General features: G+C 63.6%; 54 protein-coding genes and 3 pseudogenes (1 of these 57 running past the window's edge). 29 read left to right on the top strand and 28 right to left on the bottom strand.

Going from position 1 to position 55,163, the window contains the following annotated elements:
• From O7B34_RS21955 to O7B34_RS21945, 3 genes are all read left to right on the top strand, one after another.
• On the top strand, nt 1-1,018 hold the final stretch of the coding sequence (locus O7B34_RS21955) for an efflux RND transporter permease subunit (protein WP_337148064.1). Its footprint begins 2,093 nt before the window's first position; only the last 1,018 of its 3,111 coding nucleotides appear in the window; its start codon lies off the left edge, out of view; its stop codon occupies nt 1,016-1,018.
• A 180-nt stretch (nt 1,019-1,198) separates the two neighbouring features.
• A complete protein-coding gene (locus tag O7B34_RS21950; RefSeq protein ID WP_337148063.1) occupies nt 1,199-1,774 on the top strand; it encodes a TetR/AcrR family transcriptional regulator in 576 nt (191 codons plus the stop codon).
• A gap of 124 nt (nt 1,775-1,898) precedes the next feature.
• Entirely contained in the window at nt 1,899-1,997 is a 99-nt protein-coding gene (locus O7B34_RS21945; protein WP_198028830.1) for a putative RiPP precursor, read from the top strand.
• A gap of 17 nt (nt 1,998-2,014) precedes the next feature.
• Here O7B34_RS21945 and O7B34_RS21940 read toward each other — a convergent pair whose 3' ends face one another.
• Nucleotides 2,015-2,977: a LysR family transcriptional regulator gene (locus tag O7B34_RS21940; RefSeq protein WP_337139876.1), complete on the bottom strand. Its 963-nt coding sequence runs from the start codon at nt 2,975-2,977 to the stop codon at nt 2,015-2,017.
• Between the two features lie 109 nt (nt 2,978-3,086).
• Between O7B34_RS21940 and O7B34_RS21935 the strand changes: the two genes are divergently transcribed.
• Nucleotides 3,087-3,722, top strand: coding sequence for an FMN-dependent NADH-azoreductase (locus O7B34_RS21935; RefSeq protein ID WP_337148062.1), 636 nt, complete (start codon nt 3,087-3,089; stop codon nt 3,720-3,722).
• A 55-nt stretch (nt 3,723-3,777) separates the two neighbouring features.
• Here the strand turns inward: O7B34_RS21935 and O7B34_RS21930 are convergent, their stop codons facing one another.
• Both O7B34_RS21930 and O7B34_RS21925 read right to left on the bottom strand, forming a co-directional pair.
• A complete protein-coding gene (locus O7B34_RS21930) occupies nt 3,778-4,077 on the bottom strand; it encodes an AzlD family protein (protein ID WP_337131409.1) in 300 nt (99 codons plus the stop codon).
• A complete protein-coding gene (locus O7B34_RS21925) occupies nt 4,074-4,808 on the bottom strand; it encodes an AzlC family ABC transporter permease (protein WP_337148061.1) in 735 nt (244 codons plus the stop codon). The genes O7B34_RS21930 and O7B34_RS21925 overlap by 4 nt, the downstream gene beginning before the upstream one ends.
• Nucleotides 4,809-4,979: 171 nt before the next feature.
• On the opposite strand from O7B34_RS21925, the gene O7B34_RS21920 reads away from it, so the two are divergent.
• Together O7B34_RS21920 and O7B34_RS21915 are read left to right on the top strand one after the other, a co-directional pair.
• Nucleotides 4,980-5,438 (top strand): Lrp/AsnC family transcriptional regulator, encoded by a 459-nt coding sequence (locus tag O7B34_RS21920; RefSeq protein ID WP_337148060.1) that lies wholly within the window; start codon nt 4,980-4,982, stop codon nt 5,436-5,438.
• A gap of 171 nt (nt 5,439-5,609) precedes the next feature.
• Nucleotides 5,610-6,808 (top strand): annotated as a pseudogene (locus tag O7B34_RS21915) (MFS transporter).
• A 139-nt stretch (nt 6,809-6,947) separates the two neighbouring features.
• Here O7B34_RS21915 and O7B34_RS21910 read toward each other — a convergent pair.
• Nucleotides 6,948-9,041 (bottom strand): putative bifunctional diguanylate cyclase/phosphodiesterase, encoded by a 2,094-nt coding sequence (locus O7B34_RS21910; RefSeq protein ID WP_337148059.1) that lies wholly within the window; start codon nt 9,039-9,041, stop codon nt 6,948-6,950.
• Nucleotides 9,042-9,240: 199 nt separating this feature from the next.
• Between O7B34_RS21910 and O7B34_RS21905 the strand changes: the two genes are divergently transcribed.
• On the top strand, nt 9,241-10,275 hold the full coding sequence (locus tag O7B34_RS21905; protein ID WP_337108106.1) for a class I SAM-dependent methyltransferase: 1,035 nt from the start codon (nt 9,241-9,243) through the stop codon (nt 10,273-10,275).
• A 108-nt stretch (nt 10,276-10,383) separates the two neighbouring features.
• Here O7B34_RS21905 and O7B34_RS21900 read toward each other — a convergent pair whose 3' ends face one another.
• Complete coding sequence (locus tag O7B34_RS21900; RefSeq protein WP_337148057.1) at nt 10,384-10,677, bottom strand: HlyU family transcriptional regulator; 294 nt, start codon at nt 10,675-10,677, stop codon at nt 10,384-10,386.
• A gap of 44 nt (nt 10,678-10,721) precedes the next feature.
• Nucleotides 10,722-11,363, bottom strand: coding sequence for a TetR/AcrR family transcriptional regulator (locus O7B34_RS21895; RefSeq protein ID WP_337148056.1), 642 nt, complete (start codon nt 11,361-11,363; stop codon nt 10,722-10,724).
• Between the two features lie 177 nt (nt 11,364-11,540).
• Here O7B34_RS21895 and O7B34_RS21890 point away from each other — a divergent pair, with 177 nt between their 5' ends.
• Both O7B34_RS21890 and O7B34_RS21885 read left to right on the top strand, forming a co-directional pair.
• Complete coding sequence (locus tag O7B34_RS21890; RefSeq protein WP_337148053.1) at nt 11,541-12,218, top strand: PspA/IM30 family protein; 678 nt, start codon at nt 11,541-11,543, stop codon at nt 12,216-12,218.
• Between the two features lie 64 nt (nt 12,219-12,282).
• Nucleotides 12,283-12,525, top strand: coding sequence for a YiaA/YiaB family inner membrane protein (locus O7B34_RS21885; RefSeq protein ID WP_337148052.1), 243 nt, complete (start codon nt 12,283-12,285; stop codon nt 12,523-12,525).
• Between the two features lie 92 nt (nt 12,526-12,617).
• Here the strand turns inward: O7B34_RS21885 and O7B34_RS21880 are convergent, their stop codons facing one another.
• The 8 genes from O7B34_RS21880 to O7B34_RS21845 form a co-directional block, all read right to left on the bottom strand.
• Nucleotides 12,618-13,310, bottom strand: a complete 693-nt coding sequence (locus O7B34_RS21880; RefSeq protein WP_027145770.1) for a PadR family transcriptional regulator — start codon at nt 13,308-13,310, stop codon at nt 12,618-12,620.
• A gap of 154 nt (nt 13,311-13,464) precedes the next feature.
• A complete protein-coding gene (locus O7B34_RS21875; RefSeq protein WP_337148051.1) occupies nt 13,465-13,890 on the bottom strand; it encodes a thiol-disulfide oxidoreductase DCC family protein in 426 nt (141 codons plus the stop codon).
• On the bottom strand, nt 13,854-14,120 hold the full coding sequence (locus O7B34_RS21870) for a putative hemolysin (RefSeq protein WP_337148049.1): 267 nt from the start codon (nt 14,118-14,120) through the stop codon (nt 13,854-13,856). The genes O7B34_RS21875 and O7B34_RS21870 overlap by 37 nt, the downstream gene beginning before the upstream one ends.
• A 120-nt stretch (nt 14,121-14,240) precedes the next feature.
• A complete protein-coding gene (locus O7B34_RS21865) occupies nt 14,241-14,534 on the bottom strand; it encodes a GYD domain-containing protein (RefSeq protein WP_140505142.1) in 294 nt (97 codons plus the stop codon).
• Between the two features lie 210 nt (nt 14,535-14,744).
• Nucleotides 14,745-16,769, bottom strand: coding sequence for an RNA polymerase sigma factor RpoD (gene rpoD / locus O7B34_RS21860; RefSeq protein WP_337148047.1), 2,025 nt, complete (start codon nt 16,767-16,769; stop codon nt 14,745-14,747).
• A 426-nt stretch (nt 16,770-17,195) separates the two neighbouring features.
• On the bottom strand, nt 17,196-19,151 hold the full coding sequence (gene dnaG / locus O7B34_RS21855) for a DNA primase (RefSeq protein ID WP_337148046.1): 1,956 nt from the start codon (nt 19,149-19,151) through the stop codon (nt 17,196-17,198).
• 108 nt (nt 19,152-19,259) lie between these two features.
• Complete coding sequence (locus O7B34_RS21850; RefSeq protein ID WP_337148045.1) at nt 19,260-19,625, bottom strand: helix-turn-helix transcriptional regulator; 366 nt, start codon at nt 19,623-19,625, stop codon at nt 19,260-19,262.
• Between the two features lie 249 nt (nt 19,626-19,874).
• Entirely contained in the window at nt 19,875-20,255 is a 381-nt protein-coding gene (locus tag O7B34_RS21845; protein WP_337148043.1) for an RcnB family protein, read from the bottom strand.
• A gap of 380 nt (nt 20,256-20,635) precedes the next feature.
• On the opposite strand from O7B34_RS21845, the gene O7B34_RS21840 reads away from it, so the two are divergent.
• From O7B34_RS21840 to O7B34_RS21825, 4 genes are all read left to right on the top strand, one after another.
• The gene (locus O7B34_RS21840; RefSeq protein WP_337139861.1) at nt 20,636-22,300 is read left to right on the top strand and encodes a Na/Pi cotransporter family protein; all 1,665 of its coding nucleotides are present in this window, start codon (nt 20,636-20,638) and stop codon (nt 22,298-22,300) included.
• 133 nt (nt 22,301-22,433) lie between these two features.
• Nucleotides 22,434-22,643, top strand: a complete 210-nt coding sequence (locus tag O7B34_RS21835) for a DUF2061 domain-containing protein (RefSeq protein ID WP_337139860.1) — start codon at nt 22,434-22,436, stop codon at nt 22,641-22,643.
• 115 nt (nt 22,644-22,758) lie between these two features.
• Nucleotides 22,759-23,943, top strand: coding sequence for an MFS transporter (locus O7B34_RS21830; protein ID WP_337148041.1), 1,185 nt, complete (start codon nt 22,759-22,761; stop codon nt 23,941-23,943).
• A 1-nt stretch (nt 23,944) separates the two neighbouring features.
• A complete protein-coding gene (locus O7B34_RS21825) occupies nt 23,945-24,982 on the top strand; it encodes a DmpA family aminopeptidase (protein WP_337148040.1) in 1,038 nt (345 codons plus the stop codon).
• 2 nt (nt 24,983-24,984) lie between these two features.
• On the opposite strand, the gene O7B34_RS21820 is transcribed toward O7B34_RS21825, so the two are convergent.
• Nucleotides 24,985-25,542, bottom strand: coding sequence for a GNAT family N-acetyltransferase (locus O7B34_RS21820; RefSeq protein ID WP_337148039.1), 558 nt, complete (start codon nt 25,540-25,542; stop codon nt 24,985-24,987).
• 51 nt (nt 25,543-25,593) lie between these two features.
• Nucleotides 25,594-26,304: a DNA helicase gene (locus O7B34_RS21815; protein ID WP_337148038.1), complete on the bottom strand. Its 711-nt coding sequence runs from the start codon at nt 26,302-26,304 to the stop codon at nt 25,594-25,596.
• A gap of 370 nt (nt 26,305-26,674) precedes the next feature.
• Here O7B34_RS21815 and O7B34_RS21810 point away from each other — a divergent pair, with 370 nt between their 5' ends.
• The gene (locus O7B34_RS21810) at nt 26,675-27,658 is read left to right on the top strand and encodes a hypothetical protein (protein WP_337148188.1); all 984 of its coding nucleotides are present in this window, start codon (nt 26,675-26,677) and stop codon (nt 27,656-27,658) included.
• A 25-nt stretch (nt 27,659-27,683) separates the two neighbouring features.
• On the opposite strand, the pseudogene O7B34_RS21805 reads toward O7B34_RS21810, so the two are convergent.
• A pseudogene (locus tag O7B34_RS21805) lies at nt 27,684-28,476 on the bottom strand (alpha/beta fold hydrolase).
• A 99-nt stretch (nt 28,477-28,575) separates the two neighbouring features.
• Here O7B34_RS21805 and O7B34_RS21800 point away from each other — a divergent pair.
• The gene (locus tag O7B34_RS21800; protein WP_337148037.1) at nt 28,576-29,493 is read left to right on the top strand and encodes a LysR family transcriptional regulator; all 918 of its coding nucleotides are present in this window, start codon (nt 28,576-28,578) and stop codon (nt 29,491-29,493) included.
• A gap of 65 nt (nt 29,494-29,558) precedes the next feature.
• Here O7B34_RS21800 and O7B34_RS21795 read toward each other — a convergent pair whose 3' ends face one another.
• Nucleotides 29,559-30,008, bottom strand: coding sequence for a GatB/YqeY domain-containing protein (locus tag O7B34_RS21795; RefSeq protein WP_127279693.1), 450 nt, complete (start codon nt 30,006-30,008; stop codon nt 29,559-29,561).
• Nucleotides 30,009-30,283: 275 nt separating this feature from the next.
• Here O7B34_RS21795 and carA point away from each other — a divergent pair, with 275 nt between their 5' ends.
• Nucleotides 30,284-31,489 carry a glutamine-hydrolyzing carbamoyl-phosphate synthase small subunit gene (carA, locus tag O7B34_RS21790; RefSeq protein ID WP_337148035.1) on the top strand — a complete coding sequence of 402 codons (1,206 nt, stop codon included), beginning with the start codon at nt 30,284-30,286 and terminating at the stop codon, nt 31,487-31,489.
• Between the two features lie 165 nt (nt 31,490-31,654).
• On the opposite strand, the gene O7B34_RS21785 is transcribed toward carA, so the two are convergent.
• Both O7B34_RS21785 and ypfJ read right to left on the bottom strand, forming a co-directional pair.
• Nucleotides 31,655-32,920 (bottom strand): TCR/Tet family MFS transporter, encoded by a 1,266-nt coding sequence (locus tag O7B34_RS21785; RefSeq protein WP_337148034.1) that lies wholly within the window; start codon nt 32,918-32,920, stop codon nt 31,655-31,657.
• Between the two features lie 155 nt (nt 32,921-33,075).
• Nucleotides 33,076-33,996, bottom strand: a complete 921-nt coding sequence (ypfJ, locus tag O7B34_RS21780; RefSeq protein ID WP_337148032.1) for a KPN_02809 family neutral zinc metallopeptidase — start codon at nt 33,994-33,996, stop codon at nt 33,076-33,078.
• A 198-nt stretch (nt 33,997-34,194) separates the two neighbouring features.
• Between ypfJ and O7B34_RS21775 the strand changes: the two genes are divergently transcribed.
• Nucleotides 34,195-36,264 carry a hypothetical protein gene (locus O7B34_RS21775; RefSeq protein ID WP_337148031.1) on the top strand — a complete coding sequence of 690 codons (2,070 nt, stop codon included), beginning with the start codon at nt 34,195-34,197 and terminating at the stop codon, nt 36,262-36,264.
• 53 nt (nt 36,265-36,317) lie between these two features.
• Here the strand turns inward: O7B34_RS21775 and O7B34_RS21770 are convergent, their stop codons facing one another.
• The 3 genes from O7B34_RS21770 to mntR form a co-directional block, all read right to left on the bottom strand.
• Nucleotides 36,318-37,151, bottom strand: a complete 834-nt coding sequence (locus tag O7B34_RS21770) for an alpha/beta fold hydrolase (RefSeq protein ID WP_337148029.1) — start codon at nt 37,149-37,151, stop codon at nt 36,318-36,320.
• A 26-nt stretch (nt 37,152-37,177) separates the two neighbouring features.
• Nucleotides 37,178-37,366, bottom strand: coding sequence for a hypothetical protein (locus O7B34_RS21765; protein ID WP_337139849.1), 189 nt, complete (start codon nt 37,364-37,366; stop codon nt 37,178-37,180).
• Nucleotides 37,367-37,466: 100 nt separating this feature from the next.
• Nucleotides 37,467-37,916: a manganese-binding transcriptional regulator MntR gene (gene mntR, locus O7B34_RS21760; RefSeq protein ID WP_027145749.1), complete on the bottom strand. Its 450-nt coding sequence runs from the start codon at nt 37,914-37,916 to the stop codon at nt 37,467-37,469.
• 84 nt (nt 37,917-38,000) lie between these two features.
• Here mntR and O7B34_RS21755 point away from each other — a divergent pair, with 84 nt between their 5' ends.
• The 6 genes from O7B34_RS21755 (at nt 38,001) to O7B34_RS21730 (ending at nt 43,792) form a co-directional block, all read left to right on the top strand.
• A complete protein-coding gene (locus O7B34_RS21755; RefSeq protein ID WP_337148027.1) occupies nt 38,001-38,165 on the top strand; it encodes a hypothetical protein in 165 nt (54 codons plus the stop codon).
• Entirely contained in the window at nt 38,152-39,681 is a 1,530-nt protein-coding gene (locus O7B34_RS21750) for an FAD-dependent monooxygenase (RefSeq protein WP_337148025.1), read from the top strand. The genes O7B34_RS21755 and O7B34_RS21750 overlap by 14 nt, the downstream gene beginning before the upstream one ends.
• Before the next feature lie 264 nt (nt 39,682-39,945).
• Nucleotides 39,946-41,310, top strand: coding sequence for an Nramp family divalent metal transporter (locus O7B34_RS21745; protein ID WP_337148024.1), 1,365 nt, complete (start codon nt 39,946-39,948; stop codon nt 41,308-41,310).
• Nucleotides 41,311-41,546: 236 nt separating this feature from the next.
• Complete coding sequence (locus O7B34_RS21740; protein ID WP_337148023.1) at nt 41,547-42,065, top strand: DUF2867 domain-containing protein; 519 nt, start codon at nt 41,547-41,549, stop codon at nt 42,063-42,065.
• A 130-nt stretch (nt 42,066-42,195) separates the two neighbouring features.
• A complete protein-coding gene (locus tag O7B34_RS21735) occupies nt 42,196-43,032 on the top strand; it encodes a protein-L-isoaspartate O-methyltransferase family protein (RefSeq protein WP_337148186.1) in 837 nt (278 codons plus the stop codon).
• Nucleotides 43,033-43,141: 109 nt separating this feature from the next.
• Nucleotides 43,142-43,792, top strand: coding sequence for a dihydrofolate reductase family protein (locus O7B34_RS21730; protein ID WP_337131334.1), 651 nt, complete (start codon nt 43,142-43,144; stop codon nt 43,790-43,792).
• A 262-nt stretch (nt 43,793-44,054) separates the two neighbouring features.
• Here O7B34_RS21730 and O7B34_RS21725 read toward each other — a convergent pair whose 3' ends face one another.
• Nucleotides 44,055-44,924, bottom strand: coding sequence for a LysR family transcriptional regulator (locus O7B34_RS21725; RefSeq protein ID WP_337148022.1), 870 nt, complete (start codon nt 44,922-44,924; stop codon nt 44,055-44,057).
• Between the two features lie 96 nt (nt 44,925-45,020).
• Here O7B34_RS21725 and O7B34_RS21720 point away from each other — a divergent pair, with 96 nt between their 5' ends.
• Entirely contained in the window at nt 45,021-45,620 is a 600-nt protein-coding gene (locus O7B34_RS21720) for a LysE family translocator (RefSeq protein WP_337148020.1), read from the top strand.
• 85 nt (nt 45,621-45,705) lie between these two features.
• Here the strand turns inward: O7B34_RS21720 and O7B34_RS21715 are convergent, their stop codons facing one another.
• The gene (locus O7B34_RS21715; protein ID WP_337148018.1) at nt 45,706-46,500 is read right to left on the bottom strand and encodes an SDR family NAD(P)-dependent oxidoreductase; all 795 of its coding nucleotides are present in this window, start codon (nt 46,498-46,500) and stop codon (nt 45,706-45,708) included.
• A 209-nt stretch (nt 46,501-46,709) separates the two neighbouring features.
• Here O7B34_RS21715 and O7B34_RS21710 point away from each other — a divergent pair, with 209 nt between their 5' ends.
• A complete protein-coding gene (locus tag O7B34_RS21710) occupies nt 46,710-47,171 on the top strand; it encodes a MarR family winged helix-turn-helix transcriptional regulator (protein WP_337148017.1) in 462 nt (153 codons plus the stop codon).
• 31 nt (nt 47,172-47,202) lie between these two features.
• On the opposite strand, the gene O7B34_RS21705 is transcribed toward O7B34_RS21710, so the two are convergent.
• Nucleotides 47,203-48,381, bottom strand: a complete 1,179-nt coding sequence (locus O7B34_RS21705; RefSeq protein ID WP_337148015.1) for an MFS transporter — start codon at nt 48,379-48,381, stop codon at nt 47,203-47,205.
• A 194-nt stretch (nt 48,382-48,575) separates the two neighbouring features.
• Between O7B34_RS21705 and O7B34_RS21700 the strand changes: the two genes are divergently transcribed.
• The 4 genes from O7B34_RS21700 to carB all read left to right on the top strand — a co-directional run bounded on the left by O7B34_RS21700 (nt 48,576) and on the right by carB (nt 54,384).
• Nucleotides 48,576-48,932, top strand: coding sequence for an ArsR/SmtB family transcription factor (locus O7B34_RS21700; RefSeq protein WP_337148013.1), 357 nt, complete (start codon nt 48,576-48,578; stop codon nt 48,930-48,932).
• Nucleotides 48,933-48,993: 61 nt separating this feature from the next.
• On the top strand, nt 48,994-49,764 hold the full coding sequence (locus O7B34_RS21695; RefSeq protein WP_337148012.1) for a metallophosphoesterase family protein: 771 nt from the start codon (nt 48,994-48,996) through the stop codon (nt 49,762-49,764).
• 152 nt (nt 49,765-49,916) lie between these two features.
• On the top strand, nt 49,917-50,696 hold the full coding sequence (locus O7B34_RS21690; protein ID WP_337148185.1) for an SH3 domain-containing protein: 780 nt from the start codon (nt 49,917-49,919) through the stop codon (nt 50,694-50,696).
• 190 nt (nt 50,697-50,886) lie between these two features.
• Complete coding sequence (gene carB / locus O7B34_RS21685; RefSeq protein ID WP_337148010.1) at nt 50,887-54,384, top strand: carbamoyl-phosphate synthase large subunit; 3,498 nt, start codon at nt 50,887-50,889, stop codon at nt 54,382-54,384.
• Between the two features lie 192 nt (nt 54,385-54,576).
• Here carB and O7B34_RS21680 read toward each other — a convergent pair whose 3' ends face one another.
• Nucleotides 54,577-54,966, bottom strand: coding sequence for a VOC family protein (locus tag O7B34_RS21680; RefSeq protein ID WP_337148009.1), 390 nt, complete (start codon nt 54,964-54,966; stop codon nt 54,577-54,579).
• Between the two features lie 80 nt (nt 54,967-55,046).
• Nucleotides 55,047-55,163 (bottom strand): annotated as a pseudogene (locus tag O7B34_RS21675) (IS630 family transposase); the annotation flags it as partial.

Genomic DNA, 55,163 nt, shown 5'->3' with positions numbered 1-55,163 from the left:
CAGTCGCGACTGGGGCAATCGCACGCCGGTACTGCGCTTCATCCCAGATCAGGATCGACTGAACCTCATCGGCCTGTCGCCGGCCGAGGTGGCCCAGCAGCTCCAGTTCCTCCTCACTGGCATCCCGGTCACGCAGGTCCGCGAGGACATCCGCAATGTCCCCATCGTGGCACGCAGCGCCGGCGGCGAGCGACTGGATCCATCGCGTCTGGCGGATTTCTCGCTGATGAGCCGGGACGGTCGCCAGATCCCGCTCGACCAGATCGGCCACTCGGAAATCCGTCTGGAAGAGCCGATCCTGAAGCGGCGTGATCGCACCCCGGTCGTCACGATTCGCTCGGACATCAATGAGGCGACCCAGCCTCCAGAGGTTTCCAAGCAGATCATGACGGCCCTTCAGCCGCTGATTAAATCCCTGCCTGCCGGCTATCGCATCGAAATGGGTGGATCGATCGAAGAGGCGGCCAAGGCCAACACCGCGCTGGGTAAGGTCTTTCCGGCCATGCTCGCCGCCATGCTGATCGTCATCATACTGCAGGTGCGATCGTTCTCGACGATGGCGATGGTCATGCTGACGGCACCGCTCGGCCTCGTTGGCGTCGTACCGATGTTGCTGGCCTTCAACCAGCCCTTCGGATTCAACGCCATTCTGGGCCTGATAGGACTGGCGGGCATCCTGATGCGCAACACGCTGATCCTGACCGAACAGATCAAGGAGAACCGTGCCGCCGGCCTTGACGACTATCACGCCGTCATCGAGGCCACGGTGCAACGCACGAGGCCGGTGATCCTGACCGCACTTGCCGCCGTGCTGGCTTTCATCCCCCTCACGCACTCCGTCTTCTGGGGATCGATGGCCTTCACGCTGATCGGCGGCACGGCGGCCGGCACGGTGCTGATCCTGCTGTTCCTCCCTGCGCTCTATGTCGCGTGGTTCCGGATCAAACCGACCACGGATGAACTCCATGAGGATTCGACGGAGGAACCGGAACTGCCAGCAGCTATGGCGGCCGAGTAGGGCTCTGTTGTCGCAAGAGACGGTTCAAGTTCTTGCCCGTTGGCTCTGCCTGGACACATGCAGGGCCAACGGCACGAACTGGCCGGCTGGAGATGATCTTCCACGCGAGTCCGGCAGGTTCGCTCATCAATTCTGGAGACATGTATGAATCGTCCGGTTCGAACACCTGATCCCGACGAGATGCGCGCGCGCATCCTGGAGGTTGCTGAGGAGCACTTTCGCCGCATCGGCTGCCACAAGACGTCGGTAGCCGACATCGCCTCCGGGCTTGGCATGAGCCCGGCGAACGTCTACCGCTTCTTCCCCTCCAGGGATGCAATCAATGAATCCATCTGCAGAAGGGTCTTGAATGAGTTTGCTGACATCGCCGTTGCGATCGCACGCACGAACGCACCGGCCTCGGTGAAACTCGACCGACTCTTGAACGCACTTCACCATCACAACAAGAAGAAGCTGATCAAGGAACGGTGCATGCACGACATGATTGTCGCCGCCATGCAGGAGAACTGGGCGGTCATCAAGTCGCATCTCGAGCGGATGGTGACGATCTTCAAGGCGATCATTCGCGAGGGCGTCGAGGCGGGCGAATTCAAGGTCGAGGACCCGGCGGAAGCGGCGCGTGCGGTCAAGGCCGCATTCATGCCGTTCTTCCACCCGATTCTGATCGAGCACTGCGTTCGAAACAGCGAAGACACCGAAACGAGCCTGCGCGAGCAGATTCGCTTCATCCTGAAAGCTCTGGGAAAGTCTGACTGAGGCCGCTGGCTGGTATCGTGTCACAGTCCGCGGCACGGAATGGCACGGCGACGCAACCGGAACTCTCCAATCTCGTTATGTCAGGGCTCACTCCTGCCTCGAGGCTCACATTCGGGACCAACACATGAAAAAGACCTATGAAAAACCCACGCTACGCAAGCACGGGAAATTGACCGCCCGCACCGCGCAGATCGTGGTTTCCGGGGTGACGATAATCCAGTGATTTCTCGGATGCCCGGGTCAGATGCCGGAGCCGGACACGCCATGGGTCTCCGGCTCCTCTTCGGGCACCTCGCCCGGCTCGAACTCGTTGAAGCAGCCTAGCCCGCGCTTGAACCGGTCGATCAACCAGGCGGCCGCCGGCTTCGGGCTGCGATCGTTGCGGTGCATGGCGAACAATGGCGAACTCACCTCCTTGTAGGGTTCGAGATCAAGCTCCACCAGGCGGCCGCTGGCCAGATCGTCGGCGATCAACCAGCGCGGCAGCCCACCCCAGCCCAGCCCCTCGCGCATCAGTATGTGCTTGGTGCGCACGTCGGTCAGGCGCCAGGTGCGGTAGGCGAAGACGCCGTAATCACGTCCCTTGGTGCGCTCCGACTGGTCGGTGACGACAAGCTGCGTGTGCTCGCGCACATCCTCGAGCGCCACCGGCTTCGGCAGCTGTGCCAGCGGATGGCTGGGTGCGGCCGCCGGCACCAGCGACATGAAGCCGATGCGCACGAGATGCACGTCGACATCGCCCAGCAAGCCGCCAATGCCCAGATCGGCCTGTCCATTGACGACGAGATCGGGAATGAGGCCGAGCGTGCCGATATGCAGGCGCAGCATCACGGTCGGAAACCGCGCCTCGAACGCCTTGAGCACCCGCACCAGCACCGGCGACGGCAAGGTCGCATCGACCGACAGCGCTACCTCGGCCTCCAGCCCGTGATGGTGGCCGTCGGCGCGCGAGCGGATGCGCTGCAGCACGCCCACCATGCGCCGCGCATCCTCCAGCATTGCCCGGCCGATCTCGGTCAGTTGCGGCTCGCGCGTGCCCTCGCGCTCGAACAGCTTCAGCCCGAGCTGCGCCTCGAGATTGGCGATGCCATAACTGATGACGGATTGTGCCCGGTTGAGCTTGCGGCCGGCGGCCGAGAAACTGCCGGTGTCGGCAACGGCGACAAGGATCTGGAGCTGGTCGAGGGTCGGGTTCGGCTGCATCGTTGTGTATCTACTTTATAGATGGATCGTATAGAAAATATGCCAGTTTATCGGATGGATCGATAGCCCATATATGTCGGGACAATTCATTCAACTGGAGAGACCCGCCATGTCCATTCTTCTTGTTACCTCGAGCCCTCGCGGCGCTGCCTCGCACTCGACCCGCATCGCCACCGAGTTCGCTCAGAAGCTTCTCGCTGCCGACCCATCGAACACGCTGGTCGTGCGCGATCTCGTCGCCAACCCGCTGCCGCATATCGATGCCGACTATGCGGCAGGCATCTTCACGCCGGTTGAAGCGCGCACCCCGCGCCAGGCCGAGGTGGTCGGCGTTTCCGATGACGTGCTCGACGAACTGTTCGCCGCCGACACCGTGATCCTGGCCACTGGCTTCATCAACTTCAGCATCTCTTCGACGCTGAAGTCCTGGGTCGACCACGTAACCCGTGCCGGCAAGAGCTTCGCCTACGGCGAGAACGGCCCCAAGGGCTTCGTCACCGGCAAGAAGGTCTATGTCGTGCTGGCTTCCGGCGGCATCTATTCGGAAGGCGCTGCCGTGCAGATGGACCACGCCATCCCTTACCTGCGCACTGCGCTCGGCTTCAACGGCATGACCGATGTCGAAGTCGTCCGCATCGAAGGTATCTCCAAAGGCCCTGACGCGGTGACAGCAGCGCTTGCCAAGGCGACCGCCAAGGTTGATGCGTTGGTTGCCGCCAGCCGTGATGTAGCGGCTGCCGCGTAAGCTGCCGATCCGTATGGCATATCCAAAGGCAGGCGTTCGCGCCTGCCTTTTCGCTTCAGCCGATCAGATGCCGCAAGAGGCCGGCCGAAGCGACCCCGATCAGCACGGTCGGCAGCATGGAAAGCCGCGTTGCCGCCGCCAGCGTGATGGCCAATGCCGCAAGATCAGCCGGATTCCGCGACACGAAGGCCGGCGCGATGACAGAGATCAGCACGCAGCCGGGCGCTGCCTCCATCACCGCCGTGGCGCGGGTGCTGAGCACGCGGTTGCGCAGCACGACATAGCCGCCGATCCGCGTCAGATAGGTGACGCCGGCCATCAGCACGATGGTGAGAAGGGTTGTCATGTCGATCATGCATCACCTGCCAGCAACCAGGCCGCGACCAGCCCCGACACAGCACCCGCCGCGACATACCAGGCGCCGGGAACGAAGAGATAGACAAGCGCGGCGACTGCCAGGCTGACGAGCCACGGTCGCGCGGCGGCAAAGCCTTTCCACATGCCGCGCATCAGCACCAGGAAGACGGCCGGAAACGCCATGTCGAAACCATAGGTCTCGACATCGCCCAGCATCGGGCCGAGCAAGGCGCCGAGCGTCGTGAAGGCTACCCAGGTGAGATACATCGCCAGCGCCGCGCCCATATAATAGCGCGGGCTGAAGGCCGGACCGATGCTGGCGGCGGCACGCTGTTTGGCATCGGCCAGGCCAAGTGCCCAGCTCTCATCGCACATGAAGAACAGCGCCGGGAAAACCTTGCGCCGCGGTAGCTCGCGCAGGAACGGCGCGAGCGCCGCCCCCATCAGCAGATGACGGCTGTTGACCAGGAAGGTGATGGCGACAATGAGCAGGATGTCCGGCGGCGACGTCCACAACTGGATCGCCGCGAATTCCGAACCGCCGGCGAAGTTCAGGCCGGTCATCATGGATAACTCGACCGTGCTCAGCCCCTTCTGCGTGGCCTGGGCGCCAAGCACCAGCGCGTAGGGAATGGTGCCGAGCAGCACCGGCGCGCAGGACATCACACCACGGCGGAACTCGGATTCCGAACCATTGCCGGCTGCCTCGACTGCCTGTGAAATGCTCATGGTCTGCCATAGGCCGGCCTCGCAGCCGCCCTGCCCTGCGTTTGAAAATTTCGTGATGTCAGGGGCGAAACATACCTACACCTCCCCGCAATTTGGTTGCGAAGATTGTTGTCTTTCGCCAAATTTTGGCATTGAATGTCACATATCCTCAGGAAAATGGAATTCAACGCCATGAAGGTCGACGACATCGACAAGCGCATCCTGCGGGCATTGCAGCGCGACGGCCGCATGGCCAACAATGATCTGGCCAATGAGGTCGGCCTGTCGCCCTCGCCTTGCCTGCGGCGCGTCAAGCTCCTGGAGGAAGCCGGCGTCATCGACCGCTATGTCGCCGTGCTCAATCCGGCCAGCATCGACAAGGGCCTCACCTTCTTCACCCGGATCTGGCTGAAGACGCAGGACGAGGACACGATCGAGCACTTCGCCACCGAGGTGGCCAAGCTGCAGCAAGTGATGGAATGCTATCTCATGCTGGGCGACTGCGACGCCCTGGTGCGCGTGGTGGCGGCTGATATCAACGACTATCGCCGTTTCCAGTCGGAGCATCTGAGCCGCATCAAGGGCGTGCAGAACGTCAAGACCGACGTTCCCAGCTGGACGATCAAGTACACATCGGAACTGCCGATCTGAGCCTTTGAAATATCTCTCAGCGCATTTGACGAGGCGCAGGCCATCGCCTGGCCCTATAAGAATTTCCATCTGGAATGTCGATCCGAGCACGCCTCGAACGTCCTTGGGACGCAACCGGAATTGCCGGGCGGCGTCGAAAGATCGATCCTGCTCCCGGCTGGGAGAAGAAACATGAACCATTCCTACCGTTGGGTCATCGTCGCGGCTGGCGCGCTGATGTCCTGTGTCGCCATCGGCACGATGTTTTCGCTGGCGATTTTCCTTGAACCCATGGCGATCGACACCAATTGGTCGCGCGCGGGCATTTCGAGCGCCATGACGCTCAACTTCCTGGTGATGGGCCTCGGCGGCTTCGCCTGGGGCGCCCTGTCCGACCGTTTCGGCGCCCGCATCGTCGTCACGATCGGCGCCGTGCTGCTCGGGCTGGCGCTGGTGCTGGCAAGCCGCGCCGGTTCGCTTCTCACCTTCCAGATCACCTATGGCGTGCTCGTCGGGCTCGCGGCCAGCGCCTTTTTCGCACCGATGATCGCGCTGACATCAGGCTGGTTCGACACCAATCGCGGGCTGGCGGTATCGCTGGTTTCGGCCGGCATGGGCGTGGCGCCGATGACGATCTCGCCTTTCGCGCGCTGGCTGATCTCGGCCTATGAATGGCGCGCCGCCATGTTCGACATCGGCGTCCTGGCCTGGGTGCTCCTGCTGCCCGCCGTCCTTCTGGTGCGCCAGCCGCCGAAACCCGCCGCCTCCGGTGCGGCCGCGGCACCAGTCGCCGAAGGCGCCGGCCTGACGGTCGGGCAGGCGCTGCGCTCGTCGCAATTCATCGTGCTGGGGCTAACCTTCTTCGCCTGTTGCGCGGCCCATTCCGGCCCGATCTTCCACATGGTCAGCTACGCCATGCTGTGCGGCGTCGCCCCGATGGCCGCGGTCTCGATCTACAGTGTCGAGGGTCTGGCTGGCCTCGGCGGCCGGCTGCTCTACGGCGTGCTGGCCGACAGGCTGGGCGTCAAGCCGGTGCTGATCGCGGGGCTGGCGATCCAGTCGATCGTCATTGCCGCCTATCTCTCGATCAGCCAGCTCGACCAGTTCTATATGCTGGCCGTCATCTTCGGCGCCACCTATGGCGGCGTCATGCCGCTCTACGCCGTGCTGGCGCGCGAATATTTCGGCCAGCGCATTCTCGGCACCGTATTCGGCGCCGCCACCATGCTCTCCAGCCTCGGCATGGCGGGCCGCTTGCCGGCGGCATGATCTTCGACGCCTATGCCAGCTACCATTGGCTGTTCATCGGCTCGGCTCTCATCGGCCTGGGTGCCGCGGGCATAGCCATCGCCTTCCCGCCGCTGCCACGCACGGCGTTGCAGACGGCATAATGCATGTCGCCCGGAAGTGTCCTCGGTTCCGGGATAACGACACGCATAAAATCAGGAGACACGGCCGGACGGCAATCGTGGCCAGATGACAAACGGGCTTGACGGGCCATGGCCGGTCAAGCCACCGCCTGCTTCGGCGTCACGCCGACTTGAGAACCGTGAACGGCCGCTTCTGAATGGCCCGTTTGGTCTGGAAATTCGCGGCCGGAGCCGGGCGGCCGACATGAAAGCCCTGGACTTTGTCGATGCCAAACTGGCGCATGAGGAGCATCTGCTCTTCGGTCTCCACCCCTTCGACCAGGATTTTGTGGCCGCGATTTCTGACCAGCGCGATGATGTCCTGCAGCATCGCCATGCCCTTGGGGGTGCCGCAGTCGTGGAGAAACGAGCGGTCGATCTTGACCGTATCGAAATCGATGAGACGAAGCCACGAAAGGCCGGCGAAGCCCGTCCCGAAATCATCGAGCCATATCCTGATCCCGAGCAGCTTCAGATCGCTGATGCAGCGCAGGATGTCGGAGTGCATCTCCATCTCCAGCCCCTCGGTGATCTCGAAGGCCAGCCGGTTGCCGGTCACGCCGGTCTCGCCCAGAATGGTCGCGACCGATGTCGCGAAGCCGGGCGTCTTGAGCTGGATCGGCGAGACGTTGACGCTGACGACGCGCACGTGATCCTGCGCCAGGAGTTCGGCGCACACGGTCCTTATTGCCCAACGCCCGAGCTCGAGGATGGCGCCGGTTCGCTCCGCGACGGGAATGAACAGGCTCGGCGGAACCAGGGTCCCGTCGAGCATCTTGAGACGCATCAGCGCCTCCACGGCCTCGACCCGGCCCGACGCCACGTCCTGGATGGGCTGATAGACAAGCGAAACGAGATCCTGGCCGATCGCGATCTTCAGCAAAGCCGCGAGATTCTCGCTCTCGTCGCTGCTCTGGGGATCGGTCGGATCGAACAGCCGGACACAATTTCGGCCGCCGGCTTTTGCCAGATAGAGCGCTCGATCGGCCTCGTGGATGATCTTCTCCAGCTTGGCGGCGGTCTGCTTCCTGGTGAATGCCGCGCCTACGCTCGCCGTCACGATCGCGATGCCATCCCGCCGCAACTCGTGGGCGATCGCCAGGTTCTCGACCGTGCGGCAAATGGCTTCCGCGAGATCCGCGACCTGGTCTTTCCTGCCCATGCGAGCCAGGACGATGAATTCCTCCCCACCATAGCGGCCGATGGAGCCATCATATTGCTTGATCAGGTCGCTGAGCGCCTCGGCGACCTGGATCAGGCAACGGTCACCCTCCTGATGGCCATAGCAATCGTTGAACTTCTTGAAGAAGTCGACGTCGATGAGGATCGCCGCAAAACCATGGCCAAGCTTTTGCCAGTCATTCCAGTAGTCGCGCAGTTTCTCGTCGATGGCGCGCCGGTTCTCCAGGCCTGTAAGCGGATCCGTCCGCGACAGCCTGAGCAGGGCCTTGCCGCGCTCGGTGGCCTCATGGTGCTGGATCTTGGCTTCCAGCGCGTTGAGGAAGACGTTGTAGCGCTCTTCGTTCAGCTTCCAGTTCACATAGGATGTGAATGTGAAGCACGAAACGTAGAAAGTGCCAAATACCATCTTGTATGCCAGCGACGCGGGTAGAAAGTAGTTCACAACATACAAGATGCACAAAATTATAGTCGACGTTATGATCGACACTTTGAACCGGAACGTGAAGAAGAGATTGGCACTCATCATGAAAATGGTGCCGAAGACCATATAATAGGCGACGGTTTCCTTGTTCGCCCCCATGGAAGCGGGGTAAAGCCAGCCGATATAGCCGAAGATGATGGCCGCGGCGCAGGTTACGTCAAGCCAGTCCGTGGCGGCTCCCCGGCGAAGCTGTGCTTCCAGGACCAACAGTGCGGTCAGTCCGACAGCGAAGCGGGCCGTGATCGTAAGGGCGGCCACATCCGGTATCAGCAGCAGGTCCGATACCGAAAACAAGACATAGATGACGACGGCGATCCAAAGGCCTGGCCTGGCTTCCTTCCTTCGCTTCGCCTGGGCTTCCGTACGGTAAAGGATGCGAAGTTCAGCCGCCCCCAGCTCCTGGCGGGGATCGTGCGGTTCCGAATCGACCGCATCGGCCACTCTGGATGACGCGCGTTCGTTCACGACAAATCCCGGCTGAAGGGCATCTCGCGTTCCGAATTCTTTTGCAGCTTCTGCCCCCAACGCAGACCGACTCCTTCGGCGCGACATCTCTTGCCGCGCGATCAAATGCAATGACGCAGGACAAGTTTCCGTTAACTCGAACCCGGAATCCCCTCCTTAAAAACCCCAAAGAATTGACATGGTTAGCGGGAAATTAATCATACCGATAAAATGCCCGCGACCCGACATTGGCAATTCGAATATTCTAAGCAATAAGTTAACTGACTGTTAACTATGGAGTCTTGGTGTGCAAACTGTCTTTGATGGCCAGAGTCTGATTACTGCGGAGGCAATTGCCAGTGGTCTCCGTCGAGGAAAGCCCGAGCATCATGGCGAAGCGTTCGAAACCGCTCGCGCGGAGCTGGCGCTCATCCTCCACGCGACACAGCAACAGGTCGAGCAGCAAAAATTTCCCGCCGAGATCGTTCGCCGGCTGCTGTCGCTTCTCAACGCGTTGCGTGCCAAGGTTCATCCCGACGTGTGGCAAGCCTTGATACCGGTGGCGCAGAACCACCCGATCCAGAAGTACTTTCTCGAGGATCCGCTGACGCATTGGTCCTTCACCAAGCCCAGGGGTTATTCCGGCGACGCGCAGTTGCTCGACTACATCTATTGTGACCCGCACGTGGCCGAGAGCGTGGCGAACGCCTCGGAGATCGGCAAGGCGCTTTACAGCCATACCCAGAACGTGCCGTCATGCGTCGCGGCACGGGAGCGCCGCGATCTGCTGACCCGCTATGTCGATGAGACCGCGGCCAAGAATGGACCGGAAACCGAAGTCCTGGCTATCGCGGCCGGCCATCTGCGCGAAGCGAACCGTTCGGCCGCATTGGCCGAGGGCGGCCTCAAGCGCTGGGTCGCGCTCGACCAGGATCCCCAGAGCGTCGGACTGATCGCGCGCGATTTCCAAGGCACCGCGGTCGAGGCCATCGACGGCTCGGTACGGACCGTGCTCACCAGGGGCCACAAGCTTGGCAAGTTCGATCTCATCTATGCCTCAGGCCTTTACGACTACCTTCAGCACAACGTCGCCGTGAAACTCGCCAAGACCTGTCTGCAGATGCTGAAGCCGAACGGGACATTCCTGTTTGCGAACTACGCCGAGGGCACTCCTGACGCCGGCTACCGGGAAACGTTCATGGACTGGGTGCTGCTGCTGCGGTCGGAAGTCGACATGTGGAACATCATCAATGCCAGCGTCGACCGCAACACCGTGGAGGCGCAAGTGTACTTCGGCGAGAATCGCAACGTGCTCTACGGCGTCATCCAAAAGCGCGGCTAATACCCACCTGGATGGCACGCCGGCCAAGGACCTCGAGCGCTTCACGGAGTGCTCGAGGGTGTAAGCCCCCTCACGCGCGATCCACGCTCTTTCGGAGATGGCTGGACCCTACCCGAAAATCCGATCGCCCTGCTCGTCGACGAGCTGGATGCCTTTCTTGATCGAAATGTCGACGGCGTCGTCCAGTCCGGCGAAACGGTCGGCACGGATGAATTTGTGCTCCTTCACCACGCCATCGACCTCCTTGGAGACGACGCCGCAGGTCTGGTACTGGCCTTCGGTCTTGTAGGGCGTGGCGCTGATCGTAAAACCCTTGTGCTCGACCTGCTTGGCGGGCGCGGCACTTGCGGACTCGGCCGCTTCGCCGCCACCGCCGCCGAAAAGACGTTTCAGAAAAGACATCGCTCAAATCTCCTTGCCGCCTGCGATCGCCGTCGGTATGCGATTCACGACGCTGTCGGCCCAGCATGCGCGAATGTGCCGCCGCGTTCCAGCCCCCTGATGAAGACGGCGACCAGGAGCTCGATCTGCCGGTCGATCTCGTCGGCCTGCCGGCTAACGGACCTGCCCGCATACCCGCTGGTGACGATGCCATGCACGCTTGACCAGAGGGTTCGCGCGGCGATCCGGCGCGTGTCCTCGTCGAGATCGAAGCCGCCATCGGCAAGGACGCTGGCGATGATCTCGAACAACTGGTCGAGCCGTGCCTCGTAGACGTCGGGCTCGGTCAGCACCGGACGCCGCCTGTTGAAGGCCAGCAGCGCCGGCCAGCTGCCGGGATGCGCCTCGACGAAGCGAACATAGGCGCCGGCCAATGCCATCAGCCGTTGGCGCACGTCGGTGATGCCGCGCCTGCCAAGGTCGGCCATCGCCGCAGCGCCCGCGACCCCCAGCCGGTCGAGCAGCCGCATGTTGACGGCGCGGTGCACACCGTCGAGATCGGAAAACAGATTATAGACCGAGCCGACCGAGATGCCCGCCTGTTCGGCGATGGTCCTGGCCTTCAGATTGTCCATGCCGCCTTCGTTGAGCAGCGTCTCGGCAATGGCCAGCACCCGCTCGCCGGTCTCTTCCTTGTCCAGCGCCATATCAGTCCTTTTTGGATGCGCGTGCCTTCGACGGCACGCTTTTTCGCCCCGACTTCCCTTCGTTTACCATATGCCGGATATCGTGAACAGCGTTCAGAATTCTCTTGAACAATGTTCAGTTGCCGCTATGTTGAGTGTGTGAACATTGTTCACGGAAACTTCGAAGGGAGAAGAACCATGCTTAGCCTGATCAGAACACTGCTCGACGGCGCCAGCGCACGGGCCGAGGACGGCCTGAAGGATCGCTTCGCCATCGACCTTCTGGCGCAGCGCATCCGCGATGCCGAGGCGGGACTTGCCGCCGCCAAGCAGACGCTTGCCTCACTGATCGTGCGCCAGCGTGCCGAGCAGGCCGGCCTCGAGCATCTCGACCGCCGTCACGCCGACCTGGAGACACGCACCATCAGCGCACTGGCCGCCGGCAACAGCGGGCTGGCCGAAAGCGGTGCCGCGGCCATAGCCGAACTGGACAATGAACGCGAGGTCCGCCGCGCCACGGTGCAAAGCCTTGGCGAAAAGACCTTGCGGATGCGCGTTTCGGTGGAGCGGGCGCACCGCCGCATCATCGATCTCAACCAGGGCATGATCTCGGCCCGGGCCATCGATGCCGAGCGCAAGGCGCAGTCACGCCTCGTCAGGTCGATCGGTCATTCGGCGAGCCTCAACGACGCCGAGGAGCTTTTGGCCCGCATCAAGGGAGCCAGCGATCCGTTCGAGGAAGCCGGCATTCTCGACGAAATCGACGGCGAGTTTCGTCATGACGCGATCCGCGACCGCCTTGCCGACGCCGGGCACGGCCCGGCGGTGAAGGTGCGCTCCAGGGACGTGCTCGAGCGCCTGAAGACCATCAACTGAAGATTTTTGGACCTGACGACGACCACATCAAGCCCAACTTCGATCCAGTTAAAGGAACACGACAATGAACAGCAATCAGACCTACATCATGTTCAACACCGTCTCGGTCGGCGCCGCCTACTTCATGCTTGGCCTTTCCCTGTGGCTGGCACCGGTCGACCTGTCGACCAAAGGCTATTGGGCCATGGGCATCCTGCTGCTCACCGGCAGCCACCGCACCGACGAGCGCATCTCCGCCGAAACCACCGCCAAGATCGAGAAGGCGCGCAACGAAAAGCTGATCAGCGAATATGTCGGCAAGGAATGATGCCGGCACGGTCTGACGAGAAAGCCCGGGTCTCCCCGGGCTTTTCTGCGTCCTCGCCCTCGCAAGCGGGGTGAGAGGAAAGCTTGCCCGCCTCAGCGATGCGACAGCGCTTCCAGCGCTTCGGCGGCGGCTTCCAGAATGGCGATCGCCTCGGCCTGCTTTTCGGCTGGGGCATCGACGATGTCGCCGAGTGCCGCGCGGAGCCGGTGGCGGATGGCGCGGAATTCGTCGCGCGTTTCCGAGCGCTCGCCACGGCCGCCCCGGCCGCCGCGGCGGTCCTCGCCGTCATCGTTCCAGCCGAACCAGTCGCGCGCCTTGGCCATCTTGCGGCCGAAGCGCTCGAGATGATCGAGCACGCCGTCGATCATTTCGCGGTTGTCGGCCAGATGCGCCTGCCCGGCCTCGGTGATCGAGAACACCTTCTTGTTGCCTTCGCTCGTCGACACGGCGTAGCCGGCCTCTTCCAGGAAGGTCAGCGTCGGGTAGACCACGCCCGGGCTCGGGCTGTAGATGCCGCTGGTGCGCTCTTCCAGCGCCTTGATGATGTCGTAGCCATGGCGTGGCGCCTCGGCCAGCAGCGACAGCGTGATCAGCTTGAGGTCACCGTCGGCGAGCATCCGTCCGGCGCGGAACATGTCGCCCGGGCCGCGGCCACCGCCCCTGCCGCCGAACGGACCGAAGCCGCCGCCCCCTCTGCCACCAAATTTGCCGCCGAACTTGCCGGCCATGTGCATGAACATGCGCTCGCCAAAATGATGATGATCGGAATGATTGTGTCTGTGCATTGATTGCTCCTTGAGTTCTATCTTACGATATATCTTAGTTAGACGCACAATGCCGTCGAGTCAAGATATATCTTACGATGTATCTGATCGCGAGCCAAGCGACATCGTGGCATCGAGCGTCAGGCTTGATGGGAATGGATGGAGTGCGAATGGACTACCAGCGGCCTTTGCGCCGGTTCCAGCCGTAGAGCAGATCGGCGAAGCGATCATAGGCAAGGCCGGTCAGCGGCAGCATGAGCCGATTGCCGAACAGGCTCGCCAGCCAGCCCTCGCCCGGCGTTAACAGCCAGATCGCGATCGCCACGTCGGCGCCTATCAGCAAATTGCCATCCGCATCGGTGGCATGCAGCCGGCGGCGGATGTCCTCCAGCGAGACGCCATGCGACGACAGCGCATCCGGCTCCAGGTTGATATCGCGGAATTCGACCCGACCGGCCTTGACCGCCTCGATCAGCCGCCCCTTCTGCCTACCGATGCCGGCATCGCAGACCGGACAGCGCGTGTTGTACCAGACGGTCAGCAAAGGCGTGGTTCCGCTACCAGTCACTTGCCGCGCATCGCCGCCTTCGGCCCGACGCATTTGTTGTCGCGAAACAGCGCCCACTCCTCGCACTGGCGACCGTTGGGCAAGCGGCAAAACCCGTATTCGTTGCCGGCCTTGTCCTTCCTGATCACGAAGCGGCCGCCGATCGCACCACAGTGAACCGATGCGGGATTGGCCATGCCGACCGGTTTTTGCGCGGCGCCGGCGTCGATGGACATCGACGACATCAAGGCAAGACCGACGGCCAGTATCGAAAAGTTGTTCATGCGATCTCTCCTTGGCCTCCACGGCGAGGCGTCCTGTCCCGAGGCAGCTGTCAAATCTATCGGAACGCGCGCCGGATCAAGAGCCGTTGAGGCGGCACCTGATCCGGCTGTCCGCAAACCTCATCCAAGTGAGGTGATGATCTCGCGATAGGCGAATTCGGGGAAGGCCTTCATCGTCCGCGTCCTGATGTTGCCGGCCGCCGCCAGCATCAGCGAGAAACGCGCAAGGACCGCGTCGTCGGGCGCCTCGACCACCGCCACCATGTCGTACTCGCCCATGGTCAGGTAGAACGCCTTGAACGATCCGCCCATTTCGCCCAGTTGCTTCCTGGCGGCGTCGAGCCGCTTCGGGGATTCGCGCACGTTCTTGGCGCCCTGCTCGGTCCAGTTCATCAGCACGATGTAGCTTGTCATGGCACACCTCCCTCCGGGGCCACGGAGCACGGCACTCAGGCCGTGGGTCTGTCGACACGGCCTCGACCGGGGCGGGCTTTCCGGGGTTGTCGCCCAGAAAATGCGTCCGAGGCGAAATTATCCTCCCTAAGGTCGCGGGTCGCAAGAGCGAACACGCCTATGAAAAAGGGCGCTCGTGGCGCCCTTTATCTCCAATGCGATTGGCAGGTCTCAGCTATCCAGGAAGCTGCGCAGCTTGCGGCTCCGGCTCGGGTGCTTGAGCTTGCGCAGCGCCTTGGCTTCGATCTGGCGGATACGCTCGCGGGTGACCGAGAACTGCTGGCCGACTTCTTCCAGCGTGTGGTCCGTGTTCATGCCGATGCCGAAGCGCATTCTGAGCACGCGCTCCTCACGCGGCGTCAGCGAGGCCAGAACGCGCGTGGTGGTCTCGCGCAGATTGGCCTGGATCGCCGCGTCGATCGGCAGGATCGCCATCTTGTCCTCGATGAAATCGCCCAGATGCGAATCCTCCTCGTCGCCGACAGGCGTTTCGAGCGAGATCGGCTCCTTGGCGATCTTCAGGACCTTGCGCACTTTTTCGAGCGGCATGGCGAGCTTTTCGGCCAGTTCCTCCGGCGTCGGCTCGCGGCCGATCTCGTGCAGCATCTGGCGCGAGGTGCGCACGATCTTGTTGATCGTCTCGATCATGTGCACCGGAATGCGGATGGTGCGGGCCTGGTCGGCGATCGAACGCGTGATCGCCTGCCGGATCCACCATGTCGCGTAGGTCGAGAACTTGTAGCCGCGGCGGTATTCGAATTTGTCGACCGCCTTCATCAGGCCGATATTGCCTTCCTGGATCAGGTCGAGGAACTGCAGGCCGCGATTGGTGTACTTCTTGGCGATCGAGATGACGAGGCGCAGATTGGCCTCGACCATTTCCTTCTTGGCGATCGCGGCTTCGCGCTCGCCCTTCTGCACCTGGTTGACGATTTTCCGGAATTCCAGGATCGAGATCGCCGTCTCGGTGGCCAGGTGCTGGATCTCGGCGCGCAGCTCCTTGATCGAATCCTTCTCGTTCCTGGTGAATTCCTTCCAGCCGCGCGAGGTCAGGTTGGCGATCGAGCGCGTCCAGTTCGGATCGAGTTCGGAGCCCTGATATTCCTTCAGGAACTCCTCGCGGCGCACGCCATAGCTTTCGGCGAGGCGCAGAAGCTTGCCCTCGTTCTGCACCAGGCGCTTGTTGATGTCGTAGAGCTGCTCGACCAGCGCCTCGATGCGCGCCGTGTTGAGCGACAGCGACTTCACCGCCTTGATCAGCTGATCCTTCAGCTCTTTCAGCCGGCGGTCCTGGCTGGGCGACAGCGTGCCGGCGGCGGCCAGCCGGTTCTCGACCTGCTGGTCCTGCAGCTTCCTGAGCTTCTTGTAGGTGTCGGCGATGACGTCGAGCGTCTCCATCACCTGCGGGCGCAGTTCGGCTTCCATCGCCGCCAGCGACAGGCTCGCCTCGTCCTCGTCTTCCTCGTCGTCGTCGCCGATGCCGCGCGTGTCGGCGCCGACATTGGTGATGTCGTCTTCATCGTCGCGTCCGCGGCGCGGCTTTTCCTCGGCCTTGGGCGCTTCCTCGACACGTTCGACCACGGGCGCCTGCTTGGCTTCGGGGCCGGCATAGGTGGCTTCGAGGTCGATGATCTCGCGCAGCAGGATCTTGGATTCGTTGAGCTCGTCGCGCCAGATGATGATCGCCTGGAAGGTCAGCGGGCTTTCGCACAGGCCCGCGATCATCGTCTCGCGGCCGGCCTCGATGCGCTTGGCGATGGCGATTTCGCCTTCGCGCGACAGAAGTTCGACCGAGCCCATTTCGCGCAGATACATGCGCACCGGATCGTCGGTGCGGTCGGTCGGCTCTTTCTTGGTGGTGGTGGCGGCGACCGCGGTGCCGGTCTGCTCGGCAAGCTCGTTGGCGTCTTCCTCGGCATCGGCGGCTGTGTCGCCGGCCTCGGCCTCTTCGCCCTGCTCGTCATCCTCGACGACGTTGATGCCCATGTCGGACAGCATCGCCATCGTGTCCTCGATCTGCTCGGAGGTTACTTCCTCGGAAGGCAGCACCGAATTCAGCTCGTCCATGGTGACATAACCGCGCTTCTTGGCGGCCTTGATCATCTTCTTGACAGCATCATCGGAAAGGTCGAGCAAGGGCCCATCGGTGGCGCCTTCGCGTTCGGTCTCGACCTCTTCCTTTTCTTTTGTCGCCATAGTCTTTATCTTCTCCTAGCGGCCGGCCATGGGGGCCGCGTCAGCTGTCGGACCACTCAAATCGGATACGCCCGTTTTTCTAAACGCGCTTCACCCGGCCCATGAGCTGCATCCACTCTTTTGTTTGGTGCATGCCGTTGCCCCAAAACCGGGTTCCACTCTTGGGCGGCATACATTAAGTCCAGATTAACCCTGATATCTGTGTCAGGCGGGCCGCCTGTCCAGTGACCAAGTACCTTGCATCGCTTGTTTCCCGTCGACGCGGGTGCGGGTTAACGTTTCGAATCGTCCTGATTCCGCCATTCTGTCCGAAGGTCAAGCGCCTCTGGCATGATTCGCATGAAAAAAGCGAATCAATTACCCGACTTAGCGCGCCTCGCCCCCAGGGGAAGCGTGGCCGCGCCTTCATTTCGCGCTCGCATGCACCTAGGCTCGCCCAGCCCTGCCCGACGAAACACCAAATCCTTCGATCAGCGCTTCCGTCGCTTGTACATCCTGAAATTGCGCCTGAATTTCGATCAGATGGCGGAAGTTTTCGTCCGAAGGATCCGCTTCGAGGGCCGCTTCCGCCTGTTTCAGCTCCTTATGTAAGGTGCGCGCGCTGCGCTGCAAGTGCAACGCCTGGTTCAGAGCGTCGCGGGCATCCTCGAGGGCCGCCGTCTCCAGCGCCGGCCATTGCCGCGCCCGCTTGATCAGGCCGACGGCGCGCTCCCAGATCTCGGCGCAGCCGGCGCGCTCTATCGTCGCCACCACGGCGTGGCGGTCATTGGCCATGTTATGCGCCATCGCGTCGAGGATGGCGGCGTGCAGCCGCGACAGGTCGGAATTGGCGAGGTCGAGGAACTCGACATGGGCGAAATTCTCGTCGATCAGCGCCGGGTGGTTGACCAATGCCACGATGATCGTCGCCTCGCGCACAGACATCCCCTCGCCGCGCCTGACCAGCGCCGACTGGCCGAGGCTTTCGGTGATCGCCATGCGCCCGCCGCCTGCCTTGGCGAATTGCCCGCCGGGCGCGGGCTTGCCCTGGCCGCGCTGACCGGGCCGGCCGCCATCCTGACGACCTTGCCGCGCATTGCGCTGGGAGCCGAAGAAGCTCAGCACCCGCTCGCGCATTTCCTGCTGGTAGTGGTAGCGCGTGCTTTCGTCGCGGATGCGGCTGCTGAGTTCCCGCAGTGTCTGTCCCAATTCCGCCCGCCGCTCGGGCGTGTCGAAGACGCCGCCCGCCGTCTCGCGCATCCACAACAGGTCGACCAGCGGCCGCGCATCGGCCAGCACGGCGCGGAAGGCCTCCGGCCCCTCGGCCTTGACCAGATCGTCTGGATCCTTGCCTTCCGGCAGCAGCGCGAAGCGCGCCGAGCGTCCGGCCTGCACCGATGGCAGCGCGAGATCGGCGGCCCGCCAGGCCGCCTTCAGCCCGGCCTTGTCGCCGTCGAAGCACAGCATCGGCTCCGGCGCCATGCGCCACAACAGTTCGAGCTGGTTTTCGGTGAGCGCGGTGCCGAGCGGCGCCACGACATTCTCGAAGCCCGCCTGCGCCAGCGCGATCACGTCCATGTAGCCTTCGACCGCGATAACGGTGCCGCCCTTGGCCAGAGCCCCCTTTGACAGCGCTTGCCGGGCGCGGGCGAAATTGTAGAGCACATTACCCTTGTGGAAGAGCTCGGTATCGGGCGAGTTCATGTATTTGGCGAGCGCGTCGGGCGCCAGCGCGCGGCCGCCGAAAGCGATGATCTTGCCGCGAGAATCCGGGATCGGGAACATGATGCGGTCGCGGAACCAGTCATAGGAGACCGGAATGTCGTCGCCATGGCGCACCAGCCCGCAGGCTTCGATATCGGCTTTCGGCACACCCTTGGCCGCCAGATGCTCCTTCAGCGCGTTGCGGCTGTCGGGCGCGAAGCCGAGCCGGAACGACTGCTGTGTCGCCGGCGTCAGCCCACGATCGCGCAGATAGGCGCGGGCCTTGGCGCCCTCGGGCCCTTGCAGGCGCTCCTGGAAAAAGGCGGTCGCCATCTCCATGACATCGGTCAGGCTGGCACGTTCCTGCTCGCGCCGCTCTTCCTGTGCGTCACGAACCGGCATCGGCACGCCGGCCATGTCGGCGATCTTCTCGACCGCCTCGGGAAAACTCAGTCCTTCGAGCTCGGTCAGGAATTTGAAATGGTCGCCCGAGACCGAGCAGCCGAAACAGTGGTAACGGCCCTTCTTGTCCTCGCAGTGGAAGGAAGGGCTCTTCTCGCCATGGAACGGACAGCAGGCCCAATAGTCGCCGCGCGACGTATTGGTCTTCTTGCGATCCCACGCAACGCGCTGGCCGATGACCTGCGAAATCGGCACGCGGTCGCGTATCTCGTCGAGGAAGGCGGGCGGAAATCGCATCGGGGAACTCGTTTCGCCACCATATAACCATGCCCGCGATTTCAGACGACCCCCAATAGAGGCCATACCCGGTTTCCACAGGGCAAGGCGAGCCCGCTGTGCCGCCGGTCAGTCGCCGTCGTCGACCAAACTCTCGATCGGCAATTCGAGAGCACGGGCAATCCGCAGCCAAAGCGTGACGTCCCCACCGCGCTTTCCGTTCTCGATATCCGAAAGGTAGTTCTGGGTCACGCCCACGGAGGCAGCGAGAACGGCCTGGGTCTGCTTGCGGTATCTGCGCCAAAAAGCGAGCGGAGAGACCGCGCCGACAAGTGCTCGTGCTTCATCGGGCGTAAGACCGGGAATCTGCCCGGCACGAAACCCGCCAAGCGCCTGCGCATGCTCCAGCGATTCACGAAGGGCTTCCAGTTCGCTGCGAGGCAGGATGGCCAGTTCCTCGCCACCTGGCGTCGTGACATAGGCGATGTTGTTCATCCCGGCATTTCCCTGGAATAGGTTTCGATCTTCGATAAAATCCTCTCGGCATCGACCCGATGCTTTCGCAACGCTTTTGCCGCCAAGGGCAGAAGTATGACCCGCTTCACCGTCTAAATATCGCATATTGTGATATTTTTCGGCAAGGTGGGTCGGCATGAGACCGGATAGGACGAGCCCAAAAAGAAGGCGACCCTTGCGGGCCGCCTGCTATCGAAAGGCCGGCGACATGCCGGCTATCGTCGATGATTACTGCGCGGCAAGCGTACCGAAGATGACGCCGGACAGGATGCCGACCAGCACATAGTCATTGCCGACGCGGATCCATTCCTGGCCGCGGCCGGGACGATGCAGGCCATAGCGGCCATAGTCGCGGATCGGCTGGTGCTGCCTCCAGCCGGAATATTTCTGGCCGTTGCGCCAGTGGTTCCGCTTCACGATCACCTTCTTCTGGACGAACCGCTTCTGGATGACGCGCCTCTTGACATCCCGGTTGGCGGGCTTCTGCCAGTCGACCTTGGCATAGTTCGACTGCGGCGCCACTGGCGCGTTCATCGGCGCTGCCTGGCCGGAGAGCGAGGTGGCGGCCAGCATCGAGAAGGCGAGAGCGGAAAGGACAATGCGTTTCATCAGAAGTCTCCTTGGTTGTCGATGCCAGGGGAATAGCGGCCAGGGGATGAACCGAAACTGAACGCTAGCATTACAATTATGTAATGAATTCCGCCAGTTAATCCAAAGATTTGAACATCATCGCAAAGACGGGCGCCAAAAGCGTCGCAGGTCCGGCCGAATCCACTGCTTAGGCCCATGCAACCATTTGCGGGCCCGTCCATTTTCCGACACCGGCTGTCGCCTCGCGGCGGGCCCTTGAAATCGACAAATTTTTATTATCCGGCTAAAATATTCCGGCTATATTCCAAGGCTGACATGACCATGATTCGTGCTCTCGTCTTCGCCCCCTGTCGCCATGCTGCCCGCAGCGCGCGCCGTGCCCGCGCGCAGGCGCGGCGATGAGCGGCTCGGTCGTCCTTCTGCATCTGGCCGGCGCGGTCGCGCTGATGCTGTTTGCCACCCGCATGGTCAAGACCGGCGTCGAACGCGCCTATGGCGACGTGCTGCGTCATCGTCTGCGCGCCACCATGCGCAATCCGATCATGGCGGTGCTGGCCGGCACCGGCCTTGCGATCGCGCTGCAAAGCTCGACCGCCGTCACCTTGCTGGTCGGCTCCTTCGCCGGTTCCGGCATCGTCTCGGGCGCCGCCGGCCAGTTGGCCGTGCGTGGCGCCGAGATCGGTTCGGCTCTGGTGGTCAAGCTGCTGACCTTCGATCTCACGCTGCTGGTGCCGCTCTGCCTGACATCAGGCACGGTGATGTTCATGGCCACCGAGCGGCGCGACTGGCGCCAGATCGGCCGCATCCTGGTCGGCATCGGCCTCTTGATCCTGTCCCTCGAAATGATCGGCCAGGCGTCCGAGCCGCTGCGCAACAGCCAGTTGCTGCCGGTCATCCTCAACTACTTCTCCAGCGATTCCATCACCGCCTACCTGCTGGCGGCAATGATCACTTGGCTGTTCCAGTCGAGCATCGCGGCGGTGCTGTTGATGGCCACGCTGGCCGGCCGCGGTCTGATCAGCCCCGAACTCGGCCTCGTCCTCATCCTTGGGGTCAATCTCGGTTCATCGCTCATCGCGCCGATGCTGACACGCTCGGCCAGCCCCGAAGTCCGCGTCGTGCCGGTCGGCAACCTCCTGATGCGCGGGCTGGGCTCGCTGGTCATGCTGATCCTGTTCATGATCTTCCGGCCGCATGTCGCCTTCCTCGGCCCGACGGCGGCCGATCAGATCGTCAACGCCCATATCCTGTTCAACGTGATCATCCTGCTCGCCGGCCTGCCGCTGGCCGGTTTGGTCTACCGAGCCTCCGAAAGGATCGTGGCACTCGGAGCCAAGCCGGCGCCGGCCGCCACGCTCGACGTCGTCGAACTGTCGGCGCTCAACGAAAGCGCGCTCGATGTGCCGAGCCAGGCTCTGGCCAACGCCACACGCGAAGTGGTGCGGGTCTGCGAGACGGTCGAGATCATGCTCAAGCGCATCATCGAACTCTATGAGGACGCCGACTCGGACAAGATCAAGGCATTGGCGGCGCTCGACGACCGTGTCGACCGCAGGCACGCGGCCATAAAGCTCTACCTCGCCAAGGTCACGAGGAACCCGATGACCGAAGACGAGGCGCTGCGCTGCCAGGAGCTGATCGGCGCCTGCGTCAAGCTCGAGCAGGTCGGCGACATCGTCGTGCGCAACATGCTGGTCCATGTGAAGAAGAAATTCGAACGCGGGCTGGAATTCACCGACGAAGGCTGGAGCGAATTGTGCGCCTTCCACGCCTCGGTGCTGGCCAATGCCCGGCTTGCCTTCAACGTGCTGGTCTCGCGCGATGCCGAAACCGCACGCCAGCTGGTGCTGGAGAAGGACCAGCTGCGCGACCGCGAAAAGGAAACCAGCGCCAGCCATTTCCTGCGGCTGCGCGAAGGCACCGCCAAAAGCGTCGAAACCAGTTCGATCCACCTCGATACCATCCGCGACCTGAAGCAGATCAACTCGCTGCTGGCCTCGATGGCCTATCCCGTGCTGGAAGAGCGTGGCCTGCTCACGGGGTCGCGGCTGAAGGCCAGCTAGGCGACAACGATTCGCCGCGGCGGCATCCACCTTGGCAACAAGGGGTAGGCATTCCAGCCGTGAACGGCCAAATTAGTCTTTGCTTACTCACCCATCCGTCGGCTAAGAATCCGTTTCTACCGGGAGGAAATCGATGGAAACCCATTCGCGCAGTTTCGCCAAGGCGCTTTCCTGGCGCGTGACCGGCACCATCGATACGATGATCATCTCGCTGGTGGTTACCGGAAGCATCAAGATTGCGGCCGCCATCGGTGTAACGGAGGTCTTCACCAAGTCGCTGCTTTATTATTTTCACGAGCGGGCATGGCTGAAGGTTCCTTACGGACGTAAGTCCGTGACCTGACGGGACCGGTGCCCAACGGATCTGGTCAAGAAAAGCTAAAGCGACCGTGACAATTTCTGGATTGCCTGCCCGGGCTATCCATGGTTTGAGCCCTGTATTTCGGGGGTTTCTGCTCATGTCGCTGCCGCTCATCGCCCTGTTCATCGCCGCCTTCGCTTTCGGCACCACCGAATTCGTCATCGCCGGCGTGCTGCCGCAGGTGGCGCAAGGGCTTGGCGTTTCAGTTCCCTCCGCCGGCTATCTCGTCTCCGGCTATGCCTGCGGCATCGCCATCGGCGGCCCGCTGCTGGCGCTCGCCACCAAGTCCTTGCCGCGCAAGACCTTGCTGCTCGGCCTCGCCGTCGCCTTCACCCTGGGCCAGGCGGCCTGCGCGCTGGCGCCCGACTTCACCTCGATGCTGTTGCTGCGCATTGCCGTGGCGGTCGCGCATGGCGCCTATTTCGGCGTCGCCATGGTGGTCGCCGTCGGCCTGGTGCGCAAGGATCAGCGTGGCATGGCGGTCGCCGTCATCCTGTCGGGCCTCACCGTCTCCAACGTCATCGGCGTGCCGGCCGGCACCGCCATCGGCAACATCTGGGGCTGGCGCGCGACCTTCTGGGTGATGGGCGCACTGGGCGTGGCGGCAACTCTGGCCATGGCGGCCCTGTTGCCGCGCACGACCGGATATCAGGCCAAGGCGGCGAGCCTAGCCAGCGAGGTCCGCGTGCTGGCGCGCCAGCAGGTCTGGACCTCGCTGATCCTGATGCTGATGCTGATGCTCGGCCAGTTCTGCCTGTTCACCTACATCACCCCGACGCTGCTGGAGGTGACAGGGCTCGACGAAAACCTGGTGCCCTGGGTACTGCTGCTCAACGGCGTCGGCGCCACGATTGGCGTCTTCCTCGGCGGCAAACTGTCGGACTGGAAACTGATGCCGTCGCTGATCACCATGCTCGCCCTGCAAGCGGTGACGCTGGCCGTCATCTATGCCGTCAGCCCCTACCCCGTGCCGATGGTTGTCGCGATCATCGTCTGGGGCGGTCTCAACTTCGCCATCGGCACCCCGATCCAGACCCGCATCCTGTCCTGGACGGCCGACGCCTCCGGCCTCGCCGCCTCGCTCATTCCGTCTGGCTTCAATATCGGCATCGCGCTGGCCGCGTCGCTCGGCGCCGCCATGCTCAATGCCGGCTACGGCTATCGCAGCCTGCCGGCTGTTGGCGCGTTTGCCATGCTGGTCGCCGTGATTGTGGCTGTCCTCTCCCATCTTTGGGAACGGCGCAGCGACATCAGCCCGCCGGTACCGGCGGCCGCCGAATAACATGGCAAGGACTGTCGCCGATTTCGGCCTGACCTGCGGCACCTTGCCGACGGGCACGCACAACGCGATCACCGACGTGCCTGGCGTGCGCGTCGGTCACTGCACGCTGCGCGACGGCGACATCAACACCGGCGTGACCGCGATCCTGCCGCATGGCGGAAACCTGTTCCGCAAGAAGGTCACGGCCGCAAGCCATGTCATCAACGGCTTCGGCAAGACGGTCGGGCTGACGCAGGTGCAGGAACTCGGCACCATCGAGACGCCCGTTCTCTTGACCAACACGCTCTCGGTCGGCACCTGCGCCACGGCGCTGATCCGTGACGCCATCCGCCAGAACCCCGATATCGGCCGCACCACCGGAACGGTCAATCCGGTGGTCGGTGAGTGCAATGACGGTCCGCTGAACGACATCCAGGCCCTGGCGATATCGGAGGAGCATGCCCTTGCCGCGTTGGCGGATGCCAGTGAGGGCGCGGTCGAGCAGGGCAATGTCGGCGCCGGAACCGGAATGAGCTGCTTCGGCTTCAAGGGTGGCATAGGCTCGGCCTCCAGGAAGATCGCGCTTGGCGACGAACATCATCTTGGCATTCTCGTCCTGTCGAATTTCGGCAGGCCGGGCGACCTCGTCCTGCCCGATGGACGCCGGCCCGACCCCAGGCGGCACGCCGAGGCCGAACGCGGCTCGATCATGATCGTTCTTGCGACGGACGTGCCGCTCGAACACCGCCAACTCGAGCGCGTGGCGCGCCGCACTGGGGCCGGCATCGCCAGGCTTGGCTCCTTCTGGGGCAATGGCAGCGGCGACATAGCCATTGCCTTCAGCACCGGCAACCCGGTCGACCACGATGAAACCCGCGATCTGGTGCCGCTGGTCGCGCTCAACGAAGCACGCATCGACATTCTCTTCCGGGCGGCGGCGGAAGCGACGCAGGAGGCCGTGCTGAACTCCATGCTGTCCGCCGAGGCTTTCACCGGCAGGGCCGGCGCGCACCGCGCATCGCTCGCCGACTGGCTGCGTGATCAGGCCGAAAGGCGATAGGCCTACAGCTCGATCCGGAACCGAAGGCTCTCCACCCCGCCATAGGCGGCGTCCTCGAAGAAGCGCTCGACGAGTTTGCCGCCATTGGCCAGGATCACCTTGTGCGAGGCCGGATTGCCCGGCTTGGCGGTGATCTCGACATAGGGCAGGCCCACCGCCCTCGCCTCGTCCAGCATCAGCCGCAACGCTTCGGTGGCGTAGCCGCGCCGCCGCTTCCACGGCACCACCGCGTAGCCTATATGGCCAAGCACGTGCGGCGGCAGTTCCGCCGTGCCCTTCTGCCAGCGAAAGCCGATCGAGCCCGATGCCTCGCCGTCCCAGATCCAGCGGCGGAAGCCCGGCAGGCGCGGCACCTGCGTGCCGTCGGGCAAGGCGATGGGCGGCCCTTTGGCCTCGGGATCATCGAGCTCGGCGAGGAACGCCATGGGATTTTCTTCTATGGCCGCGAGGTGCTCGCGCGTCGCCTCCAGGAGCCGCACATTGTCCGGCGACCAGCCGCGCTCGAGCGCCGCCTTGTAGGACGGCAAATGTTCAAGCCCGGGTTTGACGATCTCGATCATGATCGATGCCTCCTGAAAACGAGACAGGCATAACCTTCGACAGCAGGGCGCTCAAGCCGGCTGGAAGCGGATCTCTCCCTTGTTCAGGAAGCAGGTCTTGCTGAACAGCGACAGGTCGAGCGGATTGGGCAGCCTGATGTCGCCGATATCGGGGATAGGTTTTCCCGACAATTCGTACGAACGGTCGATCTGCGCGATGAAGACCAGGATAAGTCCCCTGTCTCGCGCGAACAATCGCAGCCTGCGTATCTGCGTCATCAGATCCGGATTTTCTCGCTTCTGGTCAAGCAATTGCAGGTAGTCGATCACCACCAGCGTGCCGGGCGAAGCCGAAGCCAGCCTCGCCACCATGTATTCGGCCGAGATGGCATCGGAACTGTCGAATTCGAACCGGCCCTCGAATTGCCGCGGCGCGACCCCGATCGCGTGGAATCGGTCGAGAATGTCGGCCTGCGTATATTCCAGCGTGAAGAAAACACTGTGCCGGCCGCGCTTCATGGCCTCGACCGCGAGTTCCAGGCTCATCAGCGTCTTGCCGTGGCCCGGCCGCGCGCCGACCAGCACGAGGTCACCGGGCGCCAGCTGGGCAAACAATCTGCTGGCGGGTCCCGTTACGGCGGCCCTTGCCGCAAGCAGGCTCCAGCTCGCAAAACCTTCTTGTGCTGCAATGCGGTCAAGCGCTTCGTGCAGCGGAATCTTGTCCTTGCGGGACAACAGCCTGGCTTGACGCTTCAAATGATAGACGGGCCAAGATAGCCTCATCGCAAAACCTCCTGGTGCGAGCAGTTTTTGCAACCCCTCCTTATGCCTGGTGCTCAAAACAGTCGGTTCAGTGATTGGATGGCCCCGCATGAATGATGCTTTCCCGGCGGAGGGAGGAGGCGTGGGCCGCGCCAGAATCAGATGATAGCGCAATCCGGGCGGGATCGAAAATCGGGGTCGTTTGCAGGCCTCCGCCCCAAGCCTTGGCCCAGCATGGCAGCTTATGGATGGTTGCGCGTCGGCCTGGTCTCTTCGCGCATACTTGCCGACGCGCTAAACAAGATGTGTTTCGCCTGATGACGCGCCGCGTCTTATGATCGTCCTCTGGTGATTCCGCGGGGAATCACAAAGGGACAGGAGAATGGGTACGGTGCGGTTGAGATCTGTCCCGCTGGGTGTCGTCGTCACCCTCAGCCTTCTTGTCGTCATCATTGCCTTGATGGCATCGGCCCGGTCCTTTGCCGCGCCATCGGCCGTTCCGGCCTGGCTGGAGGCCCATGTCGGCAACGGCGATGGCCAGATCTCACAAGTGGTGCTGGAGCGGGCGCGCACGCTTTACCTGAAGAAGGTGGCGCAGGGCGCCGTCAGCAACCCCTGCTACTTCGCCATGGATGCCACCCGCCCCGGCGACCTGGGCAATGGCGTGCTCGGGCGCCGCTACTATGTCGTGTGCGAAGCCAGCCAATCGTTTCGCGCGATTTCGTCGGGTCACGGCGGCGGCCGGAACCTGAAAGGCACCGTGGATTTTTCGAACGGCAGGCGCTGCGCGAAGAACTTCGGCAATGCCATGGATTCGGAACTGACCGCCGGCGGCGGCTACATGACCAGCGAAGCGAAAACCTCGTTCAAGGGCTTTTATCGCACCGGCGCGAAACAGGACGTGGCTTTCCAGCGCACCTTCATCCAGTTCGACGGCGAAGGCGAAGCCGCCAACGCAAGGCAGCGCGTGATCGGCGGCCACGCGGCGCAAGTGCTGCGCGGCATGTGCATGCGCAAGACCCCGAACAGCGCCTATGCCGACCATGACGGCTTCGTACCGTTCGGCAAGCTGGTGGACTATGCCGGCGGCCGCAGCAATGGCTGCACCAGCTGGTCGCCGGCCGATGCCGCGCAACTCATCTCGATGGTGAAGGACAATCCGACGACGCTCTACATCTATCCGGAATCGCGCGATATCGCCTCCGTTGCCGGCGGCCATTCCGCTTCAGGTACCTATTGGAACGCATCCTGCCTGAAGGAAATCGGCAAGCCGAAATTCTGGCCGCGAAAAATGCTCGAGCCTGTCATCGCCCAATACAAGAAGGATCATCCCGCACCACCTGCGCAGCCGCTGCCGATCTGCAAGGGGCCGTGAGACGTACCCACGGCCCTGCTCCGGCTCAGCGCAGGAAATCGAGCACGGCCTGCACGAACTCGGCGGGGTATTCCACGTTCGACAGGTGGACCGCGGGCAGCACGACAAGCTTCGCGCCGGGCACCGCAGCCGCGATCAGCTCGCTATGGCTCGGGGCCGTCACCGTGTCGTGCTCGCCGGCGATCACCAGTGTCGGCCGGGAGATCAGCGCCACCGTGCGGCGAAGGTCGGCGTCGCGAACCGCCGCGAAACAGACCGGCCAGGCCTTGCCGGTCGATCGCAAGCAGCATAGCGCGGAATTCCTCGATGACGGGTTCGTTGGCCGCCACCATGTCGGCGGGGAACCAGTTGTTGAGGAACACGTCGGCGGTTTCCGACATGTCCGGCGCCTGTCGCACGACGGCAATCCGCTCGTCGAAATAACTTGCCGGCCCGAGATGGGACGAGGTGTTGCTTAGGATCAGCCGGTCGATCCGCTCGGGCGCGTGGATGCCGAGCCACTGCCCGACGAAACCGCCCAGAGACAGGCCGAGGAAATGCACGCGCCCAAGGCCGAGCGCTTCGATGAGTTCGATCACGTCGCGGCCAAGCCGGTCGAGTGAATAGGCGCCGACTGGCGTGCTCGACCCGCCATGGCCGCGAAAGTCGTAGCGCAGAACGCGGAAATGCCTGGACAGTTCGTCGATCTGCCCATCCCACATATGCAGCGTGGTGGCGATCGAGTTTGACAGCACCAGCACAGGCTTCCCGGCATCGCCGTCGAAGCGGTAGGCGATGCGCGTGCCGTCGCCGACAGTCACGAAATTCAGCTCACTCATGATGAAATCCTCCTGGAACGTTGAATGAGGCAAAGCGTAGCTGTGGCCGGGTTTTGGTGATATTACAAAGATAGGACAATCTCTGTAATCAAAGCTGACATGGCCGAATTCACCTTGCACGACCTTCAGTGCTTCGACGCCGTGATCCGCACCGGCGGCTTTCAGCCGGCCGCGGCCATGCTCCACCGCTCGCATCCGGCGGTGTTCGCCGCCGTCGCCAGGCTCGAACGCCAGCTCGACCTCGTCCTGCTGGATCGCAGCGGCTACCGTGTGCGTGCGACCGAAGCGGGGCTGTCGTTCCACCGTCGCGCGCATCAGCTGCTGCGCGAACTGGAGGGCCTGCGCGTCCATGCCGCCCAGCTGTCGATGGGCGAGGAAAGCGAAATCCACGTCGTGATCGGCGACCTCTGCCCGCGCCCGGAGGTGCTGGGCATGCTCGGACGGTTCTTCGCCCGGTGTCCCGCCACCCGGCTGCATCTCCATTTCGAAGCCGTCGGTGGCCCGTGGGAGCGCCTTTTCGACGACAAGGCCGATCTCATCCTGCACTGGATCGACAAGGGCGACGTACGGGTCGAATGGATCGACCTCAGCAAGGTGCCGTTCATTCCCGTGGTGGCGCCGGGCTTCCTGCCCGAGCGCCTCGAACGACCGATCACACTGGAGAAGATGCAGGCGTTCACCCAATGCGTGATGCGCGACACCGCCCTGCATTCGCCACGACAGGACTATTTCGTGGTCGAGGGCGCGCCGCAATGCCTGGTCCCCGATCAAGCGATGAAGAAGGAGATTATCCTGCAAGGGCTCGGCTGGGGCCACCTGCCCCACTTCCTGATCGCGGAAGAGCTGCGCGGCGGACGGCTACTATCCATTGCCGGCAGTCATCTGCCGGGCCGCACCGACGAATTGGTGGTGGCGCGCCGCCGCGACCGGCCGCACGGGCCGATCGCCAACCGCCTGTGGGACCATATCCAGCAGGAAGCGCCGGCATTGCGCCGCGCGTTGGAGCCTCGGGCCTAGTAGCGAGCCGCGGCTTGGCGTCGAATGGGCCGTGTTGGAAGCCGCTGACGCGACGGTAAAAAGCCCTACTGTAACAACCCCTTGACGATGCCGCTCGCCTTGCCGAAATCCATCTGGCCGGCATATTTCTGCTTCAGCGCGGCGATCACCTTGCCCATGTCCTTCTGGCTGGCCGCACCGGTCGCGGCAATTGCCTCGCGCGCCGCCGCCGTGACTGCCGCATCGTCGAGCTGCGTCGGCAGGAAGCCGCGGATGATCTCCATCTCGCCGCGTTCCTGCGCCGCCAGTTCCGGCCGCTTGCCGTCCTCGAATGCCTTGGCCGATTCCTCGCGCTGCTTCACCATCTTGGCCAGGATCTGCAGGATTTCCTCGTCGCTGGCGGGGTCCTTGCCGGCACCGCGATTGGCGATGTCGCGGTCGTGGATGGCGGCCTGGATCAGCCGCAATGTCGGCAACCGGTGCTTGTCCTGCGCCTTCATCGCGGTCTTCAGGGATTCGGCGATTTTCGCGCGCATTGCTCTCTCTCCTTCGGTCGGCGCGGACAATAGCGCCGGGAGCAAGTCAACGCAAACCCTGATATGCCAGGGCAAGTCTATGATATTCCTCAATGAAATAAATCGCGGCGGCATTTCGCATGATCATTGACCGCCCTGCCCCCTTCCCCTATGTACTGGGCCTTGCATGAACTGAAGCTTGGGTGCGTGGAGGCCGCGAATTCGCCGCTTCGCGCCGTTTGCCGCGCGAAGGCCCGCCGGGCTATGGAAGCGCGCGGCCTGATAGGAGTGCCGCCATGGCCGAGATGACGCCCGCCTGGGCCACTGAAAAGCCGACCGCCCTTCTGGTGTTGGCGGACGGTACCGTCATCGAGGGTCGCGGCCTCGGCGCCACCGGCTCCGCCGTCGCCGAAGTCTGCTTCAACACCGCACTCACCGGCTACCAGGAAATCCTCACCGACCCGTCCTATGCCGGCCAGATCGTCACCTTCACCTTCCCGCATATCGGCAACATCGGCACTAATGGCGAGGACATCGAAGATCTCAACCCGGCCGCCCGCGCCGGCGCTGTCGGCGCTGTCTTCAAGGCCGATGTCACCAACCCGTCCAATTATCGCACCGCCGGCCACCTCGACCAGTGGCTGAAGAAGCGCGGCATCGTCGCGCTCTCGGGCATCGACACTCGCGCGCTCACCGCGCTGATCCGCGAAAAGGGCATGCCCAACGCCGTCATCGCGCATGCGCCGGACGGCGTCTTCGACCTCGACGATCTGAAGCGGCGCGCCGCCGCATGGTCGGGCCTGATCGGGCTCGATCTCGCCAAGCAGGTCACGTCGGGCCAGTCCTCGGTCTGGCGCGAGACGCCCTGGGTGTGGAACGAGGGCTTTGGCGAACAGGCCGAGCCTTCGCTGCATGTCGTCGCCATAGACTACGGCGTCAAGCGCAACATCTTGCGGCTGCTTGCCGGCCTCGGCGCCAAGGTCACCGTCGTTCCCGCCAAGACCGACGCGGAAGAAATCCTCGCCATGCAGCCGGACGGCATCTTCCTCTCCAACGGCCCCGGCGATCCGGAAGCCACCGGCGACTATGCCGTGCCGGTCATCCAGGACCTGCTCAAGACCGACATTCCGGTGTTCGGCATCTGCCTCGGCCATCAGATGCTGGCGCTGGCGCTGGGTGGCAAGACCGCCAAGATGCACCAGGGCCATCACGGCGCCAATCATCCGGTGAAGGATCACACGACAGGCAAGGTCGAGATCGTCTCGATGAACCATGGCTTTGCCGTCGATGCCGACTCGCTGCCCGCGGGCGTCGAGGAAACCCATGTCTCGCTGTTCGACGGCTCGAACTGCGGCATCGCGCTGACCGGCCGTCCGGTGTTCTCGGTCCAGCATCACCCCGAGGCCTCGCCCGGCCCGCAGGATTCGCACTATCTGTTCCGCCGCTTCGTCAACCTGATCCGCCAGAAGCGCGGCGAGGAATTGCTGGTGGAAAGGGCTTGACTCGATCCGTCAGCGCTGCCCCTCGCCCGTCCCCAGGATGGCGGACCATTGCTGGCGGTCGAGGCTGATCTCCAGTGCCTTGACCATGGCCGCAAGCCGATGGAAACGATCGCAAGATCGCCGGCGCCGACGACACGCCATCCGTGGTCAGCGCGAATGCGACCGTCATGCCTGTGCTCCATCCTCGGCCACATCGGTCGAGGTGCTGCTGAGTGGCGACGGTCTTGCCACCTTGGTGACGAAGACGATGACCGCCAGCATCAGGAAGCACGCGCCGACTAGATAGGGCGCGCCGCCGAAGGTGACGGGCGCGCTTGGCCCGGTGAACCAGGAAAAGATCGCGGTATAGAGCAGCGGCGTGATGATCGAGGTGATCGAGAAGATCGAGGTCATCGCGCCTTGCAGTTCGCCCTGTGCCGAAGGCGGGACCTTGGCGGCGGCGAGGCTTCTGAGCGGCGGATCGGCCAGCGCTTCCAGGCAGCCGACGACGATCACCGCGTAGACCATCCAGCCTTGCGAGGCGAAGGCATAGCCGAAGGCGCTGGCCGCCGTGAACGTCAGGCCGATGACCGCCGTCCTCCACTCGCCGAGCCTGGGGATGACGCGCGGCAGCACCGTGCCCATGACGATCGCGCCGCACAGGCCGAAGGCGCCGAGCGAGAAGCCGATCTGCTGCTCGCTCCAGCCATAGCGGTAATTGGAGACGAACGACCACACCGCCGGATACATCATGTGGCCGAGCGTCATCAGGAAGAAGACCAGCCCGATCCAGCCGATACCCTGATACTGGCGCATCTGCAGGAGCGTGCCGACCGGGTTGGCACGTTTCCACTCGAAGCGGCGGCGATGCTTTTCATCGAGCGTTTCGGGCAGGAAGAACATCGCGATCAGGAAGTTAACGAAGGCCAGCCCGGCGGCGCAAAAGAACGGCACGCGCGGGCCGAACGTGCCGAGCAGGCCGCCCAGCACCGGCCCGATGACGAAACCGACGCCGAACGCAATGCCGAGCAGGCCGAAATTCTTCGCCCGGTTCTCGTCGTTCGAAATATCGGCGATGAAGGCCGACGTCGTCGAATAGCTGGCGCCCGAAATGCCGGCCAGCACACGTCCGATGAACAGCATCGGATAGGACCAGGCGATCGCGCAGATCAAATTGTCGATGGAAAAGGTCAGCACCGAGGCGAGCAGGATCGGCCGCCGTCCGAACCGGTCGCTCAGGCCGCCCATGATGGGCGCGAAGAAGAACTGCATGGCCGCATAGACGAAGAACAGCCAGCCGCCCTCGATCGCCGCTTCGCTGATGCCGACGCCGGTCAGTTCCCTGAGAAAGGCCGGCAGCACCGGCATGATCATGCCGAAGCTGATAATGTCGAGCAGCAGCGTGGTGAAAACAAGCGCGAGGCCCCGCCTGGCGGTCTTGGGGTCGATCATGGTGGGTCAAGCTCCTCTGGCCGCCCTGGGGCGCGGGCGGACGCACCTTATAGGCGAGCCGGCGGAAAGGAACAATGCGGGAACAGGCAGGAAGCTTTGATCCTGACACTCCCTGACGGCGTCTTGCCGCCAGGTCCTTATCCGAAAACGACTGCTTAGAGCGAACCACTCATCGTGTTGCAGTCCGACAGCTTGCCGCTCTTGTAGCCGCGCGTCAGCCAGGTCTGCCGCTGCTGCGAGGTGCCGTGGTTGAAGCTTTCCGGCACGACATAGCCCTGCATCTTCTTCTGCAGCGTATCGTCGCCGATCTGCTTGGCCGCGTTCAGCGCGCTTTCGAAGTCGCCCTGCTCCAATATGCCCTTCTGCCCGGTGTAGTGTGCCCACACGCCGGCGAAGCAGTCGGCCTGCAGCTCGATGCGCACCGACAGCTGGTTGGCATCGGCTTCGCTCATGCCCTGGCGCATCTGGTTGAACTTGCCCATGATGCCGGTGAGGTTCTGCACGTGGTGACCGACCTCATGCGCGATGACGTAGGCACGGGCGAACTCGCCTGAAGCGCCGAACTGCTGGTCGAGCTGCTGGAAGAAGGTCATGTCGAGATAGACCTTGTGGTCGCCCGGACAATAGAACGGTCCGGCCGCGGCGGAAGCAAAACCGCAGGCCGAGCGGACCTGGCCGGAAAACAGCACCAGCTTGGGGTCCTCATAGGTCAGGCCTTGCGACTTGAAGATGCCGGTCCAGGTGTCCTCGGTCTCGGCGAGCACGGTCGCCACGAACTGCTTCATCTCGTCATTGGCGGGTGTGCCGCCGCTGTCCTGGCTGCCACTATTGTCTGATATCTGGCCGCCACCACCCGGCAGCAGGCCGCCGTCGCCGCCGCCCAGGATTGCCGAGGGATCGAAGCCGAAATACCAACCGGCCAGCACCACCAGGATGACGAGGAATATGCTGCCGCCGCCACCGGCGCGGCCACCGATCGGGATGCGGAACTGGCCGCCACCACCACCGATCCCGCCGCCACCATCGCTGCGGTCGTCCTCGATATTGTCACTCTGACGACGGCCTCTCCAGAGCATGGCAATTCCCCGCGATGCAAATTTCCGATTGACCTGCCGATCTCTCGGCCAGCCTGATCCACCAAACAATTATCGCAACGGCTGCTCCAAGTCACAGCATTTTTCATGGGCATGGCAGCCCTGGCATCGCCGTTTCACCGCACTGGCCGGGAGCGCACAAGGCCTGTAGCATCGCTGACGTGGGGAGGGGTTCGAGGCTTGAGGACGATCGGGGGTTTCCTGTCGCTGCTGGCGGCGCTGCTGTGCCCCGGGCTTGAAAATGCCGGCGCCGTCACGCTCGATTCCAGCGTCGCCGTCACCGATCCCGCCACCTTGCAGGCGCTGGAGCGTGGCGGCCTGTCGATCAGCCGCTTGCTCGGCCCCGCCCTCGGCCTCACCCGCGACGTCGACAATCGCGGCCTGTTTTCGGTGCCGGCGCTGGCCACGGTGCGCGACACCGTCAAGCGCGAGATCGCAGATGAGCCGAAGACCAGCCCCGACCCCTATGTCGCGGCCATGGCGAAATCGAACGACACCAGCCAGAAATTCAATCCCAAGTACATCGACGACGACGGCTCGACGCTCGACCTGACCGGCGTCGTCAACCGCATGGACCGAGGTTATCTCGGCCACACCGAGTGCGGCGAGATCCGGCTGATCTACCGCTTCCACTATTCGGTCGAGGAAAAACCGGTGAAGGGCAAGTCCGGCCAGCGCATCTCCTCCCGCCTGCCGTTGACCATGAGCCTGGTCTTCAACGCCAAGCCCGGGAAGGCGCAGCCCCGCGCTTCGAAGGACCTGCCCAGCGCCACCGACGCGTCCTGCGCGGACGTCGCCCGGCGCTGGCTGGCCGCCGGTCGAAAGGACCTGCCGCCGGAACAGCTCGCCGCCTGGCTGCGCTCCGACGAAGGCCCGCTGTCGGGCGCCATGCTGAATTCCTCGCAGATCATGCGGATCGAGCTCAACATGCAGGTGCTCAGGCTGTCGGCTTCCACACGGCGCGATTTCGGCGGCCATGCCGAGTATCTCCTGAAGATCTTCAAATGGGATCCGGCCATTTCGAGCTTCTATGAAGCCAGGATGGAAAACGAGATCGACCGGTCAACCGTGCTGGCCGACAGGCCAGCCTTCGCCAAATGGCTGCTCACCGACCGCAACATCTATGACCTCGACCATGGCCGGCTGGTGGTCGACGAGAAATTCCTGGCCAGGAGCGCTGTGTCGGTGGCGCCCGGCGGCCTGAGCCGGTCGCAGAACAACATCGTCTATGGATTGGTCGACGACGCCGACATCGACAAGGCGCTGAAGGACTATGTCGCCAGGGGCAACACGCTCGCCACCATCAAATCGGTCGCCGGCTTCAATCTGCGCCTCAATGAGATGTCCTGCACCGGCTGCCACCAGACGCATGGCATCGCCGGCTTCCACTACACCGGCGCCGATCCGGCCAGCGAGCCGCGCCGCAACGCCGTCTTCGTGCCCGGCTCTGCCGTCTTCTTCGCCGACCTGCCGCGCCGCCGCGCCATCGTCGAGCAATTCGCCGCCGGCGACCACCCGGATTTCACCAGGGGCTTCGCCGCCCGTCCCGATGCCCGCTACGCCGAGGCGCTGAAGGGCACCGACCTCTACAATGGCTGGGGCTCGATCTGCTATCGCGGCGAGGATGAAAGCTTCAAGGGCTGGACCTGCGGTGCCGGCCTGCGCTGCGCCGGCGTGCATGAAAGCGCCATTCATCCAGGCTTCGGCACCTGTGTCAGCGAAAAAGGCATTGCGGTCGGCGACCCCGTGGAATTCGGCGAGATCAGGATGTCGACCTGGGGCAGCGACCGGTATTGCCGCCTGTCGCCCGCCACCGCCAAGGATTGTGGCATCGACCAGGCGCGCGACAAGAAGCCGGTGGTGAAGCTCGCCGGCTATGGCGCGGCACGCCAGCGCTACGACAATCCCGACCAGAAGACCGGCGGCTTTCCCGGCGGCATGCTGCGCAAGGCGAGCTGCGACAAGCTCCCCGACGAGGCAAGTTGCGGTCGTCTCGCCAAGACCGGCTTCAACGACTGCATCGCGTCCGGCAAGGACCATAAATTCTGCACCAGGGAATTCACCAAGACCGCCGGCCTGCGCGCCTGTGACAAGGCGCATCCCTGCCGCGAAGACTATATCTGCACCGCCGGCTATGAGGATCTACCCGAGGCCAAGCCTGGCGAAGGCACCTGCATCCCGCCCTATTTCATCTTCCAGTTCCGCGTCGACGGCCATCCGCGCAGCTGGAAACAGGATGTCAGCGAGTGAGCCGTCCGGGGACTGGACAACAGCCCCGGAGTAAACCTTCCTTCCGAACAGTCCTAGCCGGCTTCCATGCTCCGCCAGAACTGAAGGACCGTAGCGGCGATCGCTTCTGGCGCGTCTTCCTGGACGAGATGCTTGGCATTGGGAACTGTCTCAAACGTCGCGCCGGGAATGCGCCGCGCCAGCTCCCGGCCGTCCTTTACCGGGATCCAATCGTCATTGTCGCCCCACAGGATGGTGACCGGACACCGGATTTCGCCATATCGCCACTCCACCTCCTCGGTGTATTTGTCATCCATCTGTGCGACTTGCCTCCAGAATGCCTTCTGGCCCTCGTCGCCAAGCCATGGACGCAGATAGGCCTGCATCTCGTCCTTGCGTAGCGGATTGTAAGTCGCGCCGTTGATATAGGCGCGCAAGATCGCTTCGTGGACATAGGCGGGCAGCCCGGCAAAAACCTTCTCGTTCTGTTTGGCCGCCTGGACGAGCGGCGAGCCTTGCGGGCTGATCGCCACCGGATCGATCAGCACCAGCGAGCGGAAATCCAACCCGTTGAGCAGATGACCGCGCAGAGCGGTCGATCCGCCGAAATCATGCGCGACCACATCGGGCCGTTCCAGCTTCCAGTGGGCATGGAGGGCCGCGAACAATTCGTTCTGGATGCCGCGCGACACGTCGCTGTCCGGCTTGTCCGACCAGCCATAGCCAAGCATGTCGAAATAGTGGACGCGTCGCTGCTTGGCGAGCCATGGCGCTATACGGCGCCACTCGACCGAGGAGAAGGGCGTGCCATGGAGAACGACGGCGGGCGGTCCTTCCCCCATCACGCCCCAGGCGATGGAATGTCCTTGAAAGACAAAGCGTTCGGGCGGGCGCCACTCGATCGTCATCTGCATCGATCCGGAATTACCGCCGCCTACTCTTTCTGCTTGGCACCGGCGCTCTTGCCGTCCGAGCTTTTCGAGCGTTCCTCGAAACGATCGGCGCCTTTCTTCAGCGGATGTCCCGTTTCGGCTTCGGTCTTGCGCTCGTCCCTGGCGGCCGCCTGTTTCAGTCCTGTGGCTGCCTGCTTGCCTTTTGCGGTCGGTGCCTGCTCGATGCCCATGGCTTCCTCCCTGGCGCGCAACAAGCGCGCGATGAGAGCCAACGCGCATAAGCGCCGACGGTTCCAGCGGCTAACGTTCGACAGATCGACATTGAGTGCTTCAGCGGGCCGTCATCGCCTTGCGGAACGCTTCCAGCGTCTCGGCGCTGACATGGTGCTCGATGCCCTCGGCGTCGATGCGCGCCGTCTCGGCGCTGACGCCGAGGGAGCGCAGGAAGGCTTCCACCGTCTGGTGGCGAATGCGACTTTCCTCCGCGACCTTGCGGCCGGCTTCGGTCAGGAACACGCCGCGATAGGGTTTTCGCGACACCAGCCCGTCGGCGCAGAGCCGCGTCAGCATCTTGGCCACCGTCGGCTGGGCGACGCCGAGGCGAGCGGCGATGTCGACCTGGCGCGCCTCGTTGCCGTCCTCGATCAGGTCGGCGATCAGCTCGACATAATCCTCGACCAGCGCGCTGCGGCGCGCTTCGCGCGTCTGCCGGAACCCTTCCGAATGGATATCGGCATCGAGCAACGGCTCACGCGGGACCGGTCTGTTCTTCAGCGCCAATGCGCGCTCCTCCTCGGAAGTTTAGCCGTCGCTGCTTTTATAGCACGGGCTCTGATTCTTCAGGCCGTTTATTTGGAGGCATGTTTGTCGATCGGCAAGCGGGCGACGCGCTTTGGGACGACGTTCCTCCTCCATGCCATGGATGAGAAGGTGGCATTGTCCGCGACTCCCGTGGCCATATTTGGAGTTGCTGATCTGAAGCCGCGCGACTGCAATCACCGCCAGGGAGAAAAACATGACCCGCAGTGACGTTCTGATCGTAGGGGCCGGCCCAACAGGCCTGGTGCTGGCGCTTTGGCTCACCAAGCTGGGTGTCGGCGTCCGCATCATAGACAAGACCGCCGGGCCGGGCACGACGTCGCGCGCCTTGGCCGTTGCCGCGCACACGCTCGAGCTCTACCGTCAACTCGATCTGGCCGATGCCGTGATCGCGCGCGGCCACAAGGTGCGCGCCGCCAACCTGTGGGTGCGGGGCAAAGCGGAGGCGCGCGTGCCGTTCGCGGCGATCGGTGAGGATCTATCGCCCTATTCGTTTTTGCAAATCTTTCCGCAGGACGAGCACGAACGCCTTCTGGTCGAACGGCTCGGACAATTGGGGGTCACCGTCGAGCGGCGGACCGAATTGCATGATTTCACCGACCACGGCGACCACATTGTCGCCCGCCTGCGGGGCGAACATGGCGAGGAGACCGCCGAGTTCAGCTATCTGGCGGGTTGTGACGGCGCGCATTCCGTGGTGCGCGAGACGATATCGGCCGGTTTTTCCGGTGGCACCTACCGCGAACTTTTTTACGTCGCCGATATCGAGGCATCCGGTGAAGCGATCAATGGCGAATTGCATGTCGATCTGGACGAAGCCGACTTCCTGGCGATCTTTCCTCTGGCGGACACGCGCCGCGCTCGGCTGATCGGCACGGTCCGGGACGAGCGCGCGGATCAGGCCGGCACGCTGACGTTCGACGACGTCAGCAGCCAGGCGATCGAAAGCCTCAAGATCAAGATCGAAAAGGTGAACTGGTTTTCGACCTACCACGTTCACCACCGCGTAGCCGGTCAATTCCGCAGGGGTCGCGCATTCCTGCTGGGCGACGCGGCGCATATCCACAGTCCGGTCGGCGGACAGGGGATGAACACCGGGATCGGGGACGCGATCAACCTTGCATGGAAACTGTCTTCCGTGCTCGCGGCGCAGGCGCCCGATGCCCTGCTCGACAGCTATGAAATCGAGCGCATCGCTTTCGCCAGACGCCTCGTTGCCACCACCGATCGCATCTTCACCTTCGTCACTGCCGACGGGCGCATCGCCGACCTCGTGCGCACCCGGATCGCGCCGATTGTCGTGCCCAGGATCCTCGGCATCGACCGGGTTCGCGAATTCATCTTCCGGACTGTTTCGCAGATCACCCTCAACTATCGCCAAAGCCCTCTCAGCGAGGGATCCGCGGGCGAAGTGCGCGGCGGCGAGCGGTTGCCTTGGGCCCCGGTCGATGGATTGGACAATTTTGCCTCTCTCGCCGCCACGCAATGGCAGATCCACATCTACGGCGTCGCCAGCGAGGACGTCAGGTCATGGTGCGAGCGCCATCGGGTTCCGCTGAACATCTTCGACTGGCGGCCTGCCTATGAAGAGGCGGGGCTGGCCCGTGATGCGCTCTATCTCCTGCGGCCCGACACCTATGTGGCGCTCGCCGATCCCAAGGCTTCGGTCGATGCGCTCGAGCGGTATTGCAGTGGTAGAGGACTTTCTGTCGGAAGCGCGCGCTAGGGCATGATGCCGTGAAGCGGCTTTCGGACGACATCCGCCTCTATCTCTTTGAGTTAGAGGCGGATTCAGATTTCAGGTCAACCGACCTGAAATCATCCGGCCCTAGGCGATCCTGCGGCTCGGATACCGAATCCGATTGGTTGTCCGCCACCTCCGGTAAAATGCCGGGATAAAAAGCCCCGACAATGAAATATAGCCTATTGCATAATGTTGAGCCATGGCATAGCTTATGGGGATCCTCCGGAAGCCGCGGAAAGCCTTTTCATGTTGGAAGCAGACGTCACAGCCCCCCGGTCCGCATGGCGGTTCGCCAGACGGGAGGAAGACGATCAGCCCAGCCTGCGCGAGGTCAATTCCACCATCGAGGTGCCGACGTCAGGGGTCTGGTTCCGCCGGCTTTTCGCCTTCATGGGCCCGGGCTACATGGTCTCGGTCGGCTATATGGACCCGGGCAACTGGGCGACCGACCTCGCCGGCGGCGCCCAGTTCGGCTACACGCTTTTGTTCATCATCATGCTGTCCAACCTGATGGCGATCCTGCTGCAGGCGCTGGCCGCGCGGCTTGGCATCGCCACCGGCCGCGACCTCGCCCAGGCCTGCCGCGCTTACTACCCGCGCCCGGTCAACTTCGTGCTGTGGATCGCCTGCGAGCTCGCCATCATCGCCTGCGACCTCGCCGAGGTGATCGGCACCGCGATCGCGCTGCAGCTTTTGTTCGGCATCCCGCTGATCGGCGGCGCCATTCTCACAGCGCTCGACGCTTTCCTGGTGCTGCTCTTGATGAACAAGGGTTTCCGCTATCTGGAGGCCTTCGTCGTCGCGCTTCTGATCATCATCTTCAGCTGCTTTGCCATCCAGATCTTCGTTGCCGCCCCGCCGGCCGGCACGATCCTGCATTCGATGTTCGTGCCGTCCTCCGAGATCGTCACCAACCCGGCGATGCTCTACATCGCCATCGGCATCATTGGCGCAACGGTGATGCCGCATAATCTCTATCTGCATTCCTCGATCGTGCAGACCCGCGCCTATGAACGCACCGACCCGGGCAAGCGCGATGCCATCAAATGGGCGACGATGGACTCCACCATCGCCCTGATGCTGGCACTGTTCGTCAACGCCGCCATCCTGATCGTCGCGGCGGTCGCCTTCCACGACACCGGCCACCATCATGTCGCCGAGATCGACCAGGCCTTCCAGCTCCTGTCGCCGCTGCTTGGCTTGGGCATCGCCTCGATCCTGTTTGCCGTGGCACTGCTGGCCTCGGGCCTCAACTCGACGGTGACGGCGACGCTGGCCGGCCAGATCATCATGGAAGGTTTTCTGCGCCTGCGCATCCCCAGCTGGGCACGGCGTCTTTTGACGCGCGGCCTGGCCATCGTTCCGGTGGTGGTCGTCACCGCGCTCTATGGCGAGAAGGGCACCGGCCAGCTGCTGGTGTTCAGTCAGGTGATCCTGTCCATGCAGCTGCCCTTCGCGGTCATCCCGCTGGTGCAGTTCGTCTCCGACAAGAAGAAGATGGGCAACCTCGCCATCCCGCGCGGCGTGGCGGCATTGGCCTGGGTGGTCGCGGCCATCATCCTGGCGCTCAATTTCAAGCTGCTCTACGACACCATGTCCGGGGCTGGCTAAGAACCTGACTCGAAATTAAGATCCATCATAGCCCGGTCTGCGCAACAGTATTGCAACGAAGGCAATTTGCATCAAGGCGAGGGCCTATTCGATTGTGCCCTCGTGCGCGCCGATATTGGCGACCGCGCCGCTTGTATAGCGCTCACGCACCATATTATATCGTTCTCGATCGGCTTCGTTCCAAGGCATGTACTCCCTACCGCTATTTGGCCAGCTGCCACGATTGAGCTTTCAGCATGGGTTTAGACCGCAAACCGCAGGTACGCCGGACAACGCCGCCGTCGGAAAGTATCATTGCGAGCTGGTACGAGAACGCCAGTTCACTCGATAGCTACAGCATTGACTTGAGTGCATCGGAACAGTCGAGCATGCGCGAGTTGGCGACGCGGACACTCGTCAATCCACCCGCGTGGCAAAAGGCGTTGATCGCACTGCGCGACGCCATGGTTACGCCCTTCGGCATCAAAACCTCCGACACGGTCAGGACGTTCCAGGACAGCCATGAACGGGTGGACTTCTTCCCGGTGCACTGGGAGGGCAAGGACGAAATCGTGCTCGGTACGGATGACCGACACCTGGACTTCCGGCTATCTCTGCTCCGACGCCATTCTCCAACAGGCACGTTGCTCATCGCGACAACCGTTGTGCATACCCACAATGCCTTGGGCTTCACCTATCTCAACGCGATCAGGCCTTTTCATCACCTCGTGGTCAGGGCCAACCTGGCACGCTGTGCACAAACGCAAATGCAGTAGAGCTGCAGGAACCTCGAATTTCAAACTATGAAACACGGCGGGGAGCTCCCGCCCCGTGCTTCTTCCCACACAGTCCGGCCGCAGATGGTCCCGCGACAAATCGGCGATCCGCGCTATCTTCTCCCTCGTCATGACCGGGATCGAAGACATCAGGAGATTTTACGCGCGGCTGATGGCGGCCAACGCCGCCTCATCGGACCCGCGTCTGGAAGAGGTGTTCGCCAGCGTGCCGCGCGAAGCCTTCCTCGGCCCAGGGCCATGGACGATCATTGTCGGCAACGCCACGCTCACGACTCCAAGCGCCGATCCGGCTCACATCTACCAGAACGTGCTCGTGGCGCTCGATCCCGACAAGGGCATCAACAATGGCGAGCCCTTCCTGCATGCCATATGGATCGGAAAACTCGCGCCAAAGCCAGGCGAGGCCGTCACGCATATCGGCGCCGGCAGCGGTTACTACACGGCTTTGCTTGCCACGCTGGTTTCGCCCGGCGGCACCGTCACTGCTTTCGAGTTCGACGATCAGATGGCCGAACTGGCGCGCGGAAATCTCGAAGCCTACGGCAATGCGACTGTTGTCCATGGCGATGCGGTGACCTCGCCCCTGCCGCCATCCGACATCATCTATGTCAATGCCGGTGTCGTGGCCCCTCCCGCCGGATGGCTGAAGGCGCTACGCCCCGGCGGCCGCATGATCTTCCCGTGGCGTCCGGCCGAGCGCGTTCCGTTCGCGGTGATGGTGACCCGCGGCGAAAAAGGGTTCGCCTGCCACCCGTTCATGCGCTCGTGGTTCATCCCTTGTGTCGGCGCGTCGACCGCCGATTCCGCCGCGAAGATCCCGACGCGCGAAGAGGCCGCGCGCAGCCGCTCGATCTGGCTGATCGAGGACAGGCAGCCAGACAGCAGCGCCACCGCGATCTTCGAGCATGTATGGTTCTCGTCGGAAGCCCCGAGCGCCGGTGATTGAGTAGCTATGGCGAACCAGATTCGCGGCCGCTGTCGGGATGGGCGCGGCTGGTCCGTCCTTGGACTGAAGTCCGGCCGCGACGGCGTGGACGAAAGCAAGGGAGAGCACAATGAGAAAGATCATCGCCGCAACCTTCGTCAGCCTCGATGGCGTCATGCAGGCACCCGGTGGACCGGAAGAAGATCCGGTCGGCGGCTTCAAATTCGGCGGCTGGACGTTCCACTACTTTGACGAAGTGGCGGGCGCGGCAATGGATGAGCTATTCTCCAAACCCTTCGCCCTGCTGCTCGGCCGCAGAACCTACGACATCTTCGCCGCGTATTGGCCGTACCAGAAAGATCCGATCGCGGATGCCTTCAACCCCGCGACCAAATATGTGGCGACGCATCGGCCGGATACTCTGACCTGGCAGAACACGCACGCGCTTGGACCCGATATCATCGCGACTCTGCGCCGGCTCAAGCAGGAAGATGGACCTGACCTGCTCATCCAGGGATCTGGCAATCTCATTCAGACCTTGCTCGCCAACGGGCTGATCGACGAGATCCGGCTGATGACCTTCCCGCTGTTGCTGGGCAAGGGCAAGCGGCTGTTCGGCGATGCCGCGATGCCGGCCGCCTTCAAGCTTGTCAAATCGCAGGCTTCCACCACCGGCGTCATCATGGCGACCTACGAGCGCGCGGGCGAAATCGAGGTCGGCTCCTTTGTCACGGGCAAGCCCTCCGACGCCGAACTCGAGCGGCGCAAGAACTGGAAGTAAATTCGACCCCTGGCATCAAGCTGGAACACCCCTCATCCGACCTCGCTTCGCGAGGCCACCTTCTCCCACAAGGGGAGAAGGAGGAGCCTGGCGCATTCGGCTCAGCCACTCTCCAACATTGGCAATTAGCCATGACATCGATGGCTCTTCCTTCTCCCCTTGTGGGGCCCGAAGGGCGGGCGAGGCCCGTGACTCGTCCAGGGCGGTGGATCGGCGCGTAGCGCCGAGACGGTTGAGGGGTGATCCAGCTAGACGCGACTCCTCAAGCCGCCTGCGATCGCCGCCCCAGCCCCTCACGGATATGCCGTGCGAACTCCTGCGCCGCCGGCCCGACGCCATGCCTCGGCAGATGCAGGTTGATGGCAAAATTCGGCAGCGGCGGCAGGCCGGCGTCGAACGGCAATATGTCGAGATCCGGAGGCACGGTGGAAGCCAGCCATGTGGTGACGGCGAGGTCCGAGCGCACCGTCGCCGTGGTCGCGTCGATGTTGCCGTTCTCGAACACGCTGCGCCATTCCAGCCCGTGCTCGTTGAGTGCCGACAGCACCACCGGCCGGAAGGCGCAGGTGTCGGCGACGATCGAGACCGGCAGCGGCCGCTTGGCGCGGGCCGCCCCGCCCCTTGCGCCGACCCAGACCAGCCGGTCGATGGCCAGGCATTCGCCTGACGTCGGACCGACCCGCTCCTCGATCACCGCGAGATCGATGGTTCCCGCAGCAAGTGCTGCCGCCAGTTCCGGCGAGGAGGCGCAGACCAGCGATATCTCGACCTGCGGATAGGCCTCGGCATAGGTCTTCAGCACCGGCGCCAGCAAGGTGCCGACAAGGTCGTAGGGCACGCCGAGCCGCACCTGGCCGGCGACAGCACTCCCCACCATGTCGGTCCAGATCTGGTCATTGAGGCTGAGCAGGCGCTTGGCCTTTTCGAACAGCCGCTCACCGGAATGGGTCAGGCGCAGACCGCGCCGGTCGCGTTCGAAAAGGCTGCAGCCGAGCGTGTCTTCCAGCCGCTTGACCTGCTGGCTGACGGCGCCCTGCGTCAGGTGCAGCGCATTGGCCGCCGCCGTCATGCTCGCCTTGTCGGCGACGGTGACGAAGGTGCGCACGAGGCTGGTATCGAGATTGCGGATCATTCCAGCATTATAGATTCTAATGCAGACCATCGCAAACATTGCATTTACTGATGCGAGCCGGCGTCTACCATAGGGCTTCCGACAAGGGGATGTCCCATGCTCCAGCCTATCCTGCCGCTGATCCTGTTTGCCTTCGTGGCCACCGCCACGCCAGGCATTGCCACCACCCTGTCGACCGCTTCAGGCGCGCAGTTCGGCTTTCGCCGCTCGGTTCCGTTGATGATCGGCAGTGCTGCCGGTCTCGCGACCGTGACGGGTGCGGCCGCCGCCGGGCTTGCCGGTCTGCTGCTTGCCATGCCGTCGCTGCAGCTTGCCATGAAGATCGCCGGCTCGCTCTACCTCGTCTGGCTGGCAATCAAGATCGGCCGCGCGGGGCCGCCCAATCTCGACGTGGCCATGGCCAGGCCCAACAGTTTCCTGGGCGGCGCCGGCATCCAGTGGATGAACCCGAAGGGCTGGGCGATGGGGCTGGGCGCGGCGGCCTCCTTCGCCGCGCTTGCCGACGGGCCAGGCCAACTGGCGCTGCTGCTCGGCTCGACCTTCGGCCTCACCGCCGCCATCTCGCTGTCCGTCTGGTGCGTGGCCGGCATGGTGCTAGCACGGCTGCTCAAGACCGAGTGGCAATGGCGCGCGCTCAACATCGTGCTGGCGCTGGTGCTCGCCGCCTCGGTCATACCGATGTGGCGGTCGGCGTAAGGCGCATACCCATTTCCTCTCCCCCGCGTTGCGGGGGCGAGGAACCCAGGCCTTGCAAAGTCGGCGCCAGCCTTCCCGTCCAGCCTCAAGCGGCGTAGCGAGCCGCCGGCTTGTCGGCGTGCAGGCTGCCGTAGAAGGCCTGCCGGGCACCGAGGAACGTGTCCAGCTTTCCCGTATCGGCAAGCGCCGGCACGGTGACGGCTTCGCCCCGCGCCAGGCCGACAAGGGCGGCATCGACCATATCGTCGGCGGTCATGACGATCTCCTTTGGAAGGGTATCGATATCGCCGCCGGAAAGCTCCCAGAAGTCGGTCCGGGTCGCGCCTGGCAGCACCACCTGAACCCTTACCTCGGTATCGGCGACCTCGCGCTGCAGAGCTTCGGTGAAATTGACGACATAGGCCTTGGTGCCGCTGTAGATGCCGCCGAACGAGGTATCGAAGGCCAGCACCGAGGCGATATTGACGATCCCGCCGCGGTTGCGCGCCAAGAGCCCAGGCAGCACGGCACGTGTCAGCCGGGTCAGCGCCACGACGTTGACCTTGTTCATACGCTCGGCGGCGTCGGCATCGGCGGTTGCCACCACCGCCTGGCCGCCAAGGCCCGCATTGTTGACCAGCAGCGTCACGGTTTCGTCGGCTGATATCGCCTGCTCGACACGGCGCACATCGTCGTCGTTCGAGAGATCGGCGCTGATCACGCTGACCTTGCGATCATAGGCGTAACGCAGCTTTTCGGCGAGCTCCTGCAGCCGGTCGGCACGCCGCGCCACCAGCACCAGATCATAGCCCTGCCCCGCCAGCCGGTCCGCATAGACCGCGCCGATACCCGATGAAGCGCCGGTGACGACCGCCGTTCCCTTGTTTGCCTGTTCGCTCATTGTCCTGTTCCTTCTCTCGAATGGTTGCTTCGACCCGGCCGAGGCATCGCAGGCATCAGCCTCTCGGCCCCCGGCAAGTCGCCTGATTGATTTAGTGGCATATGCCACTTTTTAAAGTAGGCATATGCCACTATCTTGTCAATGAGCGCATCCGGGATTATTTATCAGGTACCAGCCGGACAGGATGTCGTCGCTGCCAAGGAACCATCATGTCGAAAGAGGCACCGTCCGGACTGACGCTCTGCAACAATGCCATGCTGCGTCGCGCGACGCGCAAGATTGGCCAGTACTATGACGATGTGCTGGCGCCCTCGGGTCTCAAGGCCACGCAGCAGGGCCTGCTCTACCAGATCCACATCGGCAACGAGCCGGCGATGGGCGCCATAGCGGCTTCCCTGATCATGGACCTGTCGGCGCTCGGCCACACCCTGAAGCCCCTGATCCGCGACGGCTATGTCGAGACGTTCGCCGACCCCGCCGACCGCCGCGTCAAGCGGGTGCGGCTGACGCCGCAAGGCCTCGTCAAGCTCGATGAGGTGATGAAACTGTGGCATGTCGCCCAGCAACGCTTCGAAGCGGTGGTGGGCAAGGATCAGGCGGCAAACCTCCGCGCGGTGCTGGATGACATCAGCGCGCTGGATTTCGATATGCCGCCGGCCGCTTCTGACTGAAGAGCGGCCGGCATCATTTCAATTCCAGGTCTTATTCCGCCGGCATCGCCACCGGTCTGGCAAACATCCGCCCGGCCAGAATGATGCCGAGCCCGATGACCGGGAAGACCGCAGCGATCAGGCCGAGATCGGCCGGCACGCCGTAGCGCAGCACCGCGCCGCCGACCACCGCGCCGAGCGCCACGCCGAGATAGAGCGCCGAGGCGTTGAGCGACAGCACGATCGGGGCCGCGTCGGGTGCGAGCTTGATGATGCGGCTCGCCTGCGCCGGCGGGAAGGCCCAGCCGACGATGCCCCACGGCACCATCATGCCCATCAGCGCCGGTCCGGCGAGGTGATGCGGCAGGAAGGTCGGGATCAGCGAGAAGGTGACGAGCATGGCCGCGCTCAGCGCCAGCGACCAGCCGACAGTGCGCGTCGCGCCGAAACGATCGGCTGCCTGGCCCCCGGCAATGTTGCCGATGACGGCGCCGACACCGAAGGCGAGCAGCATGCCCGGCAGCGCGATCGGCGACAGCCCGGCGCTTTCAATGGCCAGCGGCGCAATGAAGCTGAACACGGTGAACGCACCGATGAGGGCAAGCACCGTCGTCACCAGGATCGGCATCACGCCGGGACGCATGGCCGCCGCCAGCCGGCGCTTCAGCGGCAGCCTGGTGCCGATGATGCCGCGCGGCAGCCGGTACCACAGGATGGCGCCGGCGAGGGCGCCGAGGCCGGCAATGGCGTAGAAGGTGCCGCGCCAGCCGGCGATGGCCGCGACCAGCGCGCCAAGCGGCGCGCCGACGGCGACCGCAACCGTGGTGCCGCCGACGACGACGGCGATGGCGCGGGCCCGGTGATGGTCATCGACCAGCGCCACCGCCGTGCCTTGCGCGGTTGCCGCGAACAGGCCCGACGACAGCGCCATGATGATGCGTGCGATCAGAAGCACTTCGAAGGATGAGCTCAGGGCGGCGACGACATTGCCGATGACGAAGAACACCAGCGTCCACAGGATGACGCGGCGCCGGTCCCATTCACCGGTCAGCGTCGCCAGGATCGGCGTGCCGATCGCATAGGCGAGCGCGAATGCGGTGATTAGCGAACCGGCGAGCGGCACCGAGATGCCGGCATCCCTGGCGATGTCCGGCAGGAGGCTGGAAATGACGAAGCCTTCGGTCGAGATCGCAAACGATCCGAGCGCAAGCCAGAAGATTCTCTTGTCCATGGGAAAGCGTCCTTAGTTCAAAAGTTATTGAACAATTGGACATAACAGGCCATCATGTCAATGAGCCAGGGCAAAATAGCTGAACCATGCTGACAGCACTGTGTCAGGACGGTCATGAAGTGGAGAAACCGTGTGTATGGGCTGAGCAGGATCGACGCGTTGAAATCGGCCCGAACTGCACTTAGGTTCCAGCCATGAGCTTGCCACACCCCAATACGGACCAGATCAGCCTGCCCATCGTGCTCGGCGTGCTCGGCGACCCGACGCGGCTCGCCATCGTGCGCTATCTCGCCAGCAAGGAAGGCGTGCCGCTGAACTGCAGCCGCTTTCTCGACCTCGCCTCCAAGACCAACCTCAGCTACCACCTCGCCAAACTGCGCGAGGCTGGCGTCACCCGCGCCGAAGTGGTCGGCACCAACCGCATGATCACGCTCCGCCGCGCCGACCTCGACGCCCGTTTCCCCGGCCTGCTCGACAGCGTCATCGCGGCGGCCGCCGAAGACGCCGCCCTGCCGGCGGTAGGTGGTCATGATTTGGAAGTGCCGGTCTGAACCTTTTCCTCGCGAAGCGGGGGAGGAACCAAGTCCTGCCGCCCACCCACGGAACCTCCTCATGCGCATCGCCGTCCTCGCCGACATCCACGGCAATGTTCTCGCCCTCGAGGCCGTGCTCGACGATCTCGGGCATCGCGGCGGCGCTGACCTCACCGTCAATCTCGGCGACAGCGTTTCGGGTCCGCTCTGGCCCCGCGAGACGATGGGACGGCTGGAAGCGCTCAAGCTGCCGACGGTGCGTGGCAACCATGACCGCCACGTTGCCGTCGATCCGGCCGACGAGACCATGTGGGCGTCCGACGTCTATGCGCAGGAGCGATTGACGCCAGCGCAGCGCGAGACGCTGTTCGCCCAGCCGTTGACCCTTGAGATCGCGCCTGGCGTCATCGCCTTCCATGCCCGCCCGGATCACGACGAGAAATACCTGCTCGACGCGATCGTCGATGGCCAATTGGTCCGCGCGCCGCTGGCCACGATCCGGCGGCGGCTGAAGGCGCTCGACCCGGCCTGCCGCATCGCGCTCTGCGGCCACAGCCACCGCGCCGAGTTGATCCGCATTCCTGACGGTCCCGTCATCTTCAACCCGGGCAGCATTGGCTGCCCCGCCTATGACGACGACACGCCGCCGGCGCATGTCTCCGAACAGGGCTCGCCGCATGCGCGCTATGGCATCGTCACCTTGGGCGGCGCCGGTCAGCCGGATCGCTTCGAGATGATCGCGGTGGACTACGACCACGAGGCGGCGGCACGGCAGGCCGAACAGGCGGGACGCCCGGAATGGGCGCACGGCCTGCGCACCGGCTTCATGCCGGAAGCGGCGCGGCCGTGATCCTTGAACCGCACCACCCAGCACCATGATTTGCCGTCATGGTCGGGCTGAATTTTCCGGCTTACATGGCGGCGCATCGTCCCTTATAAAAACCGGCCGGACATGCGGCGAGACCGCCGTTCCATGGTGATTTGAGTGCGGCGCACGGCCAAATGATGAGGCGCACAGTTACGCTCCGAAAAAGTTTGCATGCGCTGATTGCCGCTCCGCTGCTGATGGCGGCGTGGCTGGCTGTTGTCCCGGCGCATGCCGAAGAGGCGCCGTTCATCTCGGTGGTCACCGGGCTCGCCCCCGACGACCTGCTCAATATCCGCGCCAAGCCGTCGGCGATCGGCAAGACCGAGGCCCGCCTGGCTGCCGGTGCGAGCGTGAGAAACCTCGGCTGCAACGACATTGACGGCCATCCCTGGTGCAAGATCGAGTCTGACAATCCCAAAGCCAGCGGCTGGGCCCCCGCGCGCTATCTGGTGCCCCTCAATCCGGCAACGGTGCCCGGCCAGGCGGGGGACGCCGTGGCCACCGAAGCCGGCGCGACGCCCGATGCACCCGACCTGACCGCCCGGTTGGGTAGCGCGGGTCAGCCGGCCAGCCCCGAAACCACGCCGAAATCCGCGGCGGAGATCGCCATGCAGGATGCCTATGGCCTGGCGCTGGCGGCGAATGGAACCTTGCAAATTCCCTGTGCCCGCTACGTTGGACAGCCCATGGCGCCTTGCGCGGCGATCGTGACGCGCAAGGGCACGGACAAGGCCGACGTGACCGTGACCTGGCCCGACGGCGGCAGCCGCGTCATCTCCTTCGCTGCCGGCCTGCCGGCAAGCTCGGACGCCGGCAGCAACTTCCGCTTCACCAGGGAAGGCAACCTCAACATGATCCGCATCGGCGTGGCGGAGCGGTTTGAGATCACGGATACGGTGGTGCTGGGGGATTAGGCACGCTGGCGCGAAGGAATGAGGCGCTTGTTTGCTTGGCGCTGTGAACCCTTCATTTTCGGGGTTACATCGGGCAAAACTCTTCCCTATAAGGCCCTCCTAGCCTGATACCAGAATCGCGAGCACAACCGGCCGGGTCTTCCCGTCCCGGTTTTTTGTGCAAGCCCGCTGCCGAACGGAATTCACAGACATGCCAAGACGCACCGACATCAAGTCGATCCTGATCATCGGGGCCGGCCCCATCGTCATCGGCCAGGCCTGCGAGTTCGACTATTCCGGCACCCAGGCCTGCAAGGCGCTGAAGGAAGAGGGCTTCCGCGTCATCCTGGTCAATTCCAACCCGGCCACCATCATGACCGATCCGGAACTGGCCGATGCCACCTATATCGAGCCGATCACGCCTGAGGTCGTCGCCAAGATCATCGCCAAGGAGCGGCCCGACGCGCTGCTGCCGACCATGGGCGGCCAGACCGCGCTCAACACCGCCCTGTCGCTGCGCCGCATGGGCGTGCTCGAGCGTTACAATGTCGAGATGATCGGCGCCGACGCGCATGCCATCGACAAGGCCGAGGACCGCGCGCTGTTTCGCGAGGCGATGAAGACGATCGGGCTGGAAACGCCGAAGTCGATGCTGGCCAACGCCACCGACGTCAAGAACGCCGACCGCAAGACCCACGAGGCCGAGCGCGCCGCGCTGAAGGCCGAGAAGCCCGACAATCTCGACGCCGAACTCGACGCGCTGGAAACCCGCTGGAACCTCGGCGAAGGCGACCGCAAGCAGCGCTACATCAGCCATGGCATGGCGATCGCCGCACAAGCGCTCGACCATGTCGGCCTGCCTGCCATCATCCGCCCCTCCTTCACCATGGGCGGCACCGGCGGCGGCATCGCCTACAACAGGGCCGAATTCTACGACATCGTCCAGTCCGGCCTCGACGCCTCGCCGACCACCGAAGTGCTGATCGAGGAAAGCGTGCTCGGCTGGAAGGAGTATGAGATGGAGGTCGTCCGCGACAAGGCGGACAATTGCATCATCGTCTGCTCGATCGAGAACATCGACCCGATGGGCGTGCATACGGGCGACAGCATCACCGTCGCCCCTGCCCTCACCCTCACAGACAAAGAATACCAGATGATGCGCAACGCCTCGATCGCGGTGCTGCGCGAGATCGGCGTCGAGACCGGCGGCTCCAACGTGCAGTTCGCCGTCAACCCCGCCGATGGCCGCCTCGTCGTCATCGAGATGAACCCGCGCGTCTCGCGCTCCTCCGCTCTGGCCTCCAAGGCGACCGGCTTCCCGATCGCCAAGATCGCAGCCAAACTCGCCGTCGGCTACACGCTGGACGAGTTGGAGAACGACATCACCGGCGGCGCCACGCCCGCATCGTTCGAGCCGTCGATCGACTACGTCGTGACCAAAATCCCGCGCTTTGCCTTCGAGAAATTCCCCGGCGCCGAGCCGGTGCTGACCACCGCCATGAAGTCGGTCGGCGAAGTCATGGCCATCGGCCGCACCTTCCAGGAGTCTTTGCAGAAGGCGCTGCGCGGTCTGGAGACCGGCCTCACCGGCCTCGACGAAATCGAGATCCCCGGCCTCGGTCATGCCCTGGGTAACAACCCGGACGACCGTAACGCCATCCGCGCCGCCTTGGGCACGCCGACGCCGGACCGGCTGCGCATGGTGGCGCAGGCGATCCGCATGGGCACATCGCTGGAAGACGTGCACGCCATGTGCAAGATCGACCCGTGGTTCCTCGAACAGATCGCCGGCATTCTCGCCATGGAAGCCCGCATCCGCGAGCACGGTATCCCCGGGGATGCGGTCAACCTGCGCATGCTGAAGGCCATGGGCTTCTCCGATGCCCGCCTCGCGTCGCTGACGAAGACCGACGCCGAAGTCGTTCAGAAGATTCGCGAAAAGCTCGACGTTCATCCGGTTTATAAGCGCATCGACACCTGCGCCGCCGAGTTCGCCTCGCCAACCGCCTACATGTACTCGACCTATGAAGTGCCCTTCGCCGGCGCGCTCGCCAACGAGGCGCAGGTGTCGTCGCGCAAGAAGGTCGTCATCCTCGGAGGCGGGCCGAACCGCATCGGCCAGGGCATCGAGTTCGACTATTGCTGCTGCCACGCGGCGTTCGCGCTGCGCGATGCCGGCTATGAAGCGATCATGATCAACTGCAACCCCGAGACCGTGTCGACCGACTACGACACCTCGGACCGGCTCTATTTCGAGCCGCTGACGGCGGAGGACGTGCTGGAGATCCTGCGCGCCGAGCAGGCCTCGGGCGAGCTGGTCGGCGTCATCGTGCAGTTCGGCGGCCAGACACCGCTGAAGCTGGCGGATGCGCTGGAGAAGGCAGGAATCCCGATCCTCGGCACCTCGCCAGACATGATCGATCTGGCCGAAGACCGCGACCGCTTCCAGAAGCTCTTGCACAAGCTCAACCTCAGCCAGCCGAAGAACGGCATCGCCTATTCGGTCGAGCAGGCCCGCCTCGTCGCCGGCGAGCTCGGCTTTCCGCTGGTGGTGCGCCCCTCCTATGTGCTCGGCGGCCGCGCCATGCAGATCATCCATGACGAGGGCATGCTGCAGAACTATCTGCTCGACACCGTGCCCGGCCTGGTGCCGGAGGACATCAAGCAGAAATACCCCAACGACAAGACCGGCCAGATCAACACGCTCTTGGGCAAGAACCCGCTGCTGTTCGACACCTATCTCTCGGGCGCCATCGAGGTCGATGTCGACTGCCTCTGCGACGGCAAGGCGACCTTCGTATCCGGCATTCTGGAACACATCGAGGAGGCCGGCATCCATTCGGGCGACAGCGCCTGCTCGCTGCCGGTCCACTCGCTGCCTTCGGAACTGGTCGACGAGCTGGAGCGCCAGACGGCGGCCCTTGCCCGCGCCCTCAATGTCGGCGGTCTGATGAACGTGCAGTACGCGATCAAGGACGGCACGGTCTATGTGCTGGAGGTCAACCCGCGCGCGTCGCGCACCGTGCCTTTCGTCGCCAAGACCATTGGGCGCCCGATCGCGAAAATCGCAGCCCGCATCATGGCCGGCGAGACGCTGGAAGACGCCTTCTCCCACTACGGCGCCATGCCCGACCCGCGCAATCCCGGTCACATCGCGGTCAAGGAAGCCGTCTTCCCCTTCGCCCGCTTCCCCGGCGTCGACATCCTGCTCGGCCCGGAAATGCGCTCGACCGGCGAGGTCATGGGCCTCGATCGCGACTTCGCGCTGGCCTTCGCCAAGAGCCAGCTCGGCGCCGGCGTCGACCTGCCCCGCTCCGGCACGCTGTTCGTCTCGGTGCGCGACGAGGACAAGAAGGGCATATTGCCGGCCGTCAAGCGCCTCGCCGGCCTCGGCTTCAAGGTGCTGGCAACCTCGGGCACGCAGCGCTTCCTCGCCGAAAACGGCGTGGTGGCCGAGAAAATAAACAAGGTCCTCGAAGGCCGCCCCCACATCGAAGACGCCATCCGCAACCGCCAGGTCCAGATCGTCTTCAACACGACGGACGGGCAGAAAGCGGTGTCGGATTCGAAGTCGCTGCGGCGTGCAACGCTGATGCAGAAGGTGCCGTATTACACGACGCTGTCGGGGGCGGCGGCGGTAGCCGAGGCGATCGCGGCGCTGAAGGCGGGGAGCCTGGAAGTGCGGCCGCTGCAGGAGTATTTTGCCTGAGGTGATTGGCTAATCTCCCCCCTCGTGGGGGAGATGGCCGGCAGACCAGAGGGGGCGCTGTCCCGCCGACCTCGCAAGACGCGCGCGACATAGGTACGCCCAATTCGTCAGCGGCGGAGTGATGCAACCTAAGTTAGCCGGTGATTCAAAGAAATCCACACAGTTTTCGTAGCATCCTTCTGTCGCTAGGACTTACCCAACGCGCAGCACCCGCCCGGTGGCATCGGTGACGAAGCTGCCCTTGGTTTGGTCAAGCATCACCAGGGCATTGCCGAAGGGATCACGAACGACGGCGCAACGGCCGATCGGGATGTCGAACGGCTTCCTGACAATCGCGCCGCCCGCTTCGACGAAGCGCTCCAGCGCGGCGTCGACACTGTCCACAAGCAGATCCACCTCGGGACCCTGATTGGTATGCAGCACAAGCTCCGTGTCCGTTCCTGGCATTCCCAGCCCAGCTGCCTCCGGCGATCGCCAGAGAAGCGGATGCCCGAGGCTTTCGGAGTAGAACCCCAGAGCGGCATCCAGGTCCGCCACCTTGAGCATCACGCAATCGATCTTGTGGAACAGTGGTTCGCTCATGGCACTTCCGGCGATCTTGCCAACTTCGCGAGACATAGATTTACAACCGCTCTTTGCAAGAGCGTCTCCGCTAGAGCCTTTCACGTTTTGACGGAAGCGTATCCTGCGTTTTCGAAGTAGTTCTTACATTCGGCTGCCTCGATGGTTTCGACGAGATGTCCGATGTGGCGCCACGTGTCCTCGACGGTGCGTTTCTG

Source organism: Mesorhizobium sp. Cs1299R1N3 (genome assembly GCF_037179625.1).
Lineage (GTDB): Bacteria > Pseudomonadota > Alphaproteobacteria > Rhizobiales > Rhizobiaceae > Mesorhizobium > Mesorhizobium salmacidum.
Note: the sequence above shows the minus strand (reverse complement) of the source record. Positions and strands in the feature narration are given on the sequence as shown.

Bases quoted from the DNA above. Each gene is read 5' to 3' on its own strand.
- O7B34_RS21815 (WP_337148038.1), bottom strand. From the start codon at position 26,304: ATGAGGCTATCTTGGCCCGTCTATCATTTGAAGCGTCAAGCCAGGCTG.
- O7B34_RS21750 (WP_337148025.1), top strand. From the start codon at position 38,152: ATGACCCGCAGTGACGTTCTGATCGTAGGGGCCGGCCCAACAGGCCTG.
- O7B34_RS21695 (WP_337148012.1), top strand. From the start codon at position 48,994: ATGCGCATCGCCGTCCTCGCCGACATCCACGGCAATGTTCTCGCCCTC.
- O7B34_RS21690 (WP_337148185.1), top strand. From the start codon at position 49,917: ATGATGAGGCGCACAGTTACGCTCCGAAAAAGTTTGCATGCGCTGATT.
- O7B34_RS21920 (WP_337148060.1), top strand. From the start codon at position 4,980: ATGAAGGTCGACGACATCGACAAGCGCATCCTGCGGGCATTGCAGCGC.
- rpoD (WP_337148047.1), bottom strand. From the start codon at position 16,769: ATGGCGACAAAAGAAAAGGAAGAGGTCGAGACCGAACGCGAAGGCGCC.
- O7B34_RS21830 (WP_337148041.1), top strand. From the start codon at position 22,759: ATGTCGCTGCCGCTCATCGCCCTGTTCATCGCCGCCTTCGCTTTCGGC.
- O7B34_RS21715 (WP_337148018.1), bottom strand. From the start codon at position 46,500: ATGAGCGAACAGGCAAACAAGGGAACGGCGGTCGTCACCGGCGCTTCA.
- O7B34_RS21700 (WP_337148013.1), top strand. From the start codon at position 48,576: ATGAGCTTGCCACACCCCAATACGGACCAGATCAGCCTGCCCATCGTG.
- O7B34_RS21820 (WP_337148039.1), bottom strand. From the start codon at position 25,542: ATGATCGAGATCGTCAAACCCGGGCTTGAACATTTGCCGTCCTACAAG.
- ypfJ (WP_337148032.1), bottom strand. From the start codon at position 33,996: ATGCTCTGGAGAGGCCGTCGTCAGAGTGACAATATCGAGGACGACCGC.
- O7B34_RS21840 (WP_337139861.1), top strand. From the start codon at position 20,636: ATGAGCGGCTCGGTCGTCCTTCTGCATCTGGCCGGCGCGGTCGCGCTG.
- O7B34_RS21735 (WP_337148186.1), top strand. From the start codon at position 42,196: ATGACCGGGATCGAAGACATCAGGAGATTTTACGCGCGGCTGATGGCG.
- carA (WP_337148035.1), top strand. From the start codon at position 30,284: ATGGCCGAGATGACGCCCGCCTGGGCCACTGAAAAGCCGACCGCCCTT.
- O7B34_RS21880 (WP_027145770.1), bottom strand. From the start codon at position 13,310: ATGCACAGACACAATCATTCCGATCATCATCATTTTGGCGAGCGCATG.
- O7B34_RS21845 (WP_337148043.1), bottom strand. From the start codon at position 20,255: ATGAAACGCATTGTCCTTTCCGCTCTCGCCTTCTCGATGCTGGCCGCC.
- O7B34_RS21770 (WP_337148029.1), bottom strand. From the start codon at position 37,151: ATGACGATCGAGTGGCGCCCGCCCGAACGCTTTGTCTTTCAAGGACAT.
- O7B34_RS21895 (WP_337148056.1), bottom strand. From the start codon at position 11,363: ATGGCGCTGGACAAGGAAGAGACCGGCGAGCGGGTGCTGGCCATTGCC.
- O7B34_RS21800 (WP_337148037.1), top strand. From the start codon at position 28,576: ATGGCCGAATTCACCTTGCACGACCTTCAGTGCTTCGACGCCGTGATC.
- O7B34_RS21705 (WP_337148015.1), bottom strand. From the start codon at position 48,381: ATGGACAAGAGAATCTTCTGGCTTGCGCTCGGATCGTTTGCGATCTCG.
- O7B34_RS21785 (WP_337148034.1), bottom strand. From the start codon at position 32,920: ATGATCGACCCCAAGACCGCCAGGCGGGGCCTCGCGCTTGTTTTCACC.
- O7B34_RS21720 (WP_337148020.1), top strand. From the start codon at position 45,021: ATGCTCCAGCCTATCCTGCCGCTGATCCTGTTTGCCTTCGTGGCCACC.
- O7B34_RS21925 (WP_337148061.1), bottom strand. From the start codon at position 4,808: ATGAGCATTTCACAGGCAGTCGAGGCAGCCGGCAATGGTTCGGAATCC.
- O7B34_RS21725 (WP_337148022.1), bottom strand. From the start codon at position 44,924: ATGATCCGCAATCTCGATACCAGCCTCGTGCGCACCTTCGTCACCGTC.
- O7B34_RS21795 (WP_127279693.1), bottom strand. From the start codon at position 30,008: ATGCGCGCGAAAATCGCCGAATCCCTGAAGACCGCGATGAAGGCGCAG.
- O7B34_RS21740 (WP_337148023.1), top strand. From the start codon at position 41,547: ATGGGTTTAGACCGCAAACCGCAGGTACGCCGGACAACGCCGCCGTCG.
- O7B34_RS21835 (WP_337139860.1), top strand. From the start codon at position 22,434: ATGGAAACCCATTCGCGCAGTTTCGCCAAGGCGCTTTCCTGGCGCGTG.
- O7B34_RS21710 (WP_337148017.1), top strand. From the start codon at position 46,710: ATGTCGAAAGAGGCACCGTCCGGACTGACGCTCTGCAACAATGCCATG.
- O7B34_RS21935 (WP_337148062.1), top strand. From the start codon at position 3,087: ATGTCCATTCTTCTTGTTACCTCGAGCCCTCGCGGCGCTGCCTCGCAC.
- O7B34_RS21950 (WP_337148063.1), top strand. From the start codon at position 1,199: ATGCGCGCGCGCATCCTGGAGGTTGCTGAGGAGCACTTTCGCCGCATC.
- O7B34_RS21865 (WP_140505142.1), bottom strand. From the start codon at position 14,534: ATGACAAGCTACATCGTGCTGATGAACTGGACCGAGCAGGGCGCCAAG.
- O7B34_RS21850 (WP_337148045.1), bottom strand. From the start codon at position 19,625: ATGAACAACATCGCCTATGTCACGACGCCAGGTGGCGAGGAACTGGCC.
- O7B34_RS21885 (WP_337148052.1), top strand. From the start codon at position 12,283: ATGAACAGCAATCAGACCTACATCATGTTCAACACCGTCTCGGTCGGC.
- dnaG (WP_337148046.1), bottom strand. From the start codon at position 19,151: ATGCGATTTCCGCCCGCCTTCCTCGACGAGATACGCGACCGCGTGCCG.
- O7B34_RS21900 (WP_337148057.1), bottom strand. From the start codon at position 10,677: ATGTCTTTTCTGAAACGTCTTTTCGGCGGCGGTGGCGGCGAAGCGGCC.
- O7B34_RS21730 (WP_337131334.1), top strand. From the start codon at position 43,142: ATGAGAAAGATCATCGCCGCAACCTTCGTCAGCCTCGATGGCGTCATG.
- O7B34_RS21870 (WP_337148049.1), bottom strand. From the start codon at position 14,120: ATGAACAACTTTTCGATACTGGCCGTCGGTCTTGCCTTGATGTCGTCG.
- O7B34_RS21765 (WP_337139849.1), bottom strand. From the start codon at position 37,366: ATGGGCATCGAGCAGGCACCGACCGCAAAAGGCAAGCAGGCAGCCACA.
- O7B34_RS21910 (WP_337148059.1), bottom strand. From the start codon at position 9,041: ATGTCGCGCCGAAGGAGTCGGTCTGCGTTGGGGGCAGAAGCTGCAAAA.
- carB (WP_337148010.1), top strand. From the start codon at position 50,887: ATGCCAAGACGCACCGACATCAAGTCGATCCTGATCATCGGGGCCGGC.
- O7B34_RS21680 (WP_337148009.1), bottom strand. From the start codon at position 54,966: ATGAGCGAACCACTGTTCCACAAGATCGATTGCGTGATGCTCAAGGTG.
- O7B34_RS21890 (WP_337148053.1), top strand. From the start codon at position 11,541: ATGCTTAGCCTGATCAGAACACTGCTCGACGGCGCCAGCGCACGGGCC.
- O7B34_RS21945 (WP_198028830.1), top strand. From the start codon at position 1,899: ATGAAAAAGACCTATGAAAAACCCACGCTACGCAAGCACGGGAAATTG.
- O7B34_RS21875 (WP_337148051.1), bottom strand. From the start codon at position 13,890: ATGCGTCGGGCCGAAGGCGGCGATGCGCGGCAAGTGACTGGTAGCGGA.
- O7B34_RS21930 (WP_337131409.1), bottom strand. From the start codon at position 4,077: ATGATCGACATGACAACCCTTCTCACCATCGTGCTGATGGCCGGCGTC.
- O7B34_RS21825 (WP_337148040.1), top strand. From the start codon at position 23,945: ATGGCAAGGACTGTCGCCGATTTCGGCCTGACCTGCGGCACCTTGCCG.
- O7B34_RS21745 (WP_337148024.1), top strand. From the start codon at position 39,946: ATGTTGGAAGCAGACGTCACAGCCCCCCGGTCCGCATGGCGGTTCGCC.
- O7B34_RS21940 (WP_337139876.1), bottom strand. From the start codon at position 2,977: ATGCAGCCGAACCCGACCCTCGACCAGCTCCAGATCCTTGTCGCCGTT.